At 73.5% G+C, this 57671-nt stretch carries 42 protein-coding genes (2 of these 42 only partly in view); 22 read left to right on the forward strand and 20 right to left on the reverse strand.

Going from position 1 to position 57671, the window contains the following annotated elements:
• The 5 genes from ABTZ91_RS18600 to mmsB all read left to right on the forward strand — a co-directional run.
• Positions 1–585: the 3' portion of an alcohol dehydrogenase catalytic domain-containing protein gene (locus tag ABTZ91_RS18600; RefSeq protein ID WP_352078243.1), read on the forward strand. It extends 372 nt beyond the left edge of the window; only the last 585 of its 957 coding nucleotides appear in the window; its start codon lies off the left edge, out of view; it ends in the stop codon at positions 583–585.
• 207 nt (positions 586–792) lie between these two features.
• The gene (locus ABTZ91_RS18605) at positions 793–1764 is read left to right on the forward strand and encodes a hypothetical protein (RefSeq protein ID WP_407077979.1); all 972 of its coding nucleotides are present in this window, start codon (positions 793–795) and stop codon (positions 1762–1764) included.
• A 3-nt stretch (positions 1765–1767) separates the two neighbouring features.
• On the forward strand, positions 1768–2877 hold the full coding sequence (chvE, locus tag ABTZ91_RS18610) for a multiple monosaccharide ABC transporter substrate-binding protein (protein ID WP_352078244.1): 1110 nt from the start codon (positions 1768–1770) through the stop codon (positions 2875–2877).
• A complete protein-coding gene (mmsA, locus tag ABTZ91_RS18615; RefSeq protein ID WP_352078245.1) occupies positions 2874–4433 on the forward strand; it encodes a multiple monosaccharide ABC transporter ATP-binding protein in 1560 nt (519 codons plus the stop codon). Before chvE ends, mmsA begins: the two co-directional genes overlap by 4 nt.
• 9 nt (positions 4434–4442) lie before the next feature.
• Complete coding sequence (gene mmsB, locus ABTZ91_RS18620) at positions 4443–5672, forward strand: multiple monosaccharide ABC transporter permease (RefSeq protein WP_352078246.1); 1230 nt, start codon at positions 4443–4445, stop codon at positions 5670–5672.
• Here mmsB and ABTZ91_RS18625 read toward each other — a convergent pair.
• From ABTZ91_RS18625 to ABTZ91_RS18650, 6 genes are read right to left on the reverse strand one after another with little or no spacing between them, the layout of a single operon-like run.
• Complete coding sequence (locus ABTZ91_RS18625; RefSeq protein ID WP_352078247.1) at positions 5669–6265, reverse strand: 3'-5' exonuclease; 597 nt, start codon at positions 6263–6265, stop codon at positions 5669–5671. The genes mmsB and ABTZ91_RS18625 overlap by 4 nt on opposite strands.
• Positions 6244–8496 carry a glycosyl hydrolase family 95 catalytic domain-containing protein gene (locus ABTZ91_RS18630; RefSeq protein WP_352078248.1) on the reverse strand — a complete coding sequence of 751 codons (2253 nt, stop codon included), beginning with the start codon at positions 8494–8496 and terminating at the stop codon, positions 6244–6246. Before ABTZ91_RS18630 ends, ABTZ91_RS18625 begins: the two co-directional genes overlap by 22 nt.
• Positions 8493–10469 (reverse strand): beta-galactosidase, encoded by a 1977-nt coding sequence (locus ABTZ91_RS18635; RefSeq protein WP_352078249.1) that lies wholly within the window; start codon positions 10467–10469, stop codon positions 8493–8495. Before ABTZ91_RS18635 ends, ABTZ91_RS18630 begins: the two co-directional genes overlap by 4 nt.
• A gap of 45 nt (positions 10470–10514) precedes the next feature.
• On the reverse strand, positions 10515–11444 hold the full coding sequence (locus ABTZ91_RS18640; RefSeq protein ID WP_352078250.1) for a carbohydrate ABC transporter permease: 930 nt from the start codon (positions 11442–11444) through the stop codon (positions 10515–10517).
• A complete protein-coding gene (locus ABTZ91_RS18645) occupies positions 11441–12472 on the reverse strand; it encodes an ABC transporter permease subunit (protein ID WP_352078251.1) in 1032 nt (343 codons plus the stop codon). Before ABTZ91_RS18645 ends, ABTZ91_RS18640 begins: the two co-directional genes overlap by 4 nt.
• On the reverse strand, positions 12394–14103 hold the full coding sequence (locus tag ABTZ91_RS18650; protein WP_352078252.1) for an extracellular solute-binding protein: 1710 nt from the start codon (positions 14101–14103) through the stop codon (positions 12394–12396). The genes ABTZ91_RS18645 and ABTZ91_RS18650 overlap by 79 nt, the downstream gene beginning before the upstream one ends.
• Positions 14104–14347: 244 nt before the next feature.
• Here ABTZ91_RS18650 and ABTZ91_RS18655 point away from each other — a divergent pair, with 244 nt between their 5' ends.
• Both ABTZ91_RS18655 and ABTZ91_RS18660 read left to right on the forward strand, forming a co-directional pair.
• Positions 14348–17329 (forward strand): glycoside hydrolase family 3 C-terminal domain-containing protein, encoded by a 2982-nt coding sequence (locus tag ABTZ91_RS18655; protein WP_352078253.1) that lies wholly within the window; start codon positions 14348–14350, stop codon positions 17327–17329.
• Positions 17330–17444: 115 nt separating this feature from the next.
• A complete protein-coding gene (locus ABTZ91_RS18660; RefSeq protein ID WP_352078254.1) occupies positions 17445–18347 on the forward strand; it encodes a poly-gamma-glutamate hydrolase family protein in 903 nt (300 codons plus the stop codon).
• Here the strand turns inward: ABTZ91_RS18660 and yicI are convergent.
• The 5 genes from yicI to ABTZ91_RS18685 all read right to left on the reverse strand — a co-directional run bounded on the left by yicI (position 18332) and on the right by ABTZ91_RS18685 (position 26326).
• Positions 18332–20623 (reverse strand): alpha-xylosidase, encoded by a 2292-nt coding sequence (gene yicI / locus ABTZ91_RS18665; protein WP_352078255.1) that lies wholly within the window; start codon positions 20621–20623, stop codon positions 18332–18334. The two genes, ABTZ91_RS18660 and yicI, sit on opposite strands and share 16 nt — an antisense overlap.
• A gap of 10 nt (positions 20624–20633) precedes the next feature.
• Positions 20634–21485 (reverse strand): hypothetical protein, encoded by an 852-nt coding sequence (locus tag ABTZ91_RS18670; RefSeq protein ID WP_352078256.1) that lies wholly within the window; start codon positions 21483–21485, stop codon positions 20634–20636.
• Complete coding sequence (locus tag ABTZ91_RS18675; RefSeq protein ID WP_352078257.1) at positions 21485–22006, reverse strand: SigE family RNA polymerase sigma factor; 522 nt, start codon at positions 22004–22006, stop codon at positions 21485–21487. Before ABTZ91_RS18675 ends, ABTZ91_RS18670 begins: the two co-directional genes overlap by 1 nt.
• Positions 22003–23025 carry a LacI family DNA-binding transcriptional regulator gene (locus ABTZ91_RS18680; RefSeq protein ID WP_352078258.1) on the reverse strand — a complete coding sequence of 341 codons (1023 nt, stop codon included), beginning with the start codon at positions 23023–23025 and terminating at the stop codon, positions 22003–22005. Before ABTZ91_RS18680 ends, ABTZ91_RS18675 begins: the two co-directional genes overlap by 4 nt.
• 391 nt (positions 23026–23416) lie before the next feature.
• Complete coding sequence (locus tag ABTZ91_RS18685) at positions 23417–26326, reverse strand: glycoside hydrolase family 48 protein (protein ID WP_352078259.1); 2910 nt, start codon at positions 26324–26326, stop codon at positions 23417–23419.
• A gap of 268 nt (positions 26327–26594) precedes the next feature.
• Here ABTZ91_RS18685 and ABTZ91_RS18690 point away from each other — a divergent pair, with 268 nt between their 5' ends.
• Positions 26595–28145 carry a cellulase family glycosylhydrolase gene (locus ABTZ91_RS18690; protein WP_352078260.1) on the forward strand — a complete coding sequence of 517 codons (1551 nt, stop codon included), beginning with the start codon at positions 26595–26597 and terminating at the stop codon, positions 28143–28145.
• Between the two features lie 16 nt (positions 28146–28161).
• On the forward strand, positions 28162–29913 hold the full coding sequence (locus tag ABTZ91_RS18695) for a glycoside hydrolase family 6 protein (protein WP_352078261.1): 1752 nt from the start codon (positions 28162–28164) through the stop codon (positions 29911–29913).
• Between the two features lie 247 nt (positions 29914–30160).
• Here the strand turns inward: ABTZ91_RS18695 and ABTZ91_RS18700 are convergent, their stop codons facing one another.
• Positions 30161–31192, reverse strand: coding sequence for a LacI family DNA-binding transcriptional regulator (locus tag ABTZ91_RS18700; protein WP_352078262.1), 1032 nt, complete (start codon positions 31190–31192; stop codon positions 30161–30163).
• Positions 31193–31472: 280 nt separating this feature from the next.
• On the opposite strand from ABTZ91_RS18700, the gene ABTZ91_RS18705 reads away from it, so the two are divergent.
• From ABTZ91_RS18705 to ABTZ91_RS18725, 5 genes are all read left to right on the forward strand, one after another.
• Positions 31473–32816: an ABC transporter substrate-binding protein gene (locus ABTZ91_RS18705; RefSeq protein WP_352078263.1), complete on the forward strand. Its 1344-nt coding sequence runs from the start codon at positions 31473–31475 to the stop codon at positions 32814–32816.
• A gap of 95 nt (positions 32817–32911) precedes the next feature.
• Positions 32912–33922: a sugar ABC transporter permease gene (locus ABTZ91_RS18710; protein WP_352078264.1), complete on the forward strand. Its 1011-nt coding sequence runs from the start codon at positions 32912–32914 to the stop codon at positions 33920–33922.
• A gap of 4 nt (positions 33923–33926) precedes the next feature.
• On the forward strand, positions 33927–34781 hold the full coding sequence (locus ABTZ91_RS18715; protein WP_352078265.1) for a carbohydrate ABC transporter permease: 855 nt from the start codon (positions 33927–33929) through the stop codon (positions 34779–34781).
• A gap of 61 nt (positions 34782–34842) precedes the next feature.
• Positions 34843–36288: a GH1 family beta-glucosidase gene (locus ABTZ91_RS18720; protein ID WP_352078266.1), complete on the forward strand. Its 1446-nt coding sequence runs from the start codon at positions 34843–34845 to the stop codon at positions 36286–36288.
• A 77-nt stretch (positions 36289–36365) separates the two neighbouring features.
• Positions 36366–37016: a maltokinase N-terminal cap-like domain-containing protein gene (locus ABTZ91_RS18725; protein ID WP_352078267.1), complete on the forward strand. Its 651-nt coding sequence runs from the start codon at positions 36366–36368 to the stop codon at positions 37014–37016.
• 182 nt (positions 37017–37198) lie between these two features.
• On the opposite strand, the gene ABTZ91_RS18730 is transcribed toward ABTZ91_RS18725, so the two are convergent.
• Positions 37199–38116 carry a glutaminase gene (locus tag ABTZ91_RS18730; protein WP_352078268.1) on the reverse strand — a complete coding sequence of 306 codons (918 nt, stop codon included), beginning with the start codon at positions 38114–38116 and terminating at the stop codon, positions 37199–37201.
• Between the two features lie 127 nt (positions 38117–38243).
• Between ABTZ91_RS18730 and ABTZ91_RS18735 the strand changes: the two genes are divergently transcribed.
• Positions 38244–39092 (forward strand): VOC family protein, encoded by an 849-nt coding sequence (locus tag ABTZ91_RS18735; RefSeq protein ID WP_352078269.1) that lies wholly within the window; start codon positions 38244–38246, stop codon positions 39090–39092.
• A gap of 201 nt (positions 39093–39293) precedes the next feature.
• Here ABTZ91_RS18735 and ABTZ91_RS18740 read toward each other — a convergent pair whose 3' ends face one another.
• Positions 39294–40364, reverse strand: coding sequence for an enoyl-CoA hydratase/isomerase family protein (locus ABTZ91_RS18740; RefSeq protein WP_352078270.1), 1071 nt, complete (start codon positions 40362–40364; stop codon positions 39294–39296).
• 253 nt (positions 40365–40617) lie between these two features.
• On the opposite strand from ABTZ91_RS18740, the gene ABTZ91_RS18745 reads away from it, so the two are divergent.
• Together ABTZ91_RS18745 and ABTZ91_RS18750 are read left to right on the forward strand one after the other, a co-directional pair.
• Positions 40618–43431, forward strand: coding sequence for a SpoIIE family protein phosphatase (locus ABTZ91_RS18745; RefSeq protein WP_407077980.1), 2814 nt, complete (start codon positions 40618–40620; stop codon positions 43429–43431).
• A gap of 74 nt (positions 43432–43505) precedes the next feature.
• Entirely contained in the window at positions 43506–44081 is a 576-nt protein-coding gene (locus tag ABTZ91_RS18750; protein ID WP_352078272.1) for a TetR family transcriptional regulator, read from the forward strand.
• A 69-nt stretch (positions 44082–44150) separates the two neighbouring features.
• On the opposite strand, the gene ABTZ91_RS18755 is transcribed toward ABTZ91_RS18750, so the two are convergent.
• Positions 44151–45446, reverse strand: coding sequence for a phosphoribosyltransferase family protein (locus ABTZ91_RS18755; RefSeq protein WP_352078273.1), 1296 nt, complete (start codon positions 45444–45446; stop codon positions 44151–44153).
• Positions 45447–45496: 50 nt separating this feature from the next.
• A complete protein-coding gene (locus ABTZ91_RS18760; RefSeq protein ID WP_352078274.1) occupies positions 45497–46627 on the reverse strand; it encodes a CapA family protein in 1131 nt (376 codons plus the stop codon).
• Positions 46628–46786: 159 nt separating this feature from the next.
• Between ABTZ91_RS18760 and ABTZ91_RS18765 the strand changes: the two genes are divergently transcribed.
• Positions 46787–48160: a serine hydrolase domain-containing protein gene (locus tag ABTZ91_RS18765; protein WP_352078275.1), complete on the forward strand. Its 1374-nt coding sequence runs from the start codon at positions 46787–46789 to the stop codon at positions 48158–48160.
• 4 nt (positions 48161–48164) lie between these two features.
• Here the strand turns inward: ABTZ91_RS18765 and ABTZ91_RS18770 are convergent, their stop codons facing one another.
• The 3 genes from ABTZ91_RS18770 to ABTZ91_RS18780 all read right to left on the reverse strand — a co-directional run bounded on the left by ABTZ91_RS18770 (position 48165) and on the right by ABTZ91_RS18780 (position 51541).
• Positions 48165–48791: a hypothetical protein gene (locus tag ABTZ91_RS18770; RefSeq protein ID WP_352078276.1), complete on the reverse strand. Its 627-nt coding sequence runs from the start codon at positions 48789–48791 to the stop codon at positions 48165–48167.
• A 72-nt stretch (positions 48792–48863) separates the two neighbouring features.
• Positions 48864–50339 (reverse strand): aspartate ammonia-lyase, encoded by a 1476-nt coding sequence (locus ABTZ91_RS18775; RefSeq protein WP_352078277.1) that lies wholly within the window; start codon positions 50337–50339, stop codon positions 48864–48866.
• A 161-nt stretch (positions 50340–50500) separates the two neighbouring features.
• A complete protein-coding gene (locus ABTZ91_RS18780) occupies positions 50501–51541 on the reverse strand; it encodes an asparaginase (RefSeq protein WP_352078278.1) in 1041 nt (346 codons plus the stop codon).
• A gap of 111 nt (positions 51542–51652) precedes the next feature.
• Between ABTZ91_RS18780 and ABTZ91_RS18785 the strand changes: the two genes are divergently transcribed.
• Complete coding sequence (locus ABTZ91_RS18785; RefSeq protein ID WP_352078279.1) at positions 51653–52108, forward strand: Lrp/AsnC family transcriptional regulator; 456 nt, start codon at positions 51653–51655, stop codon at positions 52106–52108.
• An 86-nt stretch (positions 52109–52194) separates the two neighbouring features.
• Here the strand turns inward: ABTZ91_RS18785 and ABTZ91_RS18790 are convergent, their stop codons facing one another.
• Positions 52195–52656: an Rrf2 family transcriptional regulator gene (locus tag ABTZ91_RS18790; RefSeq protein ID WP_352078280.1), complete on the reverse strand. Its 462-nt coding sequence runs from the start codon at positions 52654–52656 to the stop codon at positions 52195–52197.
• Positions 52657–52896: 240 nt separating this feature from the next.
• On the opposite strand from ABTZ91_RS18790, the gene ABTZ91_RS18795 reads away from it, so the two are divergent.
• The 3 genes from ABTZ91_RS18795 to ABTZ91_RS18805 form a co-directional block, all read left to right on the forward strand.
• The gene (locus ABTZ91_RS18795) at positions 52897–55596 is read left to right on the forward strand and encodes an FAD/NAD(P)-binding protein (RefSeq protein WP_352078361.1); all 2700 of its coding nucleotides are present in this window, start codon (positions 52897–52899) and stop codon (positions 55594–55596) included.
• Between the two features lie 240 nt (positions 55597–55836).
• Complete coding sequence (locus tag ABTZ91_RS18800; protein ID WP_352078281.1) at positions 55837–56637, forward strand: endonuclease; 801 nt, start codon at positions 55837–55839, stop codon at positions 56635–56637.
• A 59-nt stretch (positions 56638–56696) separates the two neighbouring features.
• On the forward strand, positions 56697–57671 hold the 5' portion of the coding sequence (locus ABTZ91_RS18805; RefSeq protein WP_352078282.1) for an alpha/beta hydrolase. It continues 24 nt past the right edge of the window; 975 of the gene's 999 nt are visible here — the first part of the coding sequence; it begins with the start codon at positions 56697–56699; its stop codon lies beyond the right edge, outside the window.

A 57671-nucleotide genomic window follows, 5' to 3' on the forward strand; every position in this document is an offset into this window, starting at 1 on the left:
GCCGCGCTGCTCGAACCGGCCGCCGTGGTCTCCGCCGCCGTACGGGCCGGCCGGCCGCGGCCCGGCGAGCGGATCGCGGTCGTCGGCGCCGGCACCCTCGGCCTGCTCGCCGTCCAGCTGCTCGCCGCCTCCTCGCCCGCCGCGCTGGCCGTGGTCGAGCCCCGGGCGGCCCGCGGGGAGCAGGCGCTGCGGCAGGGCGCGACCGAGCTGCTGGTCCCTGGCGAGGCGGAGCGGGCGGCGCACGGCCGCTTCGACCTGGTGGTGGAGACGGCCGGCGCCCCGACCACGGCCGCGTCCTCGTGCCTGCTCGCCCGCAGGGGCGGACGGGTGGTGCTCACCGGGATGTTCGCGGAGGGGGCCGTCGGCATCGACCCGGTCCACCTCTCGGTCAGCCAGCTTCAGGTGCGCAGCGTCTTCGGGGCGTCGTCCGCCGACTGGGCCGGGGCGGTGGCCGCCTTCGGCGACGGTCTGCTCGATCCGGCGGCGCTGATCAGCCACGAGTTCCCGCTGGAGCGGTTCGCGGAGGCCCTGGCCCTGGTGGGCGGCGGCGATCCGGGGACCGGCAAGGTGCTGCTGCGCCCCTGAGGGGGCGGCACCGGCCGCGTACGACCGTGGACCGTGGTCGACCGACACCCGCGTACGGCCGCGTACCGCCGTGGGCGACCGACACCCGCGTACAGCCGGTGCCCCTGGGCGACCGACACCCCCGTGCAGCCGTACGCCGTGGGCCGGTGCCTCCTCGTCGCCCCACTCGCGAACAACGTCCGACATATCGAACAGAAGGGTCCTCCCGTGACCGCTCTGCCCGCACCACCGCGTCGGCCCGGCGCCGCCGCACTCGCCCGGATCGGCCATCCCGTCCCCGCGGCCGAGACCGCCGACACTTCCCCGCACACCTTCCCCGACGGCGGCACCTGGCGCACGGAGATCCCGTCCGTCGAGGGCCCCGAAGCGCTCGCCGAGGTCCTGAAGGAGAGCACCCGGCTCGACGTGCCGGTGCACCGGATCAGCCAGGGCAGCGGCGTGTGGATGCTCACCGACGACGAGATCACCGAGATGGTGGACGCCTGCGCCGAACGCTCCGTGGAGCTCTGCCTGTTCACGGGGCCGCGCGGCACCTGGGACATCGGTGCCGCCACCCGCACCGACTCCGGCGGGGCCGGGCTGCGGGCCCGCGGCCACGACGGCCTCGCCGGGTGCGTGGAGGACGCCGTCCGCGCCACGGAGCTCGGCGTGCGCTGTCTGCTGGTCGCCGACGAGGGCGTGCTGTGGACGCTGCACCGGCTGCGGACGGAGGGAGTGCTGCCCGCCGACACCACGTTCAAGGTGTCCGCGCTGATCGGCCCGGTCAACCCGGCCTCGTACGCGCTGTACGAGCGGCTCGGCGCCGACTCGCTCAACGTGCCCTCCGACCTCGCGCTCGCCCATCTCACGGAGATCCGGCGGGTCAGCCGCGCGCCGATGGACCTCTATGTGGAGGCACCGGACGATCTCGGCGGCTACGTCCGCATGTACGAGACGGCCGAGCTGATCCGGCGCGGCGCGCCGCTCTACCTGAAGTTCGGCCTGAGCCGGGCGGCCGGCATCTACCCGTACGGCGCCCATCTGCGCGAGCACGCCCTCGCCACCGCGCGCGAGCGGGTGCGGCGCGGGCGGCTCGTCCTCGACCTGCTGGCCCGGCACGGCGCCGGCGGCGGCATGTCGCCGCTCGGCTCCCGGCTGCCCGGCGAGCTCCGCCGATTCCCCGCGACCGAAGGGAACTGATCCATGCGCACCCGTACGCTGCGCGCCGCCGCGGCCGCCGCCCTGTTCACCACGCTGCTCGCCGGCTGCGGCCAGGAGGCCCGGGGCGGCAGCCGCTACCAGCCCGACAAGGGCAAGGGCGGCACGATCGGCCTCGCCCTGCCGACCAAGGCGTCGGAGCGCTGGATCGCCGACGGCGAGAACATGGCGGAGCAGTTCCGCAAGGCCGGCTACCAGACCGACCTGCAGTACGGCGACGACAAGGTCGAGAACCAGATCGCCCAGATCGAGAACATGATCACCAAGGGCCGGCGGCTCCTGGTGATCGCCGCGATCGACGGCGCGGCCCTCACCGACGTGCTCCGGCGCGCCCACGACGCCGGCATCCCCGTGATCTCCTACGACCGGCTCATCATGGGTACCGAGCACGTCGACTACTACGCCTCCTTCGACAACGAGCGGGTCGGGGAGCTCCAGGCCCGCTACATCGTCGACAAGCTGCGGCTCGGCGCCCCGGCGCGGACCGGCACGAAGCCGTACGACATCGAGCTGTTCGCAGGTTCCCCGGACGACAACAACACCCGCTACTTCTGGAACGGCGCCATGAAGGTGCTCCAGCCGTACCTGGACAGCGGGCAGCTCGTCGTGCGCAGCGGGCAGACCCGGATGAACCAGGCGACCACCCTGCGCTGGGACGGCGGCACCGCGCAGCGCCGGATGGACGACCTGATCAGCAAGAACTACGGCGCCGAGAGCGTCGACGCGGTCCTCTCCCCGTACGACGGGATCTCGATCGGCATCATCTCCGCCCTGCGGAGCGCCGGTTACGGCACGCCGGGGCACCCGCTGCCCGTGGTCACCGGGCAGGACGCCGAACTCGCCTCGGTCAAGTCGATCATGCGCGGGGAGCAGACCCAGACCGTCTTCAAGGACACCCGCAAGCTCGCCGCCCGGGCGGTCGCCATGGGCGACGCCGTCCTGAACGGCCGGGAGCCGGAGGTCAACAACGTGAAGGACTACGACAACGGGAAGAAGACCGTCCCGGCGTACCTGCTGGACCCGGTCAGCATCGACCGGACCAACACCCAGCTCCTGGTCCGCGAGGGCTACTTCACCGCGGGACAGCTCTCATGAGCCGGCCGCCGGTGCTGGAGATGCGGTCGATCACCAAGACCTTCCCCGGGGTGCGGGCGCTCGACGGGGTGGAGCTGACCGTCCGGCCGGGCGAGATCCACGCCCTGTGCGGGGAGAACGGGGCGGGCAAGTCCACGCTGATGAAGGTGCTCAGCGGGGTCCATCCGCACGGCTCCTACGAGGGCGAGATCCTTTTCGACGGCAGGCCGCTCGCGCTGCGTGACATCCGGGACGGCGAACGCCACGGGATCGTGATCATCCATCAGGAGTTGGCGCTGGTCCCGCATCTGTCGATCGCCGAGAACCTCTTCCTGGGCAACGAGCGCGCCCGGCGCGGGATCGTCGACTGGCCCGGGACGCTGCGCGAGGCGGGCCGGCTGCTGCGGCGCGTCGGGCTGCGCGAGCATCCGGGCACGCCGGTGTCCGAACTGGGCGTCGGAGGGCAGCAGTTGGTGGAGATCGCGAAGGCGCTCGCCAAGGAGGTGAAGCTGCTCATCCTCGACGAGCCGACGGCCGCCCTCAACGACGCCGACAGCGCGGCCCTGCTCGGACTCGTCCTGGAGCTGCGCTCCCAGGGCATCGCCTGTGTCGTCATCTCGCACAAGCTGGGTGAGATCCGGCGCGTCGCCGACACCGTGACGGTGCTCCGTGACGGCCGGACGGTCGAGACGCTCACGGTCCGCGCGACGCCCGACGCCGCGCCGGACGTCTCCGAGGACCGGATCATCCGGGGCATGGTCGGGCGGGCCCTCGACCGGCGCTTCCCCGAGCGGACCCCGTACACGGGCGCGGACGCGGGACGGGAGGCGCTGCGGGTGCGCGGCTGGACGGTCCGTCACCCTCTCGACCGGCGGCGCACCGTCGTCGACGACGTGTCGCTGACGGTGGGCCGGGGCGAGATCGTGGGGATCGCGGGGCTGATGGGAGCGGGCCGTACCGAGCTCGCGATGTCGCTGTTCGGGCGCTCCTACGGGCGGTACACGGCCGGCACGGTGGCGGTCGACGGCCGGGAGACCAGCACGGCGAGCGTGCCGGAGGCGATCGCGGCGGGTCTCGCCTATGTGACCGAGGACCGCAAGCGGTACGGCCTGAACCTGGTCGACACGGTGCACCGCAACATCTCGCTCGCCTCGCTGCACCGGATGACGCGGCGCGGAAGGGTGGACGAGCACCGGGAGCGGCGGGTCGCCGAGGACTTCCGCACCGGGCTGAACATCAAGACGCCCACCGTCCTGGAGGAGGTCGGCCGGCTGTCCGGCGGCAACCAGCAGAAGGTGGTCCTCGGGCGGTGGATCCACGCCGACCCGAAGGTGCTCATCCTCGACGAGCCGACCCGCGGTGTCGACGTGGGCGCCAAGTACGAGATCTACACGGTGATCGACCGGCTCGCCGCCGAGGGGCGGGCGGTGCTGCTCATCTCCTCGGAGCTGCCGGAGCTCCTCGGCATGTGCGACCGGATCTACACGATGGCCGAGGGCCGGCTGACCGCCGAGGTCGCCCGCGCGGAGGCCACCCAGGAAACCCTGATGCGCCATATGACCCTGAGCGGAAGCTGAGGCCCCGACATGACGACCACGACCCCTTCCGCGCAAGGCACCCCCGTCGGGCGGCCGGACCGCCCGTCCGCGGGCGCGCTGCTCGTCGCCGGGCTGCGGGCGAACATGCGCCAGTACGGCATGCTCGTCGCGCTCGCCTTCCTCGTCGTGCTGTTCCAGATATGGACCGACGGCACGCTGCTGCTGCCGAACAACGTCTCCAACCTGATCCAGCAGAACAGCTACATCCTCATCCTTGCCATGGGCATGATGATCGTGATCGTGGCCGGTCACATCGACCTGTCCGTGGGCTCGCTGGCCGCGTTCGTCGGCGCGCTCGCCGCGGTCCTCATGGTCCGCCATGACATGCCCTGGGTGCTCGCCCTGCTGCTTTCGCTGCTCGTGGGGGCGGCCGCGGGTGCCTGGCAGGGATACTTCATCGCGTATCTCGGCATCCCGTCGTTCATCGTGACGCTCGCCGGGATGCTGCTGTTCCGCGGTCTCACCCAGATCTTCCTGGAGGGCCGTTCGCTCGCCCCGTTCCCCGAGGGCTTCCAGAACATCGCCAAGGGCTTCCTGCCCGAGATGGGCCCCTACACGCAGTACCACAACCCCACGCTGCTGCTCGGCCTCCTCGCGGTCGTGGCGCTGCTGGTGCGCGAGGCGCGCGACCGCAGGCGGCGGGCGGAGTACGAGCTGGACCCGCTGCCGACCGGTCTGTGGGTGCTCAAGTGCGTGGCGATCACGGCGGCCGTCGTCGCCTTCACCCTCACCCTCGCGAGCTTCCACGGCGTGCCGGTGGTCCTTCTCGTGATGTGCGTGCTGCTGGTCGGCCTCGGCTATGTGATGCGCAACGCGGTCATCGGCCGGCACGTGTACGCGCTGGGCGGCAACAAGGCCGCGGCGAAGCTGTCCGGCGTGAAGGACCGCCGGGTCACCTTCCTGGTGTTCGTGAACATGGGGGTGCTCGCGGCGCTCGCCGGCTGCGTCTACGCGGCCCGGCTCAACGCCGGCACGCCGCAGGCCGGACTCACCTTCGAACTGGAGGCGATCGCGGCCGCGTTCATCGGCGGGGCGTCGATGAGCGGCGGCATCGGCAAGGTGACCGGCGCCGTGATCGGCGGTCTGGTCCTCGGCGTCCTCAACAACGGCATGTCGCTGGTCGGTGTCGGCACCGACTACCAGCAGGTCATCAAGGGCCTGGTGCTGCTCGCGGCGGTCGGCTTCGACGTCTGGAACAAGCGCCGGGCGGGCCGCTAGAAGCCCCGCCGGACGGGCTCCTCGGCGGGCCAGGCCCCACGGCCCACCAGGTCGAGGACGAGGGCGGCAATGTTCCAGGCGTCGTCCTCGCCCCGGTGGTGACGTCCCTCCAGCGGCAGCCCGGCGATCTTCAGGGCGCCCGCCATGCCGGGGCGCTTCCGCAGCCCGTACGCCTCGGTGAACACGGCCTTGGCGTTGGTGTGGCCGCGCTCGGCGGGGCGGCCGAACGGGTAGGGCGTCCCGGTGGCCCGGCACTGCCCGTCGAACTGCTTGCGGTCGTAGTCGCCCCAGCTGGCCCAGGGGCGCCGCCTGGCGTCGTGCTCGTCGGCGAGGATCCGGCAGGCCTCGGCGAAGGTGACGCCGGTCGCGACGTCCGCCGGGGTGAGGCCGGTGAGTTCGGTACAGAAGGCGCTGACCTCGGATCGGGCGGGCCGTACCAGGATTCCGTGCCGGGCGACGCGGCGGCGGGCCGTGAGGTCGACGACGGTGAGGCCGATCTCGATGATCTCGCTCACCGCGCCGGGCGGGGGCTGCCCGTCCCAGCAGGTGGCCTCGACGTCGATGACGTTCATCAGGGCGGGTCCGCTGTCCATGGCGGAAGGCTAGGGACACGGGCGGGCCGGGGGCATCCGAATTTCACGACCCGGTCCTCGCCGGCGCGCAGGTCGAGCGGGCGTGCTCCGTCGGGTGTGCGCAGGCCGAGGCGTACGGTGCGGTCCGGGCGGAGGACGGCGGTGCCGCCCCGGGGGGACCAGGCGAGGTCGACGGTGGCGCCGAACCGGGTGCGGATGCCGGTCAGCCGGCCGGAGGGGAGGGCGGCGAGAGGTGCGGGCAGCAGCACCAGGCGGCCCGGGGAGGACTGGAGGAGCGTCTCGACGACGAGGGCGGGCAGGGTGTGGGCGGCGTCGGCGTTGTAGACGTCGAGGTCGGGATAGTGCGCGCTCATCAGCGAGGCGTGGAAGTAGCGGCCGGTCAGCAGCCGGTGCAGGGCGGCGCCGACGCGCTCCGGGTCCCGCAGCCGGGCGGCGATCAGGCCCTGGTGGAGGTGGCCGTGGGCGGAGGAGTTCTCGGCGCCGCGCAGGGCGAGGGCGCGGTGGGCGGCCCGGGCCAGGGCGGGGGTGTCGTAGGGGTTGATCTCGTCGTGGGGCCACACGGCGTACAGGTGGCTGAGGTGGCGGTGGTCGTAGCGGTCGCCGAGGCCGGGCGCGGCCCATTCGGCGAGGGCCCCGTCGGCGTTGATCCGGTAAGCGGGCAGCCGGCCCGCGAGGGCGCGCCACCGGTCGGCGCGGGGCCCGGGGTGGTGGTCGGCGGCGGTCAGCAGGGCGTGGCGGGCGGCGGTGAGGTCCATGGTGGCGTCCACGGCGGCCCAGCCACCGCCCACGGGCCGGTTCTCCGGGGAGTACGAGGGGACGACGGCGAGCCGCCCGCCCGGCCCGGTCTCGACGAGGAAGTCCTCGTAGAACAGGGCGACTTCGGCGAGGACGGCGGTGACCTCGGGGTCGCGGACACCGTGGGTCTCGGCGTGGTCGACGAGCGGTTTGAGCAGCCAGTCGGCGCCCGCGGTCCATACGTGCAGCGGGTATTCCCGGCTGAAGTGGTAGGCGTGTCCCGAGACGCCGTCGGTGTGGGCGGGTGCCACGACGCCGCGGGTGCCGAAGACCTCCCGGGCGTTGTCGCGCCAGTCGTCGAGCTGTCCCAGGATCAGGTCGCGCAGGGCGCCGGTCGCTTCGGGCAGGTCGGCGGCGACGGCGGAGGCGGTCTGCAGGCCGAGGTTGGCGTCGTGGGTGAAGGCGCCTGACCAGGCGGTGTCCCAGTCGCCGGTCCACAGACCGGTGAGCCGGGGCGGCAGCAGCCCGGCGGAGGAGAGCAGGTGGTGGCGGCCGGCGGCGAAGAGCCGTTCGAGCAGGGCGGGGCTGCCGGGGTGGCGCAGCAGCTCGGAGCCGGGCAGGGCGCGTTCCTCCGCGGGCGCGTCGAGGTCGAGCGTGACGCGCCGGTAGGCGGTGCGGTGCAGGGCGAGATGGCGGTCGAGCAGCCGGGCGTGGGTGGCGGCGGGCGTGCCGCGCGGCAGGGCGGCGAGCGCCGCCACCGCGCCGTCGAGGCCGGGGCGTCCGTCGTGCGGGATCACCCTCGTCAGCAGCAGGAGCTCCCGGGCGCCCTCGCAGCGTACGCCCGTCGGGCCGGGCGTGAGCGTGCCACGGTCGGCGAGCGCGAGGGTGAGTCCGGTGTAGCCGCTGCCGGCGCCGTGGCCGCCGTAGCCGGCGCGCAGGGTGAGCAGGGCGCCGTACGGGGTGCGGTGGACGTCGTGGGCGACGGTGAGGTCGGCGGGGGCGCCGGGGAGGCGGTGGTCGAGGCGCAGCTCGGTCCGCTCCCCCGGCACCGTGATCCGCTGGACGAGGACGTCGTCGGCGCGGGAGACGAAGACGTCGCTGCGGCGCGGGCCGTGGGTCGCGGTCACCACGCCGGTGGCGAAGTCGACGGCGCGCCGGTACGGGCCGCGGGCGGGCCCGGCGGGGGTGGTGAGGCGGGTCTGGAAGGCGGGGTGGAAGGGGCGCGGACGGAGCAGCGGCCGGCCGTCGGTGAAGGTGTCGCCGGCGTCCGGTTCCCCGGCGAGGAGGCGGTCCCGGAGTGCGGGGAGCCGGTCGGCGAGGCGTGGGGGCCGGGTGTCCCCGGGGGCGTGGACGGGGCGGACGAGGAGGTGGTGGGTGACGATCACGCGGTCGTCGGCGGGGTCGCCGTACACGAGGGCGCCGTGGTGTCCGTTGCCCGCGAGGAAGGCGTCCTCCCAGCGGGCGGCGGGGGTCGGTTCCCAGGTCCCGTGGGTCACGCGCGCTCCTTGAGGACGGCGGCGCCGTGGCGGCCGAGGCGCAGGGAGCCTTCGACGGGCGTGCCGGTGAGCAGGTCGTCGTAGCGGCCCGGCAGGCGGACGACGGTCTCCGCGCGGCCGTGGTGGAGGAGGAACAGCAGCTCGCCGCGGCGGACCGCCTCGACGTCGTCGGGGAGTCCGTCGAGGGCGGGGCGGACGCCGGCGGTGCGGGCCGCGGCGGCGAGGAGGCCGCGCAGGGCGGCCGGTTCGGGGAGGGTGGACAGGTACCGGGCGCGGCCGTTGCGGAGCACGGCGGGCCGGCCGTCGAGCTCGCCCCCCCGGTAGGCGGCGAGCGTCTCGGTGCCCGGGGCGGCCCGCAGCTCCTCGGACCAGACGCTGCCGCGGAACTCCCCGCAGTCGACCCGCTCGCCCTCGTCCAGCGGCCACCACTCCTCGACGAGGTCGATGCCGAGGAGGGCGCGGAGCCGGGCGTCCATGCCGCCGGGGCGCACCCGGTCGTCCTGGTCGGCGACGCCGGTGAAGAAGCCGCAGACGAGGTGGCCGCCGCCGTGGACGTAGCGGACGAGGTTGTCGACGGCGGTGTCGTCGAGGAGGTAGAGGTGGGGCAGGACGACGAGCCGGTACGGGGTGAGGTCGTCGGCCGGGTGGGCGAAGGCGGCCGTGAGGTGTTCCTCCCACAGGGCGCGGTGCCAGGCCCGTACGGTCTCGGCGTGGTCGAGGAGGGCGGAGGGCCTGCCGTCCTGCGCTCCCGCCCACCAGGAGTGCCAGTCGTGGAGGACGGCGACGTCGGCGCGGGTGCGGCTGCCTTCGACCTCGGGGCCGAGGCGGGCGAGGTCGGCGCCGATCCGGGTGATCTCGCGGAAGCCCCGGGCGCGCTCGCCGGGGTGGCCGATCATGCCGGAGTGGAACTTCTCGGCGCCCTGGCGGGACTGGCGCCACTGGAAGTAGCAGACGGCGTCGGCGCCGTGGGCGACGGCCTGGAGGGACCAGAGCCGGCCGAGGCCGGGCGGCTTGGGGTGGTTGACGCCCCGCCAGTTGACGGCGCCGGCGGCCTGTTCCATCAGCATCCAGGGGCCTCCGCCGGCCTGGGAGCGGGTGAGGTCGCCGATCATGGCGTTGTACTGGCCGCCGAGGGGGTCCTTGGGGTCGGGGTAGACGTCGACCGAGACCAGGTCCTCCTCGCGGGCCCAGCGCCAGCCGTCCTGGCCGGCGAAGAAGGGCATGAAGTTGGTGGTGACCGGCAGGTGGGGGGTGTGGCGGCGGACGATGTCCCGTTCGGCGCGGTAGCACTCCAGGAGCAGGTCGGAGGTGTAGCGGCGGAAGTCGAGGACGTGGGCGGGGTTCTTGAGGTAGTGGGCGCGGCGGGGCGGCAGGATCTCCTCCCAGTCGCCGTAGTGCTGGCTCCAGAAGGCGGTGCCCCAGGCCTCGTTGAGGGCGTCGAGGGTGTCGTAGCGCTCGCGCAGCCAGCGGCGGAAGGTGGCGGCGGCCTGGTCGCCGTAGTCGTGGGTGCAGTACTCGTTGTTGATGTGCCACATGGTGAGCGCGGGGTGGCCGGCGTAGCGGGCGGCGAGGTCCTCGGTGATCGCGGCGGCGTGGCGCCGGTAGACGGCGCTGGAGTGGGAGAAGTGCTGGCGGGAGCCCCACCATTCGGTGCGGCCGTCCTCGTCCCTGGGCAGGGTCTCGGGGTGGAGGCGGCCCATCCAGGGCGGCGGGGAGGAGGTGGGGGTGGCGAGGACGACGCCGATGCCGTGGGCGTGCAGGAGGTCCATCAGCCGGTCGAGCCAGCCGAAGTCGCGGGCGCCTGGGGCGGGTTCGATGCGGGCCCAGGAGAAGACGCCGACGGTGACGGAGTTGACGCCGGCCTCCTTCATGAGGCGGACGTCGTCGAGCCAGGTCTCCTCGGGCCATTGCTCGGGGTTGTAGTCGCCGCCGAAGAGGATGCGGCCGCGGGTGACGTCGGACAGTCCTGGCACGGATCGGTTTCCTCTCGGAGAGAAACGAATGCGGCGACGGCGGGGTCATCCCTTGACGGCGCCGGTGAGCATGCCCTTCTTGAAGTGCTTCTGGACGAAGGGGGAGACCACCGCGACCGGGAGCAGGGCGAGCACCATGACCGCCATCTGCACGGCGAGCCCGGAGAGCGGTCCGGCCTTGACGGCCTGGCCGAGGCCGACCGGGATCTCCTGCTTCTGCACGAGCTGGATGAGCACGTTCTGCAGCGGCATCATGTTCTGGTCGCTGAGGTAGAGGGAGGCGTTGAACCAGGCGCTCCAGTAGCCGACGGCGTAGAAGAGCGTGATGACGGCGATGACCGGGCGGGACAGCGGGATGACGATCCTCCAGAGGATGCGCAGGTCGCCGGCGCCGTCGATGCGGGCGCTGTCGATGAGCTCCGGCGGGATGCCCATGAAGAAGCCGCGCAGGACCAGGATGTTGAAGACGCTGACGGCGCTCGGCAGGATCAGCGCGAGGTAGGTGTCGGTGAGCCCGAGGGTCTGCACGAGCAGATAGGTGGGGATGAGGCCGGCGCCGAAGAACAGGGTGGCCATCAGGGTCAGCAGGATGGCGCGGTGCCCGACCGATCCGGGCCGGGAGAGCCCGTAGGCGCACAGCACCGAGACGGCCGTGGAGAAGAGGGTTCCGGTCAGGGTCACCCCGACGCTGACCAGGGCGGCGCGGGTGACCTGGCCGCCGCTCAGCAGCTCCTGGTAGGCGATGAGGGTGAGGTCGCGCGGGACGACGACCAGGCCGCCGGCCTCGGTGATGGTCTTCTTGGAGGAGAGGCTGGTGACCACGACGATCCACAGCGGGAACAGGACGGCGATGCAGGCGAGGGTGAGGACGGTGCCCTTGGCGGCGAGTCCGGCCCGGCTCGGGGGTTCCTCCCAGGCGGGCCGGGGCGGGGCCGCCCACCAGGGGCGGCGGCGGTCCGGCGTGGCGGCGGTCATCTGCGGTACACCCCCTGCTCGCCCATGAGGTGGGCGGCCTTGTTCGCGGCGAGGACGAGGACGAGTCCGACCACTCCCTTGACGAGGCCGGCGGCGGCCGCGTAGCTGAAGTCCTGGCTGCGCAGGCCGGTCCACCACACGAAGGTGTCGAGCACCTCGGCGGCGCCGGGGCCGACGGCGTCGCGCTGGAGCAGCAGCTGTTCGAAGCCGACGGTGAGGGCGTCGCCGACGCGCAGCACGAGCAGCAGCGCGATGACGGGCCGCAGCGCGGGCAGGGTGACGTGCCAGGTGCGGCGCAGGCGGCCGGCGCCGTCCATGGCGGCGGCCTCGTACAGGTCCTGGTCGACGGCGGCGAGGGCCGCGAGGAAGACGATGACGCCCCAGCCGGCGTCCTTCCACACGCCCTCGGCGGTGACGAGGAACTTGAAGATCGCCGGGTCGGTCATGAGGTCGAAGCCCCCGTGGCCGTGCTCGCGCAGGATCTGCGCGATGATGCCGGCGCCGCCGAGGATCTGCTGGAAGACGGTGACGACGAGGACCCAGGAGAAGAAGTGCGGCAGGTAGAGCACGGCCTGGACGGCCGCGCGCAGCCGGGGCCGCAGCACGCTGTTGACGAGCAGGGCGAGCGCGATCGGCACCGGGAAGTAGAGGACGAGCTGGAGCAGGAAGAGGACGAAGGTGTTCTCCACCGCGTGCCAGAACGCGGGGTCGGCGAAGACCCGCTCGAACTGGGCGAGGCCGACCCAGGGCGATTCCAGCATGGCGGTGACGCCGTTGGTGGAGACGTACGGGTCGTAGTCCTGGAAGGCGACGACGTTGCCGAGCAGCGGTACGTAGGTGAAGACCAGGACCAGCAGGAGCGCCGGCAGGGTCATCAGGAGCAGGGTCCGGTCCCGCCTCAGCCGTCTGCGGAGCGGGACGCGGGGGCCCCGCCTGGTTCGGGTCACGGTCAGCCCGCCGCGGGCCCGTGGGTGTCGAGCAGCTTCCGGTACCAGTCGCGCAGCCGGTCGCCGCCCTTGGTCCTCCACTCGGAGACGGCCTGCTGCATGTCCGAGACCTTCCTGCGGCCGCGGACGACGTCCTTCTCCAGCTGCTCGAAGTCGTTCATCAGGCCGGTCCAGCGGGACGGCTCGGCGATGGTCATCCCGTAGAAGGAGGACTTCGAGGTGTGGGCGCCCATGCGCTGCTGCCATTCGACCATCGCCCGGGTGACGTCGGGGAGGTCGGGGTGGGCGATGTAGGGGGCGGGGCCGGCGACGAACAGCCAGGAGCTGTTGACCTCGTTGTTGCCCTGGTCGGTCTTGACGGGCAGGCCGCCGCGGACGGTGTGGTCGACGCCCTCGACGCCGTAGTCGGTGAGCAGCCGCTCCTTCGTGCCGTAGGGGGCGGCGGTGAAGTCGGCCATGGCGAGGATGTCCTCGACGACGGTCTTCGGCAGGCCCTTGCGGACGAAGGCCCAGATGTTGGCCGGGTTGGTGGCCCACAGTCTCGGAGCGCCGCCGGCGTGGCCGGGGATGTCCATGGCCGCGATCGCGAAGGAGGGGTTCTGCGCGGCCTGTTCGGAGGACTTGGCGTACCAGTGGGACAGGTCGTTGTTGTAGATCAGGACCTGTCCGGAGGTGAAGCGGTTGCCGGTGTCGCCCTGGTTCTGGGCGCGCTCGTCGGGGTGGACCAGGCCGGCGTCGTAGAGCTTGCGGGTCCAGGCGAGGGCTTCGAGGTATTCGGGGGTCTCGATGCGGTTGACCAGCCTGCCGTCGACGAGCTGCCAGCCGAGGGACTTCTCGCTGCCGGAGAGGACCCCGAACATGTTGTACGCGGTCCAGGTCATGTCACCGCAGGCCCAGACCTTCGCCCCGGGAGCGGTGATCTCCTTGGCGAGGGCGAGGAACTCCTCTGCGCTCTGCGGCAGTTGCCAGCCCTTCGCGTCGAAGACGTCCTTGCGGTAGAAGGGCGCGATGTTGGTGACGTACGAGGCGGGCATCGGCAGGCCGCGGAGCGCGCCGCCGAAGAGGGAGCGCTGCCAGGCGTCGGTGGGGATGGCCGCGAGGTTGGGATAGGCCTTGACCCGGTCGCCGGAGAGGTAGGGGCCGAGGTCCTCGAACTTGGCCTGGATGGCGCTGGGGATCTTGCCGCCGAGGTTCCAGCCGGGGACGACGACGAGGTCGGGGATGTCGCTGGAGGCGAGGACGGCGCCGAGCTTCTGGTCGTAGACGTTGCCGTCCTGGTTCTGCCAGACGGTCTTGACGCCGATGGCCTCGTTCATGGCCGTGTAGTACGGGTTGTCTCCGGCCGGCGGGGTGCCCCAGAGCGGTGCCATGACCCGGATGGTGCTGCCCTTGCCGCGTTTGGCGGCGACCGAGGTGGCGAGCCGGTCCTTGGGGACGGCGCGGGTGAAGCCGGCCGAGGAGCCGTTCTTCGAGGGGATGTCGGGGGCGACGACCGTGCGGGGGACGTAGGCCGGGAGGATCTTCCGGGCGTCCTTGCCGGTGGTGGTGCCGTCCTTCTTCCCCGGTTCCGCCCCGCCGCAGGCGGTGAGCAGCGGCATGCCCCCGGCGACGGCGGCCGCGGCGACGGCGGTGGAGGCGAGGAAGCCTCTCCGGCTGGTGCGGTCCGGCAGGCCGGGCAGGCCGGGAGTGCCCGGGGCGGCGTTCGGCGTCATTGCGTCAACCCTTCATGGCGCGCCGGGGACACACGGCGGTACGCGGTGACCGCCGGTCGGCTGCGATGTGTGAGGTGGAGCGGGGGACGAGGGAAGCGCGCGGGCCCGGATCCGGCTCGTCGAAGCGCTTCGATGCTGCTGCGAGGCTAAGGGAAGGTTCCGGGCCCGGCAAGGGTCGGGAACCACATTTCCCGCCGCCCGCGGGTGCTCCGGTCCGCGTCAACTCCCCTGTCCTCTTGACGGGATGAGTCCGGCGCCACCAGCATTCGAAGCGCTTCGAAGAACGGCGCAGCCCCGTCCGTCTCGGCCAAGGGATCCGTACGTGACCGCACACGACGACGACCTCGACGCGCTCCTCGCCCGGCTGACCCCGGACGAGCGGATCGCGATGCTCCACCAGTACGCCCCCGCCGTGCCCCGGCTCGGCCTCGCGGCCTTCCGCACCGGCCAGGAGGCCCTGCACGGCGTCGCCTGGATGGGGCCGGCCACCGTCTTCCCGCAGGCCGTCGGCCTCGGCGCCACCTGGAACCCGGAGCTCGTCCGCCGGATCGGCGACGCCGTCGCGCGCGAGGCGCGGGCCATGCGCGCCCGGGACGACCGGGTGGGGCTCAACGTGTGGGCCCCCACCGTCAACCTGCTGCGCCACCCGCTGTGGGGCCGCAACGAGGAGGGGTACGCGGAGGACCCGACGCTGACCTCCGCCATGGCGGTCGCCTACACCCGGGGACTGCGCGGGGACCACCCGGTGTTCTGGCGCACCGCGCCCGTCCTCAAGCACTGGCTCGCCCACAACAACGAGACCGACCGCGCCACGTCCTCCGCCTCCGTCCGGCCGCGGGTGCTGCACGAGTACGACCTGCGGGCCTTCCGCGGTGCCGTGGAGGCCGGTGCGGTCGCCGGGGTGATGCCCGCGTACAACCTGGTCAACGGCCGGCCCAACCACCTCTCGCCGTATCTGCGGGAGCACCTGCGCGCCTGGACGGAGCGCGAGCTGCTGGTGTGCTCCGACGCCGGCGCCCCGACCAACCTGGTCGACCTCCAGCACTACGCCGACGACCACGAGGAGGCCGTCGCCGCCGCGCTGCTCGCCGGAGTGGACTCCTTCACCGACCACGGCACGGACCCCGAGCCGATCGTCACGCGGCTGCGCGGAGCCCTGAAGCGGGGTCTGATCCGCCAGGAGGACGTCGACCGGGCGGTGCGCCGGCAACTGGCCGTACGGGCGGCGCTCGGCGAGTTCACCGCGCGGCCCGAACCGGCGGTGACACAGGGCGCGTTCGACACTCCCGGCCACCGGGCCCTGGCCCAGGAGGCCGCCGAACAGGCCGTCGTCCTGCTCGCCAACCGGCCCTGCCCGGGCGACACCGAGCCGCTGCTCCCGTTCCCCTCCGGCGTCCGGATCGCCGTGGTGGGGCCGCTCGCCGACGAGTGCAAGCTCGACTGGTACAGCGGCGCCCTGCTGCACCGCGCCACCCCGCTGGACGCCCTGCGCGCCCACTACGGGGCCGACCGGGTGCGGCACGCGGACGGCGCCGACCGGATCCGGCTGCGCACCGCGTCCGGCGCCCGGCTGCGGGTGCCCGCGAGCGGCGCACCCGACGAGGTGCGCGGGGCGACGGGCGCCCTCGACCCGGCGCTGCTCACGGGGCGCACCGACCTGCCGCCGCTCACCGCCGACGCGGAGGGCACGGTGTTCGCGCTCACCGACTGGGGCGGTGGCGTGCTGACCCTGCGCGCGCCGGACGGGCGCTTCCTGTCGGTCGCCGACGACGGACTCGTACGGGCCTCGGCCGACCAGCCGGGGGGCTGGGTCGTCCAGGAGACCTTCCGGTTCGAGGCACCCGCGGGCGAGGACGGGCACGGGGCGCACGGGACGCAGGGGGCGCTCGGGGGGCACGGCGGGCACGGCGCGGGACACCTCCTGCGGCACATCGGGACGGGCGGCTACGTCTCTGTCGCCGCCGACGGCGTGAAGGTTGCCGCCGACCGGGAATCCGCCGAGATCCTCACCGTCGAGCTCGTCGAGAGCGGCGCGGAGGCGGTCGCCCGGGCCGCCGCCGGCGCCGACCGGGTCGTGGTCGTGGCCGGAAACGACCCGCACGTCAACGGCCGCGAGACCGAGGACCGCGGCACGCTCGACCTGCCCCCGCAGCAGGACCGGCTGTGGCGCGCTGCGCTGGCCGCCAACCCGCGCACCGCGCTCGTGCTCGTCTCCTCCTACCCGTACGCCGTCCCCGCGGCGGCCCGGGCGCTGCCCGCCCTGCTGTGGACGGCACACGGCGGCCAGGCGGCCGGCACCGCCCTCACCCGGGTCCTCACCGGCGCGGTGTCCCCGGCCGGCCGGCTGCCGCAGACCTGGTACGCGGCCGACGCCGACCTGCCCGGCCTGCTCGACTACGACGTCATCGGCGGCCGACAGACCTATCTGTACTTCGACGGCACCCCGCTGTTCCCCTTCGGGCACGGCCTGTCCTACACCTCGTTCGGCTACGGGGAGCTGACCGCGCGGCTCGACGGGGACGTCGTTCGGGTCTCCTTCCGCGTCACCAACACCGGCGCCGTCGCCTCCGACGAGGTGGCGCAGGTGTACGTGCGCGCCGTCGCCCCGTCCGTGCCGCGCCCCCACCGGGAGCTCGTCGCCCACCGCCGCCTGCCCCTCGCGCCCGGGGCGGCCGAGGAGCTGTCCTTCGACGTGCCGCTGTCCGAACTCGGCTTCTGGGACGTGGTCCACGGCCGGTGGACGGTGGAGTCGGGGCCGTACGAGTTCGCCGTCGGCGCCTCGTCGGCGGACCTGCGCGCCACGGCGCGCGTCGACCTCGGGGGCGGGCGGCCCGGCCCTCGCCCGGTGACGCGACGGCCGCTCGACGCCGTCGCGTACGACGAACAGGACGGCACCGAGATCGTCGACCTGAGCCGGGTGGCCGGGGACTGCGTCACCCCGCTCGCCCCGGCGCGGGACGGGCAACTCCTCTTCCGGAACTGCGCGTTCGGTGACGGGGCGACCGAGGTGGCGATCGACGTGGCGGCCGAGGAGCCGGGGCTCGTGGAGCTCTTCCTGGAGGCGGGCGGGGCCCGCACGCTCCTCGCGGCGATCGAGGTGCCGGCGACGGGCGGCCGGTACGCGTACGACACGCTCACCGCCGCCGTCCTGGCGCGCGGCACGGGCGACCTGCGCGTCAGGCTGCGCGGTGCGGTCCGGCTCGCGCGGGTCGCGTTCTCCGGCTGAGGGGCCCGGAGGGCAGAGGACACCCCCGGGCCCGGCGCCAGGTACGGTGCCGGGCCGTCCTGTCCGCCGCGCACCCGCCGACGAGGGCCGCGGCCGGGTCGGGGAGGATCACCCCATGACCCGTACCAGCAGACGCACCGTCCTCGCCTCCGTGGCCGCCGTGGCCGCGGGCCTGCCCACCCTCAACGCCCTCGTCGGTGACGGGGCGGCGGTCGCGGCGGCGGCCGACACGTACAAGACCAACAGCGACCTGTACACCAAGACCGCCGCCAGGGAGGGCATCGACTGGATGCGCCGCTTCCGTATCGGCGCACCGGTCGCCATGACCGACAACACCAAGGCGTCGAGCCTCGCGGTCACCAGCACCGCGGTCCTCGCCCCGCACGGCGGCGGCATCGAGGCGGGCACGAGCGAGCTGTGCATGGCCATCGCCGGCTACCGGCCCTTCGACGCCGACACCGACCCGTCGGCCGCCGCGCTCACCGGCGAAGCGCAGCGTGACTACTGGATGTTCGAGGCGCTGCAGAACTCCGGTACGCAGCACGTCACGTCGACCAACTGCGACGATCCGGCCGCGCTCGCCGTGTGCGCGAACAACCTCTACGCCGTCTCCCTCCACGGCTTCGCCGAGAACCTGGAGAAGAAGGTGATCATCGGCGGGCGTGACGAGCGGCTCAAGCGCAATCTGCTCGCGGCCTTCACCGATTCCGGCTTCACCACGAGCTGGAACGTGACGGTGGTGATCGCGGGCCCCGACGACCCGCTGAACGGCGACGCCGTGACGAACATCGTCAACCGGACCCGCACCGGCGCCGGCGCCCAGCTGGAACTCTCCACCGCCCTGCGGGCCGCCATGTTCGGCGACTTCTCCGGGGCCGCCGACCGCCGGGCGACCGCCGGTGTGCCGAGCACGGACAGCCCCCACGCGAACCACTACTGGAACGGCTTCGTGCAGAACGTGCGCCGGGCCGTCACCCAGCACGAACTCGGCAGGGATCCGCTCTACAGGGCCTCCTGATCCCTCTCCAGGGCCTTGTCGCCCCCGGCCCCTCCCACCACCCGCAGGCGCGGCGGCCGGACCGTGCCCTCCGTGGTGACCCGTACGCCGTCGTTCCCGCGGGTCACCCGGTAGGTCGCGGCCGGCTCGCCCCGGGTGTCCGGGACGGTGACGGTGACCGTGCTGCCGGGCTCGCCCGGGGTGACGAGAAGGGTGAGGCGGTCCGTCCAGTCGCCGTCCGGGCGGCGGGTGTCCGAGGCCATGGGCAGGGCGGTGCCGGGGCGCACGTACAGCGGGAGGCTGTCGAGGCCGTGGACCTCGCGGCGCCAACCGGGGCCGGTGACGGTCTCCCCGGGGGTGTCCCCGACGGCGTCCACGGTGAGCAGCCGGGTCCACTCCCCCGCCGGCAGATAGACCTCGACCTCGCCGTCGGCGGTGAACACCGGCGCGACGAGCAGGTCGGGGCCGAGCATGTACTGCCGGTCGAGGGTCCGGCAGGCGGGGTCGTCGGGGAATTCGAGCAGCATCGGACGCAGCACGGGCACGCCCGTGGTGTGGGCCTCGACGGCGGCGGCGTAGAGGTAGGGCATCAGGCGGTGCTTCAGCTCGGTGAAGCGGCGGGCCACCTCCACGGCTTCCTCGCCGAAGGCCCAGGGCACCCGGTAGGAGTCGCTGCCGTGCAGCCGGCTGTGGGAGGAGAGCAGTCCGAAGGCGAGCCACCGGGTGAAGACGGCCGGGTCGGGGGTGCCCTCGAAGCCGCCGATGTCGTGGCTCCAGAAGCCGAAGCCGCTGAGGGCCAGTGACAGGCCGCCGCGCAGCGATTCGGCCATGGCCTCGAAGGAGGACCAGCAGTCGCCGCCCCAGTGGACCGGGAAGCGCTGACCGCCGGCGGTGGCGCTGCGGGCGAAGAGCACCGCCTCGCCCGAGCCGCGTTCCTTCTCCAGGAGTTCGAAGACGGTCCGGTTGTAGAGGTGGGTGTAGTAGTTGTGCATCCGTTCCGGGTCGGAGCCGTCGTGCCAGACGACGTCGGTCGGCACGCGCTCGCCGAAGTCGGTCTTGAAGCAGTCGACGCCCTGGTCGAGCAGGGGCCGCAGCCGGTCCTGGAACCAGCCGCGGGCGGCCGGGTTGGTGAAGTCGACCAGGGCCATGCCGGGCTGCCACAGGTCCCACTGCCAGATGTCGCCGTTCGGGCGCCTGACGAGGTAGCCGCCGGCCACGCCCTCGGCGAAGAGGGCGGACTTCTGGGCGATGTACGGGTTGATCCACATGCTGATCCGCAGTCCGCGCGCCTTGAGGCGGGCCAGCATCCCGGCCGGGTCGGGGAAGGTGTCAGGGTCCCAGCGGAAGTCGGACCACTGGTGGGCGCGCATCCAGAAGCAGTCGAAGTGGAAGACGGAGAGCGGGATGCCGCGCTCGGCCATGCCGTCGACGAAACCGGTGACGGTCTCCTCGTCGTACGGGGTGGTGAAGGAGGTGCTCAGCCAGAGGCCGAAGGACCAGGCGGGCGGGAGCGCGGGGCGGCCGGTGAGGGCGGTGTAGCGGGTGAGGACGTCCTTGGGGGTGGGCCCTGCGACGACGTAGTAGGTCAGGGTCTGGTCCTCGACGCTGAACTGGACCTGGCCGACGGACTCGGACCCGACCTCGAAGGAGACCTTGCCGGGGTGGTCGACGAAGACGCCGTAGCCGCGTGAGGAGAGGTAGAACGGGACGTTCTTGTAGGCCTGTTCGCTGCTGGTGCCGCCGTCGGCCTGCCAGATGTCGACGGTCTGGCCGTTCTTGGTGAACGGGGTGAAGCGCTCGCCCAGGCCGTAGACCAGCTCGCCGACGCCGAGGGCGAGTTGGGCGGCCATGTGGTGGGCGCCGTCGGGGGTGGTGACGAAGGCGGTGCCCTTCGGCCCCGCGCCGGTGAGCGGACGCCCGTCGCCGTCGAGGAACTCCAGCGCCCAGGGCGCGGCGCGGTCCAGGCGCAGGGTGAGCGGTCCGCTGGTGAGCGTGGTGACGGTGCCGTCGCGGCGTACGCGCGCGCCCGACGGGGTGCCGGCGCGCAGCTCGAACGCGGGGCCGCGGGCGGCCCGTCCGGCGTGGTGGGTCAGGCGCACGCCGATGACGCCGGAGGCAGGGGAGAAACAGTCGACCGTGATCAGGGCCGAGTTGAGGGTGTCGCCACGGGTGCGGACGCGCGTGACGGAGGCGTACGCGGTGAACCGGTCCGCGCCCGTGTCCAGGTCCTGGACCTCGGTGGCGTAGGAGGCGTGGACGCCTTCCCGCATCAGCCAGAAGCCGTCGGTGAACTTCATGTGGTGGTCCTTATCGAGGCGTGAAGCCGCCGTGCGCGGTGGCCCGGCGGCCTGAGGTGTCCGTGGCCGTCACGGTGTACGCGTCCAGGCCGGCGGCCCGCGCGCCCTCGGCGTGGTCGTACTGGGCGGCGAAGACGTGCCGGCCGGCCGGGGCGGTGCGGCCCGCCCGGAGGGTCCAGCGGTAGACGAGGGCGCCGTCCGCCTCCCGTACGGTGACGGTGAAGTCCTCGGGCGGCAGGGTGCGCCAGTGGCCGGTGGAGGCGACGCCGCCGGTCTGGGCGACGCGCAGTTCGACGGTGAGCGCGGCCAGCGGCGCGGGGGTGGTGAGGGTGAGGTCGCTCTGGGCCCAGTAGCGGTTGCTGCCGGGGTCGATGACACCGGTGGCGGCGATCCGCAGGGGCGTCGGGGCGGGCGGGGCGGCGGTGGCGGTACGGGCGGTAGGGCCGGGGGCGGCGGTGTCTCCGGTGGCGGGTGGGGTTCCGGTGGCTCCGGTGGCGCGGGGGGTGGCCGCGGCGGAAGGGGTGCTGGTGGCGGGTGCGGGTCCGGGGGCGGGTGTGCTTCCCGTGGCGGCGGGCACGGCCGGGCCGGCTTGTCGCTCGGGGCCCGGCAGCAGCGACACCACCACGGCCCCGGCGGCCACGACGGCGGCGACGGCGAGGGCCGCGCCGGCCGCCCTGAGCCAGGGCGCGGGCCGGGGCCGGTCGGCGGTGCGTGCCGTCGGGCAGGCCGCGAGGCCCCGCTCGACCCGGGCGAGCATGCGGGCACGGTCGGGCACGTGGGCGGCGGCGGCCTCCCGAAGCTCGGCGCGGAGCAGGTCCTCGGGACCCCCGGTCATGTCGTGGTCCCTCTCGGGCCGGTCCATCAGGCCCTCCTTCCGGCCAGTTCCGAGGTGGCACGTGGCCCCAGGAGTCGCTGGAGCTCGGCCATGCCCTTGGAGGTCTGGCTCTTGACCGTGCCGACGGAGATGCCGAGGGCCTCGGCCGTGTCACGTTCCGAGAGGTCGAAGGCGTGGCGCAGGACGACGCAGGCGCGCTTGCGGAAGGGCAGGGCGCGCAGGGCGGTGCGTACGTCGAGGACGGCGGGCACGTCGGGGTCGTCGACGTGCTCGGCGCGCCGGTCCCAGAAGAGCGCGATCCGGCGCCGTTCGCGGACGGCGCCGCGGATGCGGCTGCGGACGAGGTGGGCGACGACGCCCCGGGCGTAAGCGAGGGGCCGGTCGGCGCCGCGCACCCGGTCCCAGCGGTGCCACAGGGCGAGCATGGCGTCGGCGGCGAGGTCGTCGGCGGCCTCGGGCTCACCGCTCAGCAGGTGGGCGAAGCGGGCGAGTTCGGCGTAGTGGCGCTCGAAGAAGGCGCGGAACTCGGCCTCGTCGGTGCCGCTCACCGCGCCGGCGCGGCGGTGGGCGCCGGGCCCGTGCTGCCGCGGTCGTCGACCTCGGGGGCGAGCAGGACGGTGCCGGGCGGCTCCTGCGCGCGGAGGTGGGCGAAGAGCCGTTCGACGGCGCGGCGGCCCATCTCCTGGGCGGGGACGCCGATGGAGGTGAGCGGTACGGAGGCCTGGGCGGCGGCCTGCCCCGCGCAGACGGCGAAGACGGAGACGTCCTCGGGGACGGCGCGGCCGTCGCGGCGGAGCACGGTGAGCAGGGGTTCGATGGCGGCCTCGTTCTGGACGACGAGGGCGGTGGTGGCAGGGCGTTCCTCGAAGACGCGGGTGACGGTGGCGGCGACGGCGGCGTGGCCGCCGTCGGTGGGCCGGTGGAGCAGGCCGACGGTGTGCTCGGCGGCGGCCGTGCGCAGGCCGCGCAGGGTGCGTTCGGCGTAGCCGGTGCCGCGGGCGTAGACGGCGGGCGGTTCGCCGAGGACCGCGATCTGTCGGTGTCCGAGTGTGGCGAGGTGGTCCACGCACAGGGCTCCGGCGGCCTCGAAGTCGAGGTCGACGCAGCTGAGTCCGGAGGTGTCGGCGGGCAGTCCGATGAGGACGGCGGGGCGTTCGGCGGCCTTGAGGTAGGGCAGGCGGGGGTCGTCGAGTTCGACGTCGGTCACGATGATGGCGTCGGCGAGGGCGCTGCCCTCGACGCGGCGGATCGCCTCGGGGCCCTCCTCCCCGGTGAGCAGGAGGACGTCGTAGCCGTGGGCGCGGGCCGTGGTGGTGACGGCCATCGCGATCTCCATGAGGACCGGCACGTAGATGTCGGTGCGCAGCGGCATCATCAGGGCGAGGATGTTGGTCCGGCTGCTGGCGAGGGCGCGGGCGCCGGCGTGCGGGCGGTAGCCGAGCTGTTCGATGCTGCGCTGGATGCGTTCGCGGGTGGCCGCGGAGATGGACCGCTTGCCGCTCAGCACGTAGCTGACGGTGCTGGCCGAGACTCCGGCGTGGCGGGCGACGTCCGCGAGGGTGACCATGCTCTTCTCCGCCCCGTATCTCCGCGAGATCCCGTCAGGTCGTCGAGTCGCGCTTCGCGTTGCTTCGCACCGGTCTGCGGGGAGATGCGGTGGTGAAGCGCTTCGACAGTGTGCGTGGCGCCGACCTTACCGCTCCGAGCGGAAGACGGGAAGACGGAGCTCGGCGTCGGACGACGGCCGACCGTACGGGCCGCGCCGGCCCGGCCGGGTCGCGCGCCGGGCGGACCGCGCGCCGGGCGGACCGCGCGCCGGGCGGACCGCGCGCCGGCCGGGTCGCGCGCCCGGGGATCACGAGCAGCCGCCGCGGGCACGGCACAGGGCCGGGCGGGCCCCTTCGGGGGTCCGCCCGGCCGTGTCGCACGCGGCTCCGCTTCTCTTCGCGGGGCGGCGGTTATTCGAGCAGCTCCGCGTACGAGCCCATGGCCAGGGCGATGTCCGCCTGGGCCCAGAACCGGTGATAGGTGAAGACGGGGGCCGCGCCGCCCGCCAGGTAGGCCTCGATCTTCGGCCAGGCCGGGTCGTCCTCGTAGAAGGAACGGATCGAGGCGAAGGTGGACGAGGAGTTCACGGTGTCGCCGTTGGGCATGGTGCCGGTCCAGCCGCCGGGGACGTAGACCGGGTCGTCGAAGCGGTTGTAGTCGGCGCGGGTCTCCGGGACCGCGATGCCCAGCGGGTCCTGGTGGTGGGTCCACATGCCGTCGAGCAGGGCCTTGGCGACCCGCTTGGCCTCCGCGTGGCCGGACCTGGCCGCGTAGTAGGTGAGGGTCTTGGCGTAGGCGGCGGCCACGCCGACGTCGTCGGTGTAGTCGGCGACGGTGACGTGCAGGCCCTTGTTGGCGCCGGGGTTCGCCGCGTTCCAGGTGTCGGGCGCGCCGGACCACTGGAGGGTGGAGGGGATGCGGTAGGTGCCGTCGGGGTTGATCGTGGTCTTCGACAGCGCCCAGGCGACCCACTTGTCGAGCACGGTCCTGGCGGCGGTGTCACCGGTCTGCTGGTAGTACTCGGCGACGCGCTCCATGGACCAGGCCTGGAAGCCGAACCACTGGTTGGACGGCGGGTCGTGGTAGACCGGCTTCTCGTCGTAGTACATGCCGTAGAAGGTCGGCGTGCCGGCCGGCGGGGCGGCGTAGCGGCCCTGCCAGCTGTTGGTGGCGCCGCCCGCGATGGCCCCGTCGTCGGACTGGAGCCAGCGGTAGAACTCCAGTTGCCGCTTGAGGCTGGTGCTCCAGTCCGCGGCGCCGGTGGGGGACTTGGGCTTCAGCGGGGCGTAGGAGCTGAGCGCGTAGGCGGCCAGCGGGTTCTGGTAGCCGCCGTGCGCGTGGCTGGAGCCGATCCGCCAGGCCCAGCCGGCCGAGGTGTCGGTGGCGCCGCCCCAGGCGTAGTACCAGGACATCAGGTAGTGGGAGCTGTTCTTGCCGGTGCCGGCCGGGCAGGTGGTCGGTCCGACGCAGTCGCCCACCTTCTTGAAGTACTTGTCGAACATGGCGTAGCGCAGGTAGTCGCCCATCTTGGCGGCCTTGCCGACGGTCGCGGCGACCTGCGCGCCCTTGCCCTGCTGCTTGGCCCAGACGTCGGCCCAGTAGGCGGCCTGGACGGCGCGGGCGTCGGCGTCGGGGGCGTTGGTGAACTTCCACTGCCTGGCGTAGGAGCCGTCGCCGGTGAACAGGTCGAGGTAGCCGTTCCTGCCGCCGTAGGAGAAGTTGTCGCAGGTCGGGTGGGTGACGGTCTCCCAGACCGATTCCTGCGGGCCGCGCTGGAAGGTGTTGATGTACGACGGTCCGGTCGCGGCCGGTCCGGCGGAGCACTTCCCCGGCTCGTTGCCGAAGCCGTAGACGTTGTCGACGTCCTGGATCCAGTGCATGCCGTAGATGTCGTCGGTGCCGTACGCGCTCTTCAGCTCGGCGGCGAGCGGGTCGGAGCCGGAGGTCACCGACGGTTCCAGCTTCGCCGGGTACTGGGACGGCAGGTCCCACTCGGGCGCGTAGGTGGCGGGCTTGCCGGGGGCGTAGAAGGAGTTGGTGGGCTGGTCGGCGCGGGTGGGGATCATGTACTTCTCGAGGGTGTCCCACGCGCCGTTGAACTTCGACCAGTCGCCGGTGATCTTCCCGTACATCGCCTGCAGCCAGACGAGGTAGCTGTACGCCTCCGAGGTCGTCTCGTGGCCGTGGTCGGGGGCCTCGACGATCAGGGTCTCGACGGAGTGGTAGGGGATGCCCTCGGGCGAGAAGTAGCCGTTGGCCGGGTTGGTGATCTTGCCGTAGAGGTCGAGGAAGCGGGCGTCGTACGTGGAGTTCGCGGCCAGCTGGGCGACGGTGACCTCGGCCTTGGCGTGGCCGGGGGCGGTCGCGGTGAAGACGGCCGTGCCGGTGCCGGTGGCGGCGGCGCTGACGGTCACCTTCTGGGCGGTGTTCCAGTTCGCCGGGGTGAAGGTGAGGGTGGCCGGGCTCGCGGTGAGGCCGGTGACGCCCGAGGTGCGGGCGACGCCGACCGTGACGTCCGCCGTGGGCCGGGTCGAGAGCTTCAGCTCGAAGGTGCCGGTGCCGCCCTGGCGTACGGAGAGCTGGGCGGGGGTGGCGACGAGCGCGGGCCCGGCGGCGACGGTGATGCCGACGGGGGCGGACTCGCCGCCGGCGCCGAGGGAGTCGTACGCCTTGGCGTAGAGCGAGTGGGCGCCGGCGGGAAGGGAGGTGACGCCGAGCGTGTAGGGGGCGGTGGTGTCGGTGCCGAGCAGGGTCGTGTCGCTGTAGAACTCGACCTTCTCGATTGCGGCGCCGTCGGCGGCAGCCGCGGTGGCGGCGAGCGGGACCGGGTCGCCCTCGGTGTAGACGGCGCCGGGCGCGGGGCTGGTGAGGACGGTGACGGGTGCCTGGTGGGCGCCGGTGCAGGGGGTGCCGTTGACGGAGAAGGAGCTCGGCGCCGCGTTCGTGCCGGTGTAGGTGAACTGGGCGCCGGTGGTGACGGCGGCGCCCGCGGCGACGGTGCGGTTCCAGGAGGCGGCGGTGACGGTGACGGTCCTGCCTGACTGGCTCCAGGTGCCGTTCCAGCCGTTGCTCAGCTTCTGGTCGCCGGCGTAGGCGTAGCTGAGGGTCCAGCCGTCGAGCGGGGTGGTGGCGCGGTTGGTGAGGGTGAGCTCGGCGGTGAAGCCGGAGCCCCAGTCGTTGGTCCGGTAGTCGACGCTGCACTGGACGGCGGCGGCCTGGGCGGGTGGTCCGGCGGCGAGCAGCCCGGCGGGCAGGGCGAGTACGGCGGCGAGAGCGGCCAGGGACCCGCGTGCTCTGCGCGGTCGCGATCGTGGCGGCATGGGGGTGGTTCTCCTCGCGGCTCGGGAGACGGGGTGGTGCGTGGGGGGGGGCACGGTCAAGCTCTGAACCAGTGGGAGCGCTCCCACTGTGCAGACCTGACGAGACCCCGTCAAGACGCGCGAAGAGTCGAAGGCATTCGCCCGCCAATTTGGGCAACTCCTCTTTTCCTTGGCGTCGGTTGCCGCTACGGTCTGCCCGACCAGTGGGAGCGAATCCATCCAGTCGGCACGCCGCCGTAGGGCGTGCCCTCGCTGTGAGGACTCGCTCATGCGACATCCCCCACGCCTGACGGCGCTGCTCGCGGGAGCGGCGCTCACGATGGCGAACACCGCTCTCGTCGTCACCGGTACGGCCCGAGGAGCCGCGGCCGCACCTCTCTGCACGGTGGAGTACTCGGTCACGAACCAGTGGTCCGGGGGCTTCCAGGGTGCCGTCACCGTCACCAACGGCAGCACGGCGCTGAACGGTTGGAGCCTCGGCTTCGACTTCCCGGCCGGCCAGGTGGTCAGCCAGGGCTGGGGCGGCAGATGGTCCCAGTCGGCGAAGACCGTGACCGTCGTCAACGAGAGCTGGAACGGCCGGCTCGACACGGGCGCGAAGGTGACGGCCGGCTTCATCGCCTCCTGGACGGGGAGCAATCCGGCCCCGGCCGCGTTCACACTCGACGGCACCCCGTGCGACACCGCCGGACCGGCCCCGACACCCACGCCCACCACCTCGACGCCCACGCCGACCCCCACCCCGACGAACCCGACCCCCACGCCCACCACCCCGCCCCCCACCACTCCCCCGGCCCCGGCCACCGGCGCGCCCGAACTGCGCGTGTCCGGCAACAGGTTCGTCGACCAGAACGGCGCCACCCGCCGTCTGCTGGGCGTCAACCGCTCCGGCGGCGAGTTCATGTGCGTCCAGGGGCACGGCATCTGGGACGGTCCGGTCGACGACGCCTCCGTCCGGGCGATCGCCGGCTGGAAGGCCAACACGGTCCGCATCCCGCTCAACGAGGAGTGCTGGCTCGGCCTGGACCACATCAAGCCCGAGTACCGGGGCGCGCACTACGTGAACGCGGTCAGGGACCTGGTGAACCGGGTCCTCGCGCACGGCATGACCCCGGTGCTCGAGCTGCACTGGACGCACGGCCTGTACACCGGGAACTCCTCGGGCTGCGGCGACGTGCACGCGACCTGCCAGAAGCCCATGCCGAACGCCCGCTACACCCCGGCCTTCTGGACCTCGGTCGCCGACACCTTCAAGCACGACACCCGTGTCGTCCTCGACCTGTTCAACGAGCCCTATCCGGACCGGGCGACCTCCACCGCGGCCCAGGCGTGGTCCTGCTGGCGCGACGGTGGCAGCTGCCCCGGCATCGGCTACGAGGTCGCCGGCATGCAGGACCTGCTGGACGCGGTCCGCGCGACCGGGGCGAAGAACCTCGTCCTCGTCCCCGGCATCGCGTACTCCAACGACCTGAGCCAGTGGCTCCGGTACCGCCCCACGGACCCGGCGGGCAATCTGGCCGCCGCCTGGCACGTCTACAACTTCAACACCTGCTCCACCGAGACGTGCTGGAACGACACCCTCGCCCCGGTAGCCGCCCAGGTGCCCCTGCTGGCGGGCGAGATCGGTGAGAACACCTGCGGACACGCGTTCGTCGACCGCGTCATGAAGTGGTTCGACGACCGCGGCCTGTCGTACCTGGGCTGGACCTGGAACACGTGGAACTGCGCCTCCGGTCCCGCGCTGATCAGTTCGTACGACGGCACCCCCACCGCATTCGGCATCGGGCTGCGCGACCACCTGCGCGCCCTCACCCCCTGAAAGGAACCCCCACCCCATGAGCCGCACGAAGAGCCGCACCGCCCTGCTGGCGGCGCTCGGCCTGATCGCCGCCACCGGCGCCACGGCCACCGCGCTCGGCACCGCCACCGCGGGCGCCGCCGCGGCGGGCTGCAAGGTCGACTACCAGATCGCCAACCAGTGGAACACCGGCTTCACCGCCAACGTCACCGTCACCAACCTGGGCGACCCGGTCAACGCCTGGACGCTGGGCTGGTCCTACGCCGGCGACCAGAGGGTCGGACAGGGCTGGAACGCCACCCTCGCCCAGTCCGGCGCCGCCGTGACCGCGCGGAACCTCTCCTACAACGGGACGCTCGCGACCGGAGGTTCCGCCTCCTTCGGTTTCAACGCCACCTACAGCGGCACCAACGCCGTCCCCGCGAGCTTCACCCTCAACGGCGTGACCTGCACGGGCTCGGTGCCGCCCACCACGCCACCGACGACCCCGCCGACCACTCCCCCGACGACGCCGCCCACCACCCCGCCGCCGGCCGGCACCAAGGCCGACAACCCCTACGCCGGCGCCAAGGTGTACGTGAACCCCGAGTGGTCCGCGAAGGCCGCGGCCGAACCGGGCGGCACCAAGGTGTCGAACCAGCCCACCGGCGTCTGGCTGGACCGGATCGCCGCCATCAACGGCGTCAACGGCGGCATGGGCCTGCGCGCCCACCTCGACGAGGCCCTGAAGCAGAAGGGCACCGGCGAGCTCGTCGTCCAGCTGGTCATCTACAACCTGCCCGGACGCGACTGCTCCGCGCTGGCCTCCAACGGCGAGCTCGGCCCGACGGAGATCGACAAGTACAAGACCCAGTACATCGACCCGATCGCGGCGATCCTCTCCGACCCGAAGTACGCGGGCCTGCGGATCGTCACCACCGTCGAGATCGACTCGCTGCCCAACCTCGTCACCAACGTCAGCGGCCGCCCGACCGCGACCGCGAACTGCGACGTGATGAAGGCCAACGGCAACTACGTCAAGGGCGTCGGATACGCGCTGAACAAGCTCGGCTCGATCGCCAACGTCTACAACTACGTGGACGCCGGCCACCACGGCTGGCTCGGCTGGGACGACAACTTCGGCGCCTCCGCCGAGATGTTCAGGACCGCCGCGACCGCCGAGGGCTCCACGCTCGGCCACGTCCACGGCTTCATCGTCAACACCGCCAACTACAGCGCCCTGAAGGAGGACCACTTCTCGATCGGCGACTCCGTGAACGGGGTCTCGGTGCGCCAGTCGAAGTGGGTCGACTGGAACCGCTACACCGACGAGCTGTCGTACGCCCAGGCCATGCGCGACAAGCTGGTCTCGCTCGGCTTCTCGCCGAATCTCGGCATGCTGATCGACACCTCCCGCAACGGCTGGGGCGGCGCCAACCGGCCCACCGGACCGGGCGCGACGACCAACGTCGACACCTACGTCAACGGCGGCCGCTACGACCGGCGCATCCACCTCGGCAACTGGTGCAACCAGGCCGGCGCGGGCCTCGGCGAACGGCCCCGGGCGAACCCGGCCGCGGGCATCGACGCGTACGTCTGGATGAAGCCGCCGGGCGAGTCCGACGGCGCGAGCAAGGAGATCCCGAACGACGAGGGCAAGGGCTTCGACCGCATGTGCGACCCGACGTACACGGGCAACCCCCGCAACGGCAACAGCATGTCCGGCGCCCTGCCGGACGCGCCGCTGTCCGGCAAGTGGTTCTCGGCCCAGTTCCAGGAGCTCCTGAAGAACGCCCACCCGGCGCTCTGAGCCCCGACTGAGCCTGTCCACCCCTGCGGGCCGGCGCCTCCGGGCGCCGGCCCGCTCGCGTGGTGCGGCGCGGGCGTACGGTCGAGCCATGACGCAGTAAGCAGCGGCGCTGTGAGCCCGTCGGGAGGGCTACGCTGCCGCCATGGCGCAGATCAGGTTGCACGACGACGACACGAAGGTGCTCGGCGTCCGGGTCGAGCCGTGGGGCGAGGGGGCCGCGGCCCGGGTCGGCGGCTGACCGTCCGGCTCAGGACGACTCCCGCACCACCAGCTCCGTCGGCAGCACCTGCCGTGGCCGCTCCCCGGCCGCCTCGGACGGCTCCGCCAGTTCCCGGAGCAGCATCCGGGTCATGGCGCGGCCCATCTCCTCGATGGGCTGGCGGACGCTGGTGAGCGGCGGGTCCATCAGGCGGGCGACGGCCGAGTCGTCGACGCCGACGAGGGCGACGTCCTCGGGGACGCGGCGGCCCGACTCGCGCAGGACGCCGCGGGCACCGGCGGCCATGACGTCGGAGGCGGCGAAGACGGCGTCCAGGTCCGGGGCGCGCGCGATCAGCTCGCGCATCGCGCGGCGGCCGCCCTCCTCGGTGAAGTCGCCGGTGGCGACGAGGAGTTCGTCGGGTTCGAGGCCGGCCGCCGCGATGCCCTCGCGGTAGCCGTCGAGGCGGGCCCGGGCCACGTACATGTCGAGGGGGCCGGTGATGGTCGCGATCCTGCGGCGGCCCCGGCCGGCGAGGTGGGCGACGGCGGCGCGCCCGGCGCCCTGGTTGTCGGAGTCGACGTAGGCGGCGGACTCGTCGGCGGTGCGCCGGCCGTTCAGGACGAGGGGCAGTCCGAGTTCGCGGACCAGGTCGGGGAGCGGGTCGTCGGCGTGGACGGAGGCGAGCAGCACGCCGTCCACGCGCTGGGCGGCGAGGTACTGCTCGAAGCGCTGCCGCTCCCGCTCGGTGCGGACCAGGGTGAGCAGCAGCTGCTTGTCGGCCTCGCCGAGTTCGGCGCTGACCCCGCGGATGATGTCGAGGAAGTAGGGCTCCGCGAAGAGACGGGCCTCGGTCTCCGGGATGACGAGGGCGATGGCGTCGGTGCGGCTCCCGGCGAGCGCGCGGGCCGCCTGGTTGGGCACGTAGCCGAGCTCCTCGATGGCCCGGTGGACGGCCTCGCGGGCCTGTGCGCTCACCCGGGGGGAGCCGTTGATGACCCGGGACACGGTACCCCGGCCGACTCCGGCCCGGGCCGCGACCTCTTCCAGCGTGGGCCTGCCACTGTGCCGTCCGTTCACGCCTCTCGTACTCCCCTCGTGCGGCCTGGCGCCCCGTGCCATGCGGCGATCAGGTCAAGATAGGCCACTGTCCGACCCCCCGAACAAGCGGTGCCTTCGACCACCGAAGCATGGGAGCGCTCCCACACTACTCGAATCCGGGCACGAGTCCCACCGCGCCTCCGCGTGCAACGAATCCGTGTTCATGTCTTGACACCCCCACCCGCGAGGCAGCAACCTTCCGGCAACGACGACGTGGGAGCGCTCCCATCAGCACCACCTTTTGGACGAGGAGAGTGGAATGCGCACTTCCAGCAGCAGACGGGGCCCCGGCCGCACCCGCCGCACCGCCTTCGCGGCGGTGGCGGCCCTGACGGCCGGCGCCGCCCTGCTCACCGGGTGCGGCGGCGACACAGGGGACGCCGCCGAGGACGGGAAGATCACGCTGCGGGTCGGGACCTTCGGTTCCTTCGGCTACGACAACAAGACCGGCGCCAAGCTCTACGCCGAGTACGAGAAGACCCACCCCAACATCAAGATCGTCGAGTCGAACGTCGCCGACGGCCAGAAGTACTGGGACACCCTGAAGCTGCGCCTCTCCCGCAACAGCGGCCTGGCCGACATCCAGGCCATCGAGGTCGGCTACATCGCCGAGGCGACCGGCTCGGCGATGGCCGACAAGTGGGTCGACCTGTCCAAGACGGGCGGCGCCGACCTGGGCGCCTTCCTCGACTGGAAGGTCAAGCAGGCCACCACCGCCGACGGCAAGGTGATCGCCCTCGGCACGGACATCGGCCCCATGGCCATCTGCTACAACAAGGAGCTCTTCGCCAAGGCCAAGCTGCCCACCGACCGCACCGAGGTCGGCCGGCTCTGGTCGGGCGACTGGGGCAGGTTCCTGGAGGCCGGGAAGACGTACCGGAAGAACGCGCCCGCCGGGACCTTCTTCCACGACTCCGCGAGCGGCCTCTTCAACGCCGTCGTCAACAGCGCCCCCGAGCAGTACGCCGACGCGAGCGGCGAACTCGCCTGGGAGACCAGCCCCGGGGTGAAGAAGGCCTGGGACACCGCCGTCGCGGCCGCGCAGGGCGGCCTCACCGCCAAGCTGCGCCAGTTCGACGAGAAGGGGACCTGGAACGCCGCCTTCAAGAACTCGAAGTTCGCCACCGTCGCCTGCCCCAGCTGGATGACCGGCATCATCAAGGACCAGGCGGGCGCCGCCAACCAGGGCAAGTGGGACATCGCCGCGCCGCCGGTCGCCGGCAACTGGGGCGGCTCCTTCCTCGCCGTGCCGAAGTCCGGCAAGCACGCCAAGGAGGCCGCCGAGCTGGCCGCCTGGCTGACCGCCCCGGAGCAGCACGCCAAGGTGTTCGCGGTCAACGGCAACATCCCGTCCACCAAGGACACCCTCTCCTCGGACGCGGTGGTGGGCGCCAAGCTGCCGTACTTCGGCGACACCCCGGTCGGACAGATCTACGCCGCCGCGGCGGCCCAGATCAAGCCCGCGCCGATCAGCCTCTGGGACGGCCAGGTGAAGACCTTCCTCACCGACAACGGCATCCTCGACATCGAGCAGCGCGGCACCGACCCGGCGAAGGCCTGGGAGAACGTCAGGAAGCTGGTCGACGACAAGATCGACCAGTAGCGGGAGGCGGTGCGGGCCTCCCTCCACGCGGCGGGCCCGCACCGCGACGCTCCCACCGCCCAACCCCGTACGCACCGATCTGGAAGGACGCCCCCGTGGCCACCTCCGTACGGGCGAGGAACGGCGGCCCCCCGTCGCTCGACGCACCGCCCTCCCGTTCCCCCCGCCCCGGCTCCGCCCGCTCCGGCGGACCGTCCGCCCGGCGCAGCAGGCTCTACCGGTGGGACCTGAAGGCGACGCCGTACGTCTTCGTCGCCCCCTTCTTCCTCACCTTCGCCGCCTTCGGCCTCTTCCCGCTGCTCTACACCGGCTGGCTCTCGCTCAACCGGGTGGAGCTCGGCGGCGAACCCGAGTGGAAGGGCCTCGCGAACTACACCGACCTCGCCGGCAGCGAGTTCTTCTGGAACGCGCTCGCCAACACCTTCACCATCGGCGTCATCTCGACCGTCCCGCAGCTGCTCATGGCCCTCGGCCTCGCCCATCTGCTCAACTACAAGCTGCGCGGGCGCCGGTTCTTCCGGGTCGCGGTCCTCGCCCCGTACGCCACCTCCATCGCGGCGGCGACCCTGGTCTTCGCCCAGCTGTTCAACTCCGACTACGGGCTGATCAACTCGGCGCTCGGCCTGGTGGGTTTCGACCCGGTCGACTGGGAGTCCTCCACCTGGCCCGCGCAGATCGCGATCTCGGTGATCGTGACCTGGCGGTGGACCGGCTACAACGCGCTGATCTACCTGGCCGCGATGCAGGCCGTGCCGAACGACCTGTACGAGGCGGCCGCGCTCGACGGGGCCTCGCGCTGGCGCCAGTTCCTGAGCATCACGATCCCCTCCATCCGTCCCACCATCCTGTTCACGGTCATCGTCTCCACCATCGGCGCCACCCAGCTGTTCGGCGAGCCGATGCTCTACGGCGGCAGCGTGGGCATCTCCGGCGGCAGCGGCAACCAGTTCCAGACACTGAGCCTGCTCATGTACGAGAAGGGCTGGGTCACCGGCGCGCTCGGCCAGGCCTCCGCCATCGCCTGGGTGATGCTGCTGCTCCTGCTCCTCATCGGCGGCGTCCAGGCGCTCGTCGCCCGCGCCAACCGCAAGAAGCTGGGGGGCTGAACCCGTGCGCACCCGATTCCGGCAGAAGGCCGGCCGGCAGCACCACGCCGGACCCCTCACCTACGTCCTGCTCGGCCTCGCCGCGCTGGTCTCGCTCTTCCCGCTCTACTGGAACCTCGTCGCCGCCTCCCACACCGGCGAACGGGTGGTCACGGCCCCGGCGCCGCTGCTGCCCGGACCACGGCTGTTCGACAACCTCTCCTTCGCCTGGAACCAGGTCGACATGGGCGAGGCGCTGGTCAACACCACGGTCGTGGCCGCCCTCGTGGCGCTGTCCACGGTCCTCTTCTCCACCCTGGCCGGCTTCGCCTTCGCCCGGCTGCCGTTCAAGGGGCGCAACATCCTGCTCACCCTGGTGGTGGCGACGATGACGATCCCGCCGCAGCTGAGCGTCATCCCGCTGTACCGGATCATCACCGACCTCGGCTGGGTCGACCAGCTCCAGTCCGTGGTCCTGCCGTCCCTGGTGGCCGCGTTCGGCGTGTTCTTCATGCGCCAGTTCCTCATCGAGGCGCTGCCGGTCGAGCTGGTGGAGGCGGCCCGGATGGACGGGGCGCACTCGCTGCGGATCGTCTGGCACGTGGTCTTCCCGGTCGCCCGGCCCGCGATGGCGGTCCTCGGCATGCTCGTCTTCGTCCAGGCGTGGAACGACTTCTTCTGGCCGTTCATCGCGCTCACCCCCGACGGCAACCCCACCCTCCAGGTGGCCCTGGCCGGCCTCGGCGCGGGCAACCACACCGTCGACCACGCGGTGGTGCTCACCGGGGCGCTGATCTCCACCGTGCCGCTGCTGCTGGTGTTCGCCGTGCTCGGCAAGCACATCGTCGGCGGGATCACCGCGGGCGCCGTCAAGAGCTGACGGCCCGTCCTCCCTCTCCTTCGTATCGCATCCGTCTCTCTTGCGTTGGGAGCCCTCTCCTATGACCGCGTCCGACACCCGGCCGCTCACCGCCGTCCGCCGCTTCCCGTCCGACTTCCTGTGGGGCGCGGCCACCGCCGCGTACCAGATCGAGGGCGCGGCGGCCGAGGACGGCCGGACGCCGTCCATCTGGGACACGTTCTCGCACACCCCGGGGAAGGTCTTCCAGGGCCACACGGGCGATGTCGCCGTCGACCACTACCACCGGTTCCGCGAGGACGTCCGGCTGATGTCCGAACTGGGCCTGAACGCCTACCGGTTCTCGGTGTCCTGGTCTCGGGTGCAGCCGACCGGCCGGGGGCCGGCCGTGCAGAAGGGCCTGGACTTCTACCGGCGGCTCGTCGACGAGCTGCTCGCGGCCGGGATCGAGCCGGCGCTGACCCTCTACCACTGGGACCTGCCGCAGGAACTGGAGGACGCCGGCGGCTGGCCGGAGCGGGCCACGGCCGAGCGGTTCGCCGCCTACGCGGCGCTGGTCGCCGACGCCCTGGGCGACCGGGTCACCCGCTGGACGACGCTCAACGAGCCCTGGTGCAGCGCGTTCCTCGGGTACGGCTCCGGGGTGCACGCGCCGGGCCGCACCGACCCGGTGGCGGCGCTGCGGGCCGCGCACCACCTGAACCTGGGGCACGGCCTCGCGGTGCGGGCGCTGCGGTCGGCGCTGCCGGCCGGGGCGAAGCTGGCGGTGTCGCTCAACCTCCACGAGGTGCGCCCGCTGACCTCGTCGCCGGCGGACCTGGAGGCGGCCCGCCGGATCGACACGGTCGGCAACGAGATCTGGCTCGGCCCGATGCTGGAGGGCGGCTATCCGCGGCAGCTGTTCGCCGACACCGCGCACCTGACCGACTGGGACTTCGTCCGGGACGGTGACGAGGCCGCGGTGGGACAGCCGCTGGACTGGCTGGGCATCAACTACTACACGCCCACCGTCGTGTCGCACGTCGCCGAGGGCGAGGAGAAGCCCCAGGACGACGGGCACGGCAACAGTGAGTTCTCGCCGTGGCCCGGCGCCGACGACGTCGCGTTCCACCAGGCCGACGGAGCGCGTACGGCGATGGGCTGGCCGGTCGACCCCTCGGGTCTGAAGGACCTGCTGACCCGGATCTCGGCCCGTCACCCCGGGCTGCCGCTGGTGGTGAGCGAGAACGGCGCGGCGTACGAGGACGTGGTCGCGGCGGACGGATCGGTGCACGACCCGGAGCGCGCCGCCTATGTGCACGCGCATCTGGAGGCGCTGCACCGTGCGGTCGAGGAAGGCGCCGTGGTGCACGGCTACTTCCTGTGGTCGCTGCTGGACAACTTCGAGTGGGCGTACGGCTACGCCAAGCGGTTCGGCGCCGTGCACGTCGACTACGAGACGCTGCGGCGCACCCCGAAGTCCAGTGCCCGCTGGTACGCGCGCGTGGCGCGCTCCGGCGAGCTGCACCCGCCGGGGGCGGAGGCCTGAGCAAGATCGTGGAGCGGTACGGTTTCGGGGCGGTCCGCCGACCCGGGACCGTACCGTCACGGAGGGAAGTGCCCGAGATGTCTGTGATCCACCGGACCACCATGACGCCGACGAAGCTGGAGCTCCTTCAGGCCTGGTTGCCCACCCGCCCCTGGTACCCGGCGACGGGCGGCACGCCCGTGCTGGAGAAGGCGGGCGGCTTCCGGCTCGACGACCCGGAGGGCGAGGTGGGCATCGAGTTCATGGTGGTGCGGGACGCCTCGGCCGCCGAGCGGCACGGGTACCTGGTGCCGCTGACGTACCGGGGCGCACCGCTTCAGGGCGCCGAGCAGTCGCTCGTCGGCACCTCGGAGCACGGGGTGCTCGGCACGCGGTACGTGTACGACGGGACGCACGACCCGGTGCTGCTCGCCGAGCTGCGGGCGCTGCTGCGGGGGCAGGTCGTGCCGCAGGCGCAGAGCGAGTCCGACACGCCCGACCCGAAGGTGACCGCCACCGTCGACGGGGACGAGGGATGGGCGCCGGTGTCCGACGCGTCGGTGACCGACGGGCCGGACGGCACGGTGATCCGGTTCGGGAGCGGGGCGCCGGAGCTGCGGGTGATCCGCGTGCTCGGGACCGGCGAGGAGCCGGCGGCGGGGGCGCGCGGCGCGGTCACGGCGTGGTGGCTCCCGGCGGAGGGCGAGGAGCGGACCGAGGCGTTCGTGGTCGTGCGCGACGCCCCCTGAGCTCCGGCTGCCAGGGGTCCGGGGCTCAGGGGCGTCGCGCCGGGTCCGGGGCTCCGGGTCCGGGGCGCGCGGGGGCCGGGGCTCCGGGTCCGGGGCTTCAGAGGGCCTGGGCGCCGGGGCGCGCCGGGGCACCCCGGGGCGCCGGGGTTCACGGGCTCCGGGGTTCCTCCGTCCGGCGGTCGTCAGAAGACCGAGAGGCCCGTGATGGTGGTGAACCGGTCGAGGGCGGCGACGCCCGCGACCGAGTTGCCGCGCTCGTCCAGGCCGGGGCTCCACACGCAGAGCGTGCAGCGGCCCGGGACCACGGCGATGATGCCGCCGCCGACTCCGCTCTTGCCGGGCAGTCCGACCCGGTAGGCGAAGTCGCCGGCGGCGTCGTACGTGCCGCAGGTCATCATCACCGCGTTGACCTGCTTGGCCTGGCTGCGGGTGAGCAGCCGGGAGCCGTCGGAGCGGACGCCGTGCCGGGCGAGGAAGCCGGTGGCGAGGGCGAGGTCGGCGCAGGACGCCTCGATGGAGCACTGCCGGAAGTACTCGCGCAGCAGGGTCGGCACCGGGTTGGCGATGTTGTCGTAGCTCGCCATGAAGTGGGCGAGCGCGGCGTTGCGGTCCCCGTGGGCGGTCTCGGAGGCGGCGACGTCCCGGTCGAAGTCGAGGTCCTGGTTGCCGCTCTCGGCCCGCAGGAAGTCCAGCAGGACGCCGGAGGCGTCGCCGGTCATCCGGTGCAGCTGGTCGGTGACGACGAGGGCGCCGGCGTTGATGAACGGATTGCGCGGGATGCCGTTCTCGTACTCCAGCTGGACGAGGGAGTTGAACGGGTTGCCGGACGGCTCGCGGCCGACGTGCTCCCACAGCGCCTCGCCCTTGCGGGCCAGGGCGAGGGCGAGCGTGAAGACCTTGGTGACGGACTGGGTGGAGAAGGGGTGCTGCCAGTCCCCCACGCCGTACACGGTCCCGTCCAGCTCGGCGACGGCCATCCCGAATCGGGCCGGGTCGGCGGAGGCGAGCGCCGGGATGTAGTCGGCGGACCGGCCGCGCGCGGTGAGGCCGGCGATCTCCTCGGCGATGCGGTCGAGGACGGGTTCGAAGGTCAACAGCATGCACCCATCTTGCGCTGGCCGGTGCGCGGACCGTGGGGGCACCCCCTGAGTGGCGTCGGCAGGGCGACGGGGCGAGGGTGGCTGGAAGGAGACGTACGGGGTAACCGGGACACAGGGGACTTAGGGGATGCACGAGACATACCTGATGTACGAGAACGGGAGTGAGGTGAGCCGGGTGCCGCTGACCGCGGATGAGCCGGGCGCGCCCTGCTGGCTGAGTCTGGCGGCGCGCGACCTCGGCGCGGCGGAGGAGTTCTACGGGGCCGTGCTCGGCTGGACCTTCCGGCACGGTTCGCTGGGGCACGGCTTCTCGGTGGGCGAACGGGACGGGGTGCCGGTGGGCGGCATCGGCGAGCTGGCCGTCCGGATGTCCATGCCGGTCGCCTGGACGCCGTACTTCGCCGTGGCCGACGCGGACGAGGCGGTGGCGCGCATCCGCGAGCGCAGCGGCACGGTCGGCGTGGGCCCGGTGGCCTTCCCTCCGCGTGGCCGGGCGGCCCTGGCCACCGACCCGGAAGGCGCGGCGTTCGGCGTGTGGGAGGGCCGGGTCTCCTCCCGCTGGCGGCTCGGTGAGCACCACGCCCCCGCCTGGCTGGAACTGCACACGCGCAACGCCTTCGACGCGGCCGTCTTCTACGGAGGCGTCCTGGACTGGCTGAACGGGGGTGTGGAGCGGTTCGAGGTGGCCTACGAGGACGACCAGGTGGTGCTGTACCGCCAGGGCGAGGCGATCGCCCGGCTGAACAGCGGCCCGGTGGAGGCGGCGTCCCCGCAGCCGCAACTGCGCCCGCGCTGGCTGGTCCACTTCCGCGTCCCGGACCTGGAACGCGCGACCGCCGCGGTGCTCGAGCACGGAGGTTCGCTGGTCCCCGAGGCGGACCACGGCTGGCCGGTCCCGGCGGGCCGGCGTGCGTCGGTGCGCGATCCGCAGGGCGGCCTGTTCACGTTGGACGAGGCGGCGGACGAGCGGGCCTGAGGGCCGAGAGCCGGAGGACCTGAGGGCCTGAGGGCCCGGAAGCCTGAGGGCCCGGAAGCCTGAGGGCCCGGAAGCCTGAGGGCCCGAGAGCCCGGGAGCCCGAAAGCCTAAGGGCCTGCCTGAGGGCCTGCGGGCCTGTTCCGGCCGGGTGCCCGCACGCGAACCGGCCCGGAGTGTCTCCGTTCCTCCCGTCCGCCTCCCTCACCGCTCCGGTGCCGCGAGGCCCAGCTCTCCCGTGGGCTGGGGGGCGAACCAGCGCTCCGTGGCCCGCTCCGTCACCCCGGCGAGGGTCGGCGGGGACCAGCGCGGGTCGCGGTCCTTGTCCACGACCTGGGCGCGGATGCCCTCGACCAGGTCCGGTGAGGAGAGGGCCGCGCAGGAGAGCCGGAACTCCATGTTCAGGGTCGCTTCGAGCGAGTCCAGGGCCCGGGCGCGGCGCAGCGCGGCCAGGGTGGCCTTCAGGGCCGTGGGCGAGCGGGTGAGCAGGACGGTCGCCGTCTCCTTGGCCTCGGGGACGCCCGAGTCGGTGAGGCGCTCGACGATCTCCTCGACGGTGCCGGCGGCGTAGCAGGCGTCGATCCAGCCGCGGCGGTCGGCCAGATCGCCGGGCGGCGCCGGGCGGGCGTGGCGGGCGACCGCCTCGTCGGCGGGCAGCCGGACGAGGTCGTCGGCGAGGGCCGGCAGGGTCTGGGAGGGCACGAAGTGGTCAGCGAGGCCGGTGAGGAGGGCGTCGGCGGCGCCTGCCTGGGCGCCGGTGAGGGCGAGGTGGGTGCCGAGTTCGCCCGGGGCGCGGCTCAGCAGGTACGTGCCGCCGACGTCGGGGACGAAGCCGATGCCGGTCTCGGGCATGGCGATCCGGGAGCGTTCGGTGACGATCCGGACGGAGCCGTGTCCGGAGACGCCGACGCCGCCGCCCATGACGATCCCGTCCATGAAGGCCACGTACGGCTTGGGACAGCGGGCGATGCGGGCGTTGAGCCGGTACTCGTCGCGCCAGAAGGCGACGGTCGCGGTGCCGCCGCCGGCGCGGGCGTCGTCGTGGATGGCCCGGATGTCGCCGCCCGCGCACAGTCCCCGCTCGCCCGCGCCGCGCAGGACCACGGTCGTCACCGCCGGGTCGTGCTCCCACTCCGTCAGGGCGTCGTCGATCCGGCGCACCATCGCGTGGGTGAGGGCGTTGATGGCGCGGGGCCGGTTCAGGGTGAGGAAGCCCGCGCGGCCCTCGGTGTGGACGAGGACCTCGGGCTCCTGGGGGCCGGTGGGTGCCGACATGTGCGTCCTTCCGGATTCCGGCGCGCCGTTCCGGGGTACCGAAACGATCTTCCGTCCACCGTAGCCGCCCGGACGGCGCTCGCCCAGGGGCTCCCGGCCCGCTGCCGCCCTACCGGCGGGAACACCCGGATGGCGGGGCGCCCGCGCACCACGTTCGCACACCGCGCCCGAGCCGACTGACGGCTCGGATCCCCCGCCCCGTCGCTCTCCGTGGCGGTCTCCCGTTTTCCCTGTCGGTCACACCGGGGGCAGCATGGAAGGAAGCCCCGGCGAGCAGGGCGGGAAGGAGCGCAGCGTGACGCCAGGCGCGGAGCGGTCCGCCCCGGGTTCCCCGGGGCGGGCCAGCGGGTTGCGGAGCGTCGCGGGCCAGGTCTTCGCTTTGCAGGCGATCATCGCGCTGCTGATCGTGGCCGCGGCGGCGCTGGCGCTCGTCCTGCAGGGCCGCTACGACAGCGAACGCGACGCACGCAACCGCTCGCTGGCCGTCGCGGAGGCCTTCGCCCACGCGCCCGGGCTGGTGGAGGCGCTGCGCTCCGACGACCCGACCGCGGTGCTCCAGCCCCGCGCGGAGGCGGCCCGGATCGGCTCCGGGGTGGACTTCATCGCCGTTCTCGCCCCGAACGGCGCGCGCTACACCGACTCCGACCCCTCCCTCATCGGCCAGCGCGCGCACGGTGACATCGCCAGGGCGGCGGCCGGGGAGTCCTTCACGGAGATCTACCACGGCGCCCCGACCGACGCGGTGCGGGCGGTCGTCCCGGTCCGGGACGAGAACGGGACGGTCGTCGGCATGGTCAGCAGCGGCATCGAGGTGGAGACCGTCGGCAACGCCGTCGAGGGCCGGCTGCCGCTGCTGCTCGGCGCCGCGGCGGGCGGCCTGGCCCTCGCCGTGGGCGGCGCGGGCCTGGTGAGCCATCGGCTGCGGCGGCAGACCCACGGCCTCGGCCCGGCGGAGATGACCCGCCTCAAGGAGCACCACGAGGCGGTCCTGCACTCGGTGAAGGAGGGGGTCGTCATCGTCGGCGGCGACGGGACGCTGCTGCTCGCCAACGACGAGGCGCGCCGGCTCCTGAAGCTGCCGGCGGACGCCGAGCGGCGCCACGTCCGGGAGCTCGGCCTGGAACCCCGTACGGCCGCGCTGCTGCTGTCCGGGCGGGCGGCGACGGACGAGGTGCACCTCGCCGGTGACCGGCTGCTGGCCGTGAACGTACGGCCGACCGGGGACCGCGCGGGCGGCTGCGTCATGACCGTGCGCGACACGACGGAGCTGGCGGCGCTGACCGGCCGGGCCGAGGTGGCGCGGGGCCGGTTGCGGCTGCTGTACGAGGCGGGCACGCGGATCGGCACGACGCTGGACGTGGTGCGGACGGCGGAGGAACTGTCGGAGGTGGCGGTGCCGCGGTTCGCCGACTTCGTGACCGTGGAACTGCTCGACCCGGTGATGCGCGGCGAGGAGCCGTCCGGCGCGTACACGGAGATGCGGCGCACGGCGCTGAGCGGGGTGCGCCAGGAGACGCCGCTGCAGCCGGTGGGCGACCTGATCCGGTTCGTGGTGCCGACCACGCCCATGGCGTCGGCCCTCGACGAGGGACGGGCCGTGCTCCAGGCGGACCTGGCCTCCGCGCAGGGCTGGCGGGCCCAGGACCCGGAGGGCGCGGCGCAGGCGCTGGCGTACGGGCTGCACTCGCTGCTCACGGTGCCGCTGCTCGCCCGCGGGGTGGTGCTCGGCATGGCGAATTTCTGGCGCGGCCGCGACACCCCGGAGCCGTTCGGGGAGGAGGACTTGTCGTTCGCGGAGGAGCTGGCGGCGCGGGCGGCGCTGGCGATCGACAACGCGCGGCGGTTCACCCGGGAGCACTCGATGGCGGTGGCGCTGCAACGCAGTCTGCTGCCGCGGGTGCTGCCGGAGCAGAACGCGATGCGGGTCGCCTACCGGTATCTGCCGGCGAAGGCGGGGGTGGGCGGTGACTGGTTCGACGTCATCCCGCTGCCAGGGGCGCGGGTGGCGCTCGTGGTCGGGGACGTGGTGGGGCACGGGCTGCACGCGGCGGCGACGATGGGGCGGCTGCGGACGGCGGTGGCGAACTTCTCCACGCTCGACCTGCCGCCGGAGGAGCTCCTCACCCATCTGGACGAGCTGATCGACCGGCTCGGGGAGGAGAACGAGCCGGGGAGCGAGAACGACGGCGGGGGTGACGGGGACGGCGACGGCGGTGCGGAGGGCACCGCGGGCGCGACCTGTCTGTACGCGATCTACGACCCGACCTCCGGTGTCTGCACGATGGCGAGCGCGGGCCATCCGGGGCCCGCGCTGGTGCGGCCGGACGGGAGCGTGGAGTTCCCCGCGCTGCCTGCCGGACTGCCCCTCGGCCTCGGTCTCGGCGACCGGCCGTTCGCGTCGGCGCGGCTGAAACTGGAGCCGGACAGCACCCTGGTGCTGTTCACCGACGGTCTTCTGGAGGACCGCCACCGGGACTTCGACACCGGGCTCGCGCTGCTGCGCAAGACCCTGGCGCGGCCCGACCGGACGCCGGAGCAGATCTGCGCGGACGTGCTCGCCGCGCTGCTGTTCCCGGTGCCGTCCGACGACATCGCGCTGCTCGTGGCGCGGGCCCGCCGGATCCCGCAGGACCGGATCGCGGAGTGGGACGTGCCGTCGGATCCGTCCGCCGTGGCGCCGGTGCGCAACGCGGCGGCGGCGCGGCTCGCCGAGTGGGGTCTGGAGGGTGCGGGGTTCACGGCGGAGCTGGTGTTGAGCGAGCTGATCACCAACGCGATCCGGTACGGGCGGCCGCCGGTCAGGGTGCGGCTGGTGTACGACCGGGTGCTGATCTGCGAGGTGTCGGACGGCAGCAGCACCTCCCCCCATCTGCGGCACGCGGCGGACACCGACGAGGGCGGCCGGGGCCTGTTCCTGGTGGCCCAGTTCGCCCAGCGCTGGGGCACCCGGTACGCGCGCCGGGGCAAGACCATCTGGGCCGAGCTGCCGGTCTCCCCGGACGGTCCGGGCGCGGACCCGGCGGTCCCGCTGCTCGATCCGGACGCCCTGGAGGACCTGGCCTGGTGACGTCCACTCCGGCCACTCCACCCGTAGTACTCTCCCCGGAGTACGTGTGGTGCCGGGTGACGGGAGTGATGAGGGTGGCGCGCAGGAACCCGGAGCGCAGGGCGGCGCTGGTCGACGCCGCGATCGAGGTGCTGGCCCGGGAGGGAGCCCGGGGCCTGACGTTCCGGGCCGTGGACACCGAGGCGGCCGTGCCGCCCGGCACCGCCTCGAACTACTTCGCCAACCGGGACGACCTGCTCACCCAGGCGGGCGCCCGTGTCTACGAGCGGCTGCAGCCCGACGAGGAGACGCTGGACGCCCATCGGACGGCGAGCGCGGACCGCGAGACGTACACGCGCCTGATGCGGGACCTCGTCGGCCGGGTCAGTTCCTTCCGCACCGGCTATCTGGCCCTGCTCGAACTGCGCCTGGAGGCCACCCGGCGCCCGGAGCTGCGCGCCGTCCTGACCGAGCGGGTGCGCGCGGACGTCGAGCAGAACGTGACCTACCACGAGTCGACCGGTCTGCCCGGCGACGCGACGGCGGTCAGACTGCTGATGCTGACCCTCAACTGGCTGATCGTGGAGCAGCTGACGCTGCCGGAGGTCTTCTCCGAGGAGGAGCGGGACGCCCTGATCGGCGCGGCGGTCGACCGGATCGTCTTTCCCTAGCCGGTCCACCGGATTCTCGAGCTGGTCCACCGGATTCCCCAGCTGGTCCACCGGATCGTCCTTCCCCGGCTAGGTGTCTCGCAGCCGGTCGGCGAACCAGTCGGCGGCGAGTTCGCCCACCCGTTCGAGGGCGCCCGGCTCCTCGAAGAGGTGGCCGGCGCCGGGGACGGTGACGAGCCGGTGCTCGCAGCGCAGCCGGCGCTCGGCCCGGCGGTTGAGGTCGAGGACCAGGGGGTCGGCGCCGCCGACGATCAGGAGGGTCGGCGCGGTGACGTCGGGCAGGCGCTCGTCGGCGAGGTCGGGGCGGCCGCCGCGGGATACCACGGCGGCGACGGTGCTGCCGGGCTCGGCGGCGGCCCACAGCGCCGCGGCGGCGCCCGTACTGGCCCCGAAGTAGCCGGTCGGCAGTCCGCCCGCGCCGGGACGGGCGGCGAGCCAGTCGGTGGCCTGCCGCAGGCGCGCGGCGAGCAGCGGGGTGTCGAAGACGTTGCTCCGGTCCGCGGCCTCGTCCTCGGTGAGCAGGTCGAAGAGGAGCGTGCCGAGCCCGGCGCGGTGCAGGGCGGCGGCGACCGCCGTGTTGCGCGGGCTGTGCCGGCTGCTGCCGCTGCCGTGCGCGAAGAGCACGACGCCGCCGGCCTTCCCGGGCACGGTGAGATGTCCGCCCGCCTCCGTGGCGCCGAGCGGGATGCGGACCTCGGTGTCCTCGCCGCCCCGGATTCCGGCCGCGGCCCCGCCGCGCCGCGCCCTGAGCCGGGCCACGACCTCCTCGTCCGGGGTCTGCGAGAAGTCCTGGTAGAACTGGCCGATGGCGTAGAAGGTGACGGGTTCGCGGACGCAGTACGTCTCGTCCGCCGCGCCCGCGACCCGGGTGGTCCAGCCGCGGGGCGCGACCGGCACGGCGAGCGCGATCCGGTCGGCACCCCGGGCCCGTACCACCTGGCAGGCGGCGAGCGCGGTGGCGCCGGTGGCGAAGCCGTCGTCGACCACGACGACCGTGCGACCGGTGATGTCGTCCGGTTCGCGCTCGCCCCGGTAGCGGCGGGCCCGTTCCTCCAGGACGGCCCGTTCCCGCCGCTCGGCCTCGGCGAGGTCCCGGTCGGACACGCCGGTCCGGGCGATCACCTCGTCGTTGAGGACGCGGACGCCGTCCTCGCCGATCGCGCCCATGGCGAGCTCGGGCTGGAACGGCACGCCCAGTTTCCGTACCAGGCAGATGTCCAGGGGCGCCCCGAGCGCGTCGGCGACCTCGGCGGCCACCGGCACTCCCCCGCGGGGCAGTCCGAGGACGACCACGTCCCGGCCCCTGAGGTCGGTGAGCCGCTCGGCGAGCTGCCGGCCGGCGTCGGTGCGGTCGGTGAAGTACATGTCTGCGCGCCTTCCTGCCCATGCGCCCGTCGGACCGCCCGGGACGGGGGTCATCCGGGCCGGGCCGTCAGGGCCGGTCCGCCCAGGTCCGCTTCGGGTGCGGTGGAGATCCGCATGCCGTAGGGACGGCTGATCCGGCCGAGCACGTCGTGGAGCCACCGCACGTCCCGCTCCGGGGCCCGTTCGAGCCGCAGTCGGCGGCTGCGCAGCGGCACGAGCCGTACCTCGGCCAGGGCGCCGTCCTCGTCGCGGACGGTGACGAGGTGGAGGAGCCGCAGGTCGTCGCGGTAGTGCTCCTGTCCGCCGATCCCCTCGTAGTCGTTGACGAGGTCGCCGCAGCCGTGCAGGACGAGCCTGCCCCGGTACGCCTCCAGGGGCCGCGGGTGGTGCGAGGAGTGGCCGTGCACGATGTCGGCGCCCGCGTCGACGAGGGCGTGGGCGAAGGAGACCTCGGCGCGGGCGGGGGCGTAACCCCAGTTGGGCCCCCAGTGGACCGACACGACCACGAGGTCGCCGGGCCTGCGCCCGGCGCGCAGCCGGGCGCAGATGCGGCCGGCGGCCTCGTCGGCCGGTTCGGCCGCGAAGTGGACGCCGCCGCGCCGGGCGGTGGCGGCCCAGTCCCGGGGCACTCCGCTGGAGGCCAGGCCGAGCGCGTGGACGAGGAGCCGGCGTCCGCCGGGCAGCGGTACGGCCGCGGGCCGCCGGGCCTCCTCGGCGTTCCGGCCCGCGCCCGCGGTGCGCAGCCCGGCGCCGGCGAGGGCGTCGAGGGTGTCGTCGAGTCCGCGCCGGCCGTGGTCGAGGACGTGGTTGTTGGCGAGGACGACCACATCGGGCCGTACGGCGGTCAGCGCGGGGAGGTTGGCGGGATCCATGCGGTAGTGGACGGCCTTGCCGGGGGCGGGGCGGTCGTGCCGGGTGACCGCCGTCTCCAGGTTGACCACCCGGGCGTCGGGCCGTGCGGCGTCGATCAGGGCGAGGGCCTCGCCCCACGGGTAGTAGGGACCGGCCGTGCGGGGCACCGGTCCGGAACGGGCCTCGGCGAGGGCCACGTAGTCACGCGCGTCGCGCACGTACCGCTCGGGCAGCGCCGGGTCGAGGGGATGGGGAAGGATCTGGTCGATTCCGCGGCCGAGCATCACGTCGCCGCAGAGGAACAGTCCGGTCAGACCGTCGCCGCCCATACACCCAGGCTAGCCCTCCGGACGTCATGCGTTCCGATGATCATGATCGTCCCGGGGAGGGACGCGGGGCGCGGGTCACGGCGGACAGGATGGTCCCTCCGCGCGCGCTCACACCGCGCGCGGAGGACCGACGAGACGACCACAAGGGGGAACCTCCTCATGCACTCCACGCGCTCGACGCGCTCCTCGCACTCCACTCGCTTAAGGGTCCGCCCGGCCCGGACGACGGCCGTGGTCTCGGCCGCCCTCCTCGCCCTGTCCCTGGGCGTGCTCCCGGCCCAGGCCGCCGACGCCACGGGGGCGGCGCCGGTGAGCGCGGTGGCGGAGCGCCACCGGCCCGCCCTGGACCGCGAGGCGCTGCGCGCGTCCCTCGACGCCTTCCGCGCCGCCGGCATGTACGGGTCGTTCGCCGCGGTCCGGGACGGCTCGGCGCAGTGGCGGGGTGCCACGGGCCTCGCCGATCCGGCCGCAGGGCGGCCCATGGCACCGGACTTCGAGCACCGGGTCGGCAGCATCACCAAGACGTTCACGGCCGTGGCGGTCCTCCAGCAGGCGGAACGCGGCCGGATCGACCTGGACGCGCCCGTCGGCCGCTATCTCCCGGACCTCGTCACCGGCGAGCGCGGCGAGAAGGTGACGGTCCGGATGCTGCTCAACCACACGAGCGGCATCGCGGACTACATCCTGCCGGCCTTCCCCGGACTGGTGCGGGACCCGGGCAAGGAGCTGGACGAGCACCGGCTGCGGCACCTGGAACCGGAGGAGCTCGCCCGCCTGGGCCTCGCGGCGCCGCCGGTCCAGGAGCGGGGGAAGCACTCCTACTCCAACACCAACTACATCCTCGCCGGGCTGGTGCTGGAGCGGGTGACGGGCCAGGACCCGGAGGCGTACATCACCCGTCACGTCATACGCCGGGCGGGTCTGCGCCACACGTACTTCCCGTCCTCGGCGCGGATCGAGGGTCCGCACGCGGGGATGTACGAGTCGTTCTACGGCCTCATCGACCCGCCGGGCGACTACAGCACGTACGACATGTCGTGGGCGGGCACCGCCGGTGCGCTGGTGTCGACGACGAACGACCTCAACGTCTTCTACCGCAAGCTGCTGGGCGGCCGGCTGCTCGGCCCCGCCGCGCTGCGCGCGATGAAGACGACGGTCCCCGCCTACGAGACGGCGCCCGGCGAGGAGGCCGCGATGCGCTACGGGCTCGGCCTGTACACGCTGAGGATGCCGAGCGGCGGCTGGTACTGGGGCCATGACGGCGCGGTGTTCGGCGCGGGCACCTGGTCGCTCGCCACCGAGGACGGCCGCCGGCAGGTGTCCGTGGCGTGGAACCTGATGAAGTACCAGCGCTTCGACGAGCAGGGCCGTCCGCTGCCGGATCCGATCACTCCGGCGCTGTACGCGTTCGTGGACGGCGCCCTCGCCGGCGGCGCCCCGGCAGCGGCCACGGGTGGCCTGCGCTCGGCGGCACCGACGGCCGCCGCCGACCTGCCGCCGCTGGTGGACCGGCTGCCGGGCTTCCCGCGGTAGGGCCCTAACGGCCCGCCCGGGCCGCGCGGCGGATGGTGGCGTCCACCAGGGCGAGCGCGTCCGCCGCGGTGCGGCCCGGGGCGCGGTTCCAGGGGCCGATGAGCTCGGTCCAGCCGCGGGAGCGGAGCTCTTCGAGCATCCACGCCCCGGCCTCGTTCATGGTGGCCGCGCTGCCGTAGCCGAGCCGGTGGGCGGCGAGCATCGCGCCGCAGACGCAGCGTGCGCCGCGCCGGTCGCGGAGCTTGTACGGCGTGTTCTGCCAGCCCCAGGTGGTCAGGACCCGCCGGGCGTGGGCGAGGTGGACCGAGGGGCTGACGTCGGGGCTGCCGATGCGGCGCCAGGCGTGCAGCCGGTCGGGCAGGATCGCGCCGAGGCGTCCGGGCAGCGGGCGCTCGGCGGGCTCGGGCGCGGGCCGGGCGTCGAGGCCGGCGAGGGCGTCGGCGACGAGCCGTTCCACCGGGACGGACAGCAGCCGCCGCCAGTCGGCCGCCTCCTCCCGTACCGGCGGGGCGTCGGACCAGCGGGCCACGATCTCCTGCCAGGCCGCGGTGTCGAGCAGGGCGGCGGCTTCCCGGTCGAGCTCGTCGGGGGTGGTGGGCGCGGCGGCGGGGGTGACGGCGGGGTTCGGCATGCGGGCGACTCCACGACTTATTCATACCTGTATCGGTAGATATGTCGGCTTTGTCGCCCGCTGCCTTGAGCCTCAGATCGTCAGCACCCCGCCCGCCGTCCCCGTGAGGTGCTCGGGCGTCAGGAGCTCGGCGAGCCGCTCGGGCGGGAGCAGGCCCTTCTCCAGGGTGAGCTCGGCGACCGAGCGGCCGGTGGCCAGGGCCTCCTGGGCGATGGCGGTCGCGGCGGTGTAGCCGAGGTGCGGGTTGAGCGCGGTGGCCAGTCCGATGGAGTTCTCGACGCTTCGGCGCAGGGACTCGGTGTTGGCGGTGATGCCGGTGACACAGCGCTCGGCGAGGGTGTGGCAGGCCGCCCTGAGGGAGGTCAGGCTCTTCGACAGGGCGTGGAAGATGACCGGCTCGAAGGCGTTGAGCTGGAGCTGGCCGCCCTCCGCCGCCATGGTGATGGTCATGTCGTTGCCGATCACCTCGAAGGCGACCTGGTTGACGACCTCGGGGATGACCGGGTTGACCTTGCCGGGCATGATGCTCGAACCGGCCTGAACGGGCGGCAGGTTGATCTCGCCGAATCCCGCGCGCGGGCCGGAGGAGAGCAGCCGCAGGTCGTTGCAGGTCTTGGAGAGCTTCACGGCGATCCGCTTGAGGACGCCGGAGAGCTGCACGAAGGCGCCGCAGTCCTGGGTGGCCTCGATCAGGTTGGCGGAGGTCACCAGGGGCAGTCCGGTGATGCCGGCGAGGTGCCTGCGGGCGGTCTCGGCGTAGCCGGGGGCGGCGTTGAGACCGGTGCCGATCGCGGTGGCGCCGAGGTTGATCTCGTGGATCAGCTCGATCGCCTCGGCCAGGCGTCCGCGGTCCTCCTCCAGCATCACGGCGTACGTGGAGAACTCCTGGCCCAGCGTCATGGGCACGGCGTCCTGGAGCTGGGTGCGGCCCATCTTGACGACGCCGCCGAACTCGACGGCCTTCTCGGCGAAGGCGTCCTGGAGGACCGCCATCGCGCGCAGCAGGTCGCGGGCCGCGCCGATGGCGGCGATCCGGATGGCGGTCGGGTAGACGTCGTTGGTGGACTGGCCGAGGTTGACGTCCTCGTTGGGGTGCAGGAGGTGGTAGTCGCCCTTGGCGTGTCCGAGGAGTTCCAGGGCCCGGTTGGCGACGACCTCGTTGGCGTTCATGTTGGTGGAGGTGCCGGCGCCGCCCTGGACGACGTCCACGACGAACTCGCCGTGCAGCGCGCCGCCACGGATCTCGCGGCACGCGGCGACGATGGCCGCCGTCTTGTCGGCGGGCAGCAGACCGAGCTCCTCGTTGGCGAGGGCGGCGGCCTCCTTGACGGCGGCGAGCGCGTCGATCAGCTGCGGGTAGACGGAGATGGGCGTGCCGGTGATGGCGAAGTTCTCCGTGGCGCGCAGGGTGTGGATGCCCCAGTACGCGTGCGCCGGGACCTCCCGGTCGCCGAGCAGGTCGTGCTCGCGCCGGACGGCCCGGCCGGTGGGGCCGGACGTCTCGGAGGCGGCCGAGTCGGGGGCGGTGTGCTGTGGTGCGGGGATCACGGTGACGGTGCCTTACGCGTGGGGAGGAGGGTGGCGGCAGGGGTACGGACCGGGGCCACGACCGCGCCGTGGCCCCGGTGGCTCGGTGCGCGAGAGCGGGCTCGGCGCGCCACGGCGAGGCCGGGCCGTGCGCGAGGCCGGGCCCGCGCCCGAGAGCGGGTTCAGTGCGCGACGGCGAGGGCGGGCTCGGCGCGGACCGGGCCTTCGAGGAGGGTGCGGAGCAGGGCGGTGCGGCGCTCGGGCGAGGGCACCTCGGCGAGGAGCGCGGCGAGCAGGGCTATCCGGGCCTGGCCGGGGCGCAGGGTGCCGGCGAGGACCGCGCCGGCGGCGGCCAGGTCGACGGCGCCGCCGCCCGTGTAGACCTCGGCGACGGGGCCGGAGGCGACGCGGGTGGACAGGACGACGTGGACGCCCCGGTCGACGGCGCGGGCGACGGCCTCGGCGATCTCCGGGGTGGCGTTGCCGGCGCCGGTGCCGACGAGGACGATGCCGCGGGCCCCGGCGGCGACGGCCGCCTCGAAGAGGACCGGGTCGGCGTCGGAGTGGTGGGTGACGATGTCGACGCGGGGCAGCGGGCGGCCCTCGGCGGGCAGCGGCAGCGGCGCGGGGCGCTCGGGCTCGCGCTCGATGTCGACCTGTCCGAAGCCGAGGCGGCCGACGCGCTCGCCGGAGGGGTCGGCGAACGGGTCGGAGGCGAGGGTCTTGGTCTTGACGGTGCCGCGGGCGGCGTGGACGAGGCCGTCGAAGACGACGAGGACGCCGAGGCCGTGGACGGTGGCGGCGACCTGGAGCGCGTCGTAGAGGTTGCCGGGGCCGTCGCCGTCGCCCGTGCCGAAGGGGCGCTGGGCGCCGGTGAGGACGACCGGGCGGGGGTCGGAGTGGTGCAGGTCCAGGAAGAAGGCCGACTCCTCGAGGGTGTCGGTGCCGTGGGTGACGACGATGCCGTCGACGCCGGGGTCCTCGAGCGTCTCGTGGACGGTGCGCAGCAGCAGCAGCTGGCGCTCGGTGGTCATCCGGGAGCTGTTGACGTTGAAGAGGTCGACGACCTCGACGTCCACGTGGTCGGGGACCGCGGCCGTGGCCACGACGTCGTCGCCCGAGGCGTCGGCGGCGTATCCGCTGCCGGTCCAGCGGCTGGCGATGGTGCCGCCGGTGCTGATGACCACGATGCGGCGCGGCCGGGCGTCGCGCGTCCACTTCATGAGCGTGCTGTCCTTCCCTGGTGGTGTGCGCGGCAACGATAGGCCAACTGTCACGCAATGCGATTGCGAAATGACCCTGGAATCATGAACTCCGTGGTAGATAATTGCGCCATGGACCGAATCGATCTCCATATCTTGCGCGAGCTTCAGCAGGACGGCCGGCTGAGCAACCAGGAGCTGGCCCAGCGGGTCGGCCTCAGCCCCTCCCCCTGCCTGCGGCGGGTCCGCCAGCTGGAGCAGGACGGGGTGATCCAGGGCTATCGCGCCGTCATCGACCCGGAGGCGGTCGGGCGGGGCTTCGAGGTCCTGGTCTCGGTGGAGGTGAAGCGGGACCGGGAGACGGTGGAGGCCTTCGAGGAGGCCCTCCAGGACATCCCGGACGTGATCGAGGCGTACCGCCTCTTCGGCAGCCCCGGCTGCCTGCTGCGCATCGCGGTCGCCGACCTCGCGGCGTACGAGCGGTTGTGGATCGAGCGCCTGACGACCCTGGCCGGGGTCACGGAGGTCAACTCGCAGATCATCATGAAGCGGGTCAAGGAGCCCCGCGGACTGCCGGTCGAGCGCTGACGCACCCGATCCGGTCCGGCCGGGCCTCCGCTACGGGGGGCAGGTCCGGCCGGACCCCGTGCCACGGGTAGTCCGGCCGGTCTCCGCTACGGGTAGGTCCGTACGTCGTCCCGGTAGGCGCGGGCGCGCTCCCGCACCACCTCGGGCAGCTCGCCGCCGGCCAGGTCCGCGAGGGTCGTGGACTCCAGGACCTGGCGCAGGCTGGTGCGCACCGCACGCCACACGTCGGGCAGCGGGGCCGCCGCGCCCTGGTAGGCGAGGCTCGTCAGTTTCAGGTCCCGCACGCTGACGAGCGGTCCGTCCATGGCCCGGATGACGTCGGCGAGGGTGATCGCGTCCGGCGGCCGGGTGAGCGAGTAGCCGCCCTCGGGGCCGCGGACGCTGGCCACCAGACGGGCCTGGCGCAGTTCGCTGAGCACGACGAAGAGGAAGCGGACCGGGATGTCCTGGCGTCCGGCGATGTCCTCGGCCTTGAGCGGCCCTTCCGGGGAGCGGGCGAGCTCGGCCATGGCCCGGATGGCGTAGTCCGTTCGTGCGGAGATCCTCACCGGCTCAATGTCTCACGAGTGGCGCCCTCCCGGCGCACCCCCGGAGCCGATGAGGCGTCAGAGACGCCCCGGCGCCGCACTGTTGTCCAAAACCGGCGTTGCCCGTTCATTTTGTTCATCGACATAGTGAACAACGCCCGTGCCGTGCCCGTGCCCAGCCGAACCCACCCCGCCCCGGAGGTGCCCGTGGTGTCCGCCGCAGCCCCGCAGACCGGCCCGTCCGTCCCCGCCCGACCGACCGTGGCCGTGGTCGGCGCGGGAGCGGCGGGCGCGCTCGTCGCCGTCCAGGTGTGCGAGACGGCGACCCGACGGCGTACGCCGCTGGACCTGGTCCTCATCGACCCGGCGCCCGAGGCGGGCCGGGGCACCGCATACGCCACCGAGGTCCCCGAGCACCGGCTCAACGTGCCGGTCGGCCAGATGAGCTGCTATCCGGACGACCCCGGCCACTTCCGGCGCTGGCTCTGCGCGCACGGCGAACCGACCGTGCGCGACTCGGACTTCGCCCCCCGCCACCGTTACGGCTCCTATCTCGCCGACACGCTCGGGCGCGCCATCATCGCGGCGCACGGCACGGTGTCCGTACGGCGGCTGCGCACCCGCGCGACGGGTCTGGCCGACGGGCCCGGGGGGCGTCCGGTGCTCCGGCTGGCCGACGGCGGCACGGTCACCGCGGACGGCGTGGTGCTCGCCACCGGGCCGGCGGCGGGCCGGGCCGACTGGGCGCCGGACGGGGTCACCGGCTCCGACCGGTTCGTCGCCCGCCCCTGGGCGCCCGGAGCGCTCGCCGGCGTGGGCCCGTCGGACGACGTGCTGCTCGTGGGCACCGGTCTGACCGCCGTCGACCTCGCCCTGGTCCTGGACCGGCCCGGCCGGACCGTGCACGCCGTCTCCCGCACCGGGCTGCTGCCCCAGGCGCACGCGCTGGCGCCGCTGCCTGCCGTACCGCCGCCGCCGGAGCTGGCGGTGCTGCCGTTCCCGGCGCTGCGCCGGGCGGTGCTGCGGTACGTCGCCGCGACCCGCCGGGCGCACGGCGACTGGCGGCCCGCGTTCGACGGGCTGCGGCCCTGGATCGGGCAGCTGTGGCAAGGGCTCACCGACGACGAGCGGGCGGAGTTCCTGGGCCGCGACGCCACGCCGTGGAACGTCCACCGGCACCGTATGGCCCCGTCCACGGCGGAGGCGGTCGCCCGGGCACGCGCGGCGCGCCGGCTGCGGGTGCACGCGGGCCGGGTCACCGGCGCGGCGCCGACCGCGGACGGCGGCCTCGCCGTCGCGCTCTCGGGGGGCCGCGAGCTGCGGGTGGCGTGGGTGGTGGACTGCACGGGTCCCGGGCTGCGGGCCGATGCCGGCGGTGATCCGCTGTGGAGCGGTCTGCTCGCCGACGGGCTGGCCGTCCCGGGGCCGCTGGGCATCGGCGTGGCCACCGACGGCGGTCGGCTGAGGGACGCGCGGGGAGAGGCCGGGCGTCCGCTGTTCACCCTCGGCGCGCCGCGCCGGGGCGAATTGTGGGAGACGACCGCGATCCCCGAGATCCGCGTCCAGGCGAAGGAGGTCGCCGAGGCCCTCCTCGCCCCGCTGGGCCCGACCGCGCGGCCGGCGCGCCGGCGGCCCACGGACCAGTTCGGGCTGCCGCTGTCCACGCACGCGGCCGCGGCCGCGGCCTTCCGCTCGGGCCTCGGCCGGGTGATGACCGTACGGGCCAAGGCCGCCGAGGCGTTCGCCCGGGCAACGGAGCTCGACCCGGGCTTCGCGCTCGGGCACGCCGCGCTGGCCCTGCTCGGGCACGAGGGCGGGGCGGACGTCGATGTCGCCCGGGCGCTCGCGGACGCCCACCGGAGTGTGCGGGAGCGCGGGGACGAGCGGGAGCGTTCCTTCGTCGACGTCGTCACGCGCCGCATCCGGGACCACGAGACTCCCGGGGCACCGGGCTCCTCCAGCGCTTCCTCGGGCGTGTCGGACGGTGACACGGCGCTGATCGGCCATCTGGAGCGTTTCCCCGGGGACGCGTTCGCCCTCGGGATCGCCGTTCCCACGATCGCCTTCGCCGGGGTGGGCGACCTCGACGGGACGCTGGCCCTGCGGCTGGTGGAGCGCACCGCGCCCGTCTACGGCGGCCACTGGTTCCCCACGTCCCTCCTCGCCTTCGTCCGTCAGGAGCAGGGCCTGATCGACGAGGCGGGCGAGCTGGCGCGTGCGGCGCTCACCGAGGAGCCCGCTTCCGGCCACGCGGTGCACGCCCTGGCGCATGTGCACTACGAGACCGGGGCGCACCGCGTGGGCCGGGAGTGGCTGGACGGCTGGATCGGCGGGCACGGCCGGGGCGCCGTGCACCGGGCGCACTTCTCATGGCACGTGGCGCTGCACGAGCTGGCCCTCGACGACGCCGAGGCCGTGCGCCGCCGCTGGTTCGCCCAGCTCGCCCCGGGCCAGGTGGGCGGCGTGCGGGCGCTGGTCGACTCCGGTTCGCTGCTGTGGCGGGCCCGCATGTGCCGGAACTGGAGCGGGCGGGTGCCCGTCGACGGCGTCCTCGACGCGGTCGAGCGGGACCTGGTCGAGCGTCCGTCGACGGCGTTCACCGCGCTCCACAGCGCCCTCGCGCTCACCGCCGCGGGCGATCTGCCGGCCCTGCGCCGGCTGCGCGTCCACGCGGCCGGGGCGGATCCGGTGCAGCGGGAGGTCGTGGTGCCGCTGTGCGACGCCCTGGAGGCGGTCCTGGAGGAGGAGTGGGCGACGGCGGCGGAGCGGCTGAGTGCGCTGCTGCCCTCGCTGCGCCGGGTGGGCGGCAGCGCGGCCCAGCGGGAGGTCGTCGAGGAGACGCTGTTGTACGCGCTGGTGGAGGCGGGGCACAGCGACCGGGCCCGGCGCCTCCTGGAGGAGCGGCTGGACCGCCGTGACTCGCCCCTGGACCTGCGGCGCCTTGCCGGTCTCGGTGCCTGACGGAGGGTCGTCCCGGTGCCCGACGCGGGGTCGTGCCGGTGCCCGACCTGGGGTCGTGCCGGTGCCCGACCTGGGGTTGTGCCGTATGTCAGAACGTCATGAAAAAGCCTTCTGACCGTTACACGACAATCCCCTCGCCCGTGCCACTCTCCCGGTGACACCGATTCAACACGCGTAGATCACCGCCCGCTTGAGCCCGGGCGGTGATCCGGCGCGTGCCGTCCCCGGGAAAGGGCCCCCATGTCCGTTGCGCAGAGAGGCAAGTGGAAGACGTGGGCGGCGATGTCCGCCGTCCTCGTCGGCCTCACCCTTCCTACGGTCACCGCGACTCCCGCCGGCGCCACGACCGACGCCTACGACAGCACGTACTACAAGAACGCCATCGGCAAGACCGGCCCGAGCCTCAAGTCCTCGCTGCACACCATCATCAGCAGCCAGAACAAGATCTCGTACGACGCGGTCTGGAACGCGCTGAAGGTCACCGACCAGGACCCGAACAACACGAGCAACGTCCTGCTGCTCTACAGCGGCTACTCGCGCAGCAAGAGCCTCAGCGGCGGTGACGTCGGCGACTGGAACCGCGAGCACGTGTGGGCCCAGTCCCACGGCAGCTTCGGCACCTCCGCCGGTCCCGGCACCGACCTGCACCACCTGCGCGCGTGCGACGTCCAGGTCAACAGCACCCGGGGCAACAAGGACTGGGACAACGGCGGCGGCGCGGTCAGCGGGGCGCCGGGCAGCTACACCGACAGCAACTCCTTCGAGCCGCGCGACGCCGACAAGGGCGACGTGGCCCGCATGATCCTCTACATGGCCGTCCGCTACGAGGGCGACGACTCCTGGCCCGACCTGGAGACCAACGAGTCCACCACCAACGGCAGCGTCCCCTTCCACGGCCGCCTCGCGATCCTCAAGCAGTGGCACCAGCAGGACCCGCCGAGCGCCTTCGAGGAGCGGCGCAACGAGGTCATCTACAACACCTACCAGCGCAACCGCAATCCGTTCATCGACCACCCGGAGTGGGTCGAGGCAATCTGGTAGCCCGACCATGCGCCGTGGGCCTGGCTCCCCGTGGCCTCGGGGAGCCAGGCCCACGGCCCGTGCACGAGCACTGCCCCGCCCTCCAGAAGGAGGTCGGCAGCAGCGACACCATCCCCCCGTCGCCCGCGGCCGTCACGGCCTGCGCCGAACACCTCGGGCCGCACCGGAACTTCTCCACCACCGGCGACACCGTGGCCGACCTGGAGGACCTGCGGCGCGCGCTCGGCGTGGACACGTGGACCCTCGACGGGGTCTCGTACGGCACCTTCACCGCCGGGCAGTACGCGCTCACCCGTCCGCAGCGGGTGCGCCGGCTCGTCCTCGACTCCGTCGTGCCGCTCGACGGCGCCGGCGTGCTCTACGAGGCGGCCCTCGGCCACTCCCGGGAGGTGCTGCGCACCGCCTGCCGGGAGCAGAACTGCGGCTTCGACCCGGCCCGCGACCTCGCGAAGGTGGTGCGCCGGGACGGCAACGGCGTCGGCGTGTTCCACCTCCTCGTCATCGCCGGGATCATCGACCCGAAGCTCGACGATCCCCGCTTCGGCATCCTCGACGCCCTGCACGCCTCCGCCGAGGGCGACCCGGCACGCCTCGACGCTCTGGTCGCCGGCTTCTCCGCCCCGTCCGGCGAATCTCCGGCGGACTTCAGCTCCGGGCTGCACGCGGCGACGCTGTGCGCCGACTCGCGGTGGCCGTGGGGTGACGCTGCCGCGCCCGTCGAGGGCCGGGAACGGGCCCTGCGCAAGGCCGTGCAGCGGATCCCCCCGGCGCAGGTGTGGCCCTTCCAGCGGGAGACGGCCGGCGCGCAGGGCATCCCGCGGACCTGTCTGCCCTGGCCGTCCTCCCGCCCCCACCGCCCGGCCCCCGGCCGCATCCTGACCATGCCGGTCCTGCTGCTCGCCGGCGACCGCGACCTGTCGACCCCGGTGCGGTGGGCCCGTGACCTGGCCGCCGTGACCCCGAAGGCCGAGCTGGTCGTCCTCCCCGGAGTGGGCCACTCCACCCAGAGCCGCAGCGAGAGCGGCGCCAAGGCG

The organism is Streptomyces sp. NPDC126499 (genome assembly GCF_040302485.1).
Lineage (GTDB): Bacteria > Actinomycetota > Actinomycetes > Streptomycetales > Streptomycetaceae > Streptomyces.

Excerpts from the sequence above, each read along its gene's own strand:
- chvE (WP_352078244.1), top strand. The coding sequence starts at position 1,768 with ATGCGCACCCGTACGCTGCGCGCCGCCGCGGCCGCCGCCCTGTTCACC.
- mmsA (WP_352078245.1), top strand. The coding sequence starts at position 2,874 with ATGAGCCGGCCGCCGGTGCTGGAGATGCGGTCGATCACCAAGACCTTC.
- mmsB (WP_352078246.1), top strand. The coding sequence starts at position 4,443 with ATGACGACCACGACCCCTTCCGCGCAAGGCACCCCCGTCGGGCGGCCG.
- ABTZ91_RS18625 (WP_352078247.1), bottom strand. The coding sequence starts at position 6,265 with ATGGACAGCGGACCCGCCCTGATGAACGTCATCGACGTCGAGGCCACC.
- ABTZ91_RS18640 (WP_352078250.1), bottom strand. The coding sequence starts at position 11,444 with ATGACCGCCGCCACGCCGGACCGCCGCCGCCCCTGGTGGGCGGCCCCG.
- ABTZ91_RS18650 (WP_352078252.1), bottom strand. The coding sequence starts at position 14,103 with ATGACGCCGAACGCCGCCCCGGGCACTCCCGGCCTGCCCGGCCTGCCG.
- ABTZ91_RS18655 (WP_352078253.1), top strand. The coding sequence starts at position 14,348 with ATGAGTCCGGCGCCACCAGCATTCGAAGCGCTTCGAAGAACGGCGCAG.
- ABTZ91_RS18660 (WP_352078254.1), top strand. The coding sequence starts at position 17,445 with ATGACCCGTACCAGCAGACGCACCGTCCTCGCCTCCGTGGCCGCCGTG.
- yicI (WP_352078255.1), bottom strand. The coding sequence starts at position 20,623 with ATGAAGTTCACCGACGGCTTCTGGCTGATGCGGGAAGGCGTCCACGCC.
- ABTZ91_RS18670 (WP_352078256.1), bottom strand. The coding sequence starts at position 21,485 with ATGGACCGGCCCGAGAGGGACCACGACATGACCGGGGGTCCCGAGGAC.
- ABTZ91_RS18680 (WP_352078258.1), bottom strand. The coding sequence starts at position 23,025 with ATGGTCACCCTCGCGGACGTCGCCCGCCACGCCGGAGTCTCGGCCAGC.
- ABTZ91_RS18685 (WP_352078259.1), bottom strand. The coding sequence starts at position 26,326 with ATGCCGCCACGATCGCGACCGCGCAGAGCACGCGGGTCCCTGGCCGCT.
- ABTZ91_RS18690 (WP_352078260.1), top strand. The coding sequence starts at position 26,595 with ATGCGACATCCCCCACGCCTGACGGCGCTGCTCGCGGGAGCGGCGCTC.
- ABTZ91_RS18695 (WP_352078261.1), top strand. The coding sequence starts at position 28,162 with ATGAGCCGCACGAAGAGCCGCACCGCCCTGCTGGCGGCGCTCGGCCTG.
- ABTZ91_RS18705 (WP_352078263.1), top strand. The coding sequence starts at position 31,473 with ATGCGCACTTCCAGCAGCAGACGGGGCCCCGGCCGCACCCGCCGCACC.
- ABTZ91_RS18720 (WP_352078266.1), top strand. The coding sequence starts at position 34,843 with ATGACCGCGTCCGACACCCGGCCGCTCACCGCCGTCCGCCGCTTCCCG.
- ABTZ91_RS18725 (WP_352078267.1), top strand. The coding sequence starts at position 36,366 with ATGTCTGTGATCCACCGGACCACCATGACGCCGACGAAGCTGGAGCTC.
- ABTZ91_RS18730 (WP_352078268.1), bottom strand. The coding sequence starts at position 38,116 with ATGCTGTTGACCTTCGAACCCGTCCTCGACCGCATCGCCGAGGAGATC.
- ABTZ91_RS18735 (WP_352078269.1), top strand. The coding sequence starts at position 38,244 with ATGCACGAGACATACCTGATGTACGAGAACGGGAGTGAGGTGAGCCGG.
- ABTZ91_RS18740 (WP_352078270.1), bottom strand. The coding sequence starts at position 40,364 with ATGTCGGCACCCACCGGCCCCCAGGAGCCCGAGGTCCTCGTCCACACC.
- ABTZ91_RS18745 (WP_407077980.1), top strand. The coding sequence starts at position 40,618 with ATGGAAGGAAGCCCCGGCGAGCAGGGCGGGAAGGAGCGCAGCGTGACG.
- ABTZ91_RS18755 (WP_352078273.1), bottom strand. The coding sequence starts at position 45,446 with ATGTACTTCACCGACCGCACCGACGCCGGCCGGCAGCTCGCCGAGCGG.
- ABTZ91_RS18760 (WP_352078274.1), bottom strand. The coding sequence starts at position 46,627 with ATGGGCGGCGACGGTCTGACCGGACTGTTCCTCTGCGGCGACGTGATG.
- ABTZ91_RS18765 (WP_352078275.1), top strand. The coding sequence starts at position 46,787 with ATGCACTCCACGCGCTCGACGCGCTCCTCGCACTCCACTCGCTTAAGG.
- ABTZ91_RS18770 (WP_352078276.1), bottom strand. The coding sequence starts at position 48,791 with ATGCCGAACCCCGCCGTCACCCCCGCCGCCGCGCCCACCACCCCCGAC.
- ABTZ91_RS18780 (WP_352078278.1), bottom strand. The coding sequence starts at position 51,541 with ATGAAGTGGACGCGCGACGCCCGGCCGCGCCGCATCGTGGTCATCAGC.
- ABTZ91_RS18785 (WP_352078279.1), top strand. The coding sequence starts at position 51,653 with ATGGACCGAATCGATCTCCATATCTTGCGCGAGCTTCAGCAGGACGGC.
- ABTZ91_RS18800 (WP_352078281.1), top strand. The coding sequence starts at position 55,837 with ATGTCCGTTGCGCAGAGAGGCAAGTGGAAGACGTGGGCGGCGATGTCC.